The sequence below is a fragment of the Herbaspirillum frisingense GSF30 genome (assembly GCF_000300975.2).
GTDB lineage: Bacteria > Pseudomonadota > Gammaproteobacteria > Burkholderiales > Burkholderiaceae_D > Herbaspirillum > Herbaspirillum frisingense.
On the sequence record NZ_AEEC02000025.1, the window covers coordinates 1 to 56,662 of the forward strand.

Genomic DNA, 56,662 nt, shown 5'->3' on the forward strand with positions numbered 1-56,662 from the left:
CCAGTCCGCTGTTCATCGCGTTCAGCCTGATCGTGGCCTTCGTGCTCAACCTCATGCCCTGGGGGCAGATGGTGGGCGTGCCGGACTTCGTGGCGCTGGCGCTGGTGTTCTGGAACATCCACCAGCCGCGCAAGGTCGGCATCAGCGTGGCCTTCCTGATGGGCCTGCTGATGGACGTCAACGAAGCCACCCTGCTGGGCGAGAACGCGCTGGCCTATACCCTGCTGTCCTACTTCGCCATCATGATCCACCGCCGGGTGCTGTGGTTCCCGCTGCGCACGCAGGCGCTGCACGTGCTGCCGCTGATGCTGCTGGCACAGGCGGTGCAGCTGGTGATCCAGCTGCTGGTCACCGGCAAGTCGCCGGACTGGTTCTACTTCAGCGAAAGTCTGGTGTCGGCCCTGCTGTGGCCGGTGGTCAGCCTGCTGCTGCTGGCGCCGCAGCGCCGCGCCGTGAATCGCGACGAGAATCGCCCCATCTGAGGGGCCGGGTGCAAGCAGCATGACCGAATTCAAGAATACCGCGCATGAGCTGAGGCTGTTCCGCATGCGCCTGCTGGCGGCCAGCGTGCTGGTGCTGGTCTGCTTCAGCCTGCTGCTGGCGCGTTTCCTGTGGCTGCAGGTGGTGCGCCACGATGCCTACGCCGCCCAGGCCGAGGAAAACCGCATCTCGGTGGTGCCCATCGTGCCCAATCGCGGCCTGATCCTGGACCGCAACGGTGTAGTGCTGGCACGCAACTATTCGGCCTACACGCTGGAAATCACCCCCTCCAAGATCAAGACCAACATCGATGACCTGATCGACGAGCTGGGCACGATCGTGGAAATCCAGCCGCGCGACCGGCGTCGCTTCCGCCGCCTGCAGGAAGAGTCCAAGAACTTCGAAAGCGTGCCCATCCGCACCCGCCTGACCGACGAGGAAGTGGCCAAGTTCACGGCCCAGCGCTATCGCTTTCCCGGGGTGGAGGTACAGGCCCGCCTGTTCCGTCAGTATCCGTACGGCAAGACTGCTGCCCACGTGATCGGCTACATCGGCCGCATCAGCCAGCGCGATGCCGAGCGCATCGCCGACTCCGACGATGAAGCCAACTACAACGGCACCGACTACATCGGCAAGGAAGGCCTGGAAAAAAGCTACGAAAGCCAGCTGCACGGCACCACCGGCTACGAGGAAGTGGAAATCTCGGCCAGTGGCCGGGCGGTGCGCTCGCTCTCGCGCACCCCGGCCACGCCCGGCAAGAACCTGATCCTGTCCATCGACATCGAGCTGCAGAAGGTGGTGGAAGAAGCCTTCGGCGACCAGAAGGGTGCGCTGGTGGCGATCAACCCGGCCACGGGCGACATCCTGGCCTATGTCTCGCAGCCCTCCTATGATCCCAACCTGTTCGTGGAAGGCATCGACCAGCAAAGCTGGGACGAGCTCAACAAGTCGCCCGACCGGCCGCTGCTGAACCGCCCGCTGTCGGGGGTCTATTCGCCCGGTTCGACCTACAAGCCATTCATGGCGCTGGCCGCGCTGGAGCTGGGCAAGCGTCGCCCCCAGGACGCCATCCGCGACCCGGGCTATTTCATCCTGGGCAACCACCGTTTCCGCGATGACAAGGAAGGCGGCCACGGCGTGGTCGACATGTATCGCTCGGTGGTGGTCTCCTGCGACACCTACTACTACATGCTGGCCAACGACATGGGGGTCAACGCCATCCATGACTTCATGAAGCCCTTCGGCTTCGGCCAGATCACCGGCATCGACCTGGAACACGAGAAGCGCGGCATCCTGCCCTCCACCGAGTGGAAACGCAACGCCTTCCGCAAACCCGAGCAGAAGCGCTGGATCGCCGGCGATACGGTGTCGCTGGGCATCGGCCAGGGCTACAACAGCTTCACGCCGCTGCAGATGGCCCAGGCCACCGCCATCCTGGCCAACAATGGCGTGGTGATGAAGCCCCACCTGGTCAAGATCATCGAGGATGGCGTGACCCATGAGCGCACCGAGACCGTGCCCAAGGAAAGCTACCGCATCCCGTTGAAGCAGGAAAACATCGACTTCATCAAGCGCGCCATGGTCGGCGTGGTCAAGGAAGGCACCGGCGCGGCCGCCTTCCGTGGCGCCCCCTACGACTCGGGCGGCAAGACCGGTACGGCGCAGGTGGTCAACATCGCCAAGAACCAGAAGTATGATTCGAAGAAGCTCTCCCGCATCTACCACGACAACGGCCTGTACATCGGCTTTGCGCCGGCCGACGCGCCGCGAATCGCGATTGCGGCAGTGGTCGAGAACGGCGGCTGGGGTGCCGGCGTGGCCGCACCGCTGGTGCGCAAGGCCATGGATTACTTCATGCTGGGCAAGCGTCCCAATGAGCCGATCAAGTCGGTCGCACCCGAGGCGGTGAGCCCGGATACCCCGGTCGAGGGTCCCGTCTCCGAGGACAGCGGCGGCAGCAATACGCCCACGGTCCAGCCGGACGTGCAGGAATGAAGCCGGGTCGCCTTGGCACCCTACGCCTGCGCGCGGGTTCCGCCGGCGCGCAAGGTCTGACATCGCAACAACGCAGCAAGCACCAGGAGCCGGCATGAGCCTGCAACGTCCGCCCCTTTGGCAAATCATCAAGCCGCACCTGACGGTGTTCGACGGCGCGCTGTCGCTGATCGTCTTCCTGATCCTGTCGGTAGGCATCGTCACCCTGTATTCGGCAGGGATGAACTTCCCTGGCCGGGTCGAGGACCAGTTGCGCAATATCCTGGTGGCCTTCATCGTCATGTGGGCTGCGGCCAACGTCTCCCCGCAACTGCTGCTGCGGCTGGCGGTGCCGGTCTATACGGTGGGGGTGACGCTGCTGATCGCGGTGGCGCTGTTCGGCATCATCAAGAAGGGTTCACGTCGCTGGCTCAATATCGGCATGGTGGTGCAGCCCTCGGAAATCATGAAGATCGCCATGCCGCTGATGCTGGCCTGGTATTTCCAGAAGCGGGAGGGCATGCTGCGCTGGGATGCCTTCGTGGTGGCGGCGATCCTGCTGCTGATCCCGGGCTTCCTGATCATCCGCCAGCCCGACCTGGGGACTGGCCTGCTGGTGCTGGCGGCCGGCTTCTACGTGATCTTCTTCGCCGGACTGCCGTGGAAGATCCTGCTGGGCCTGTTCGTGGCCGGTGCGGCCAGCCTGCCGGTGGTGTGGTCCTTCATGCACGATTACCAGCGCCAGCGGGTGATGATGCTCATCGACCCGACCTCGGACCCGCTGGGCAAGGGCTTCCACATCATCCAGTCCACCATCGCCATCGGCTCCGGCGGGGTGAGCGGCAAGGGCTGGCTGATGGGGACGCAGACGCACCTGGAATTCATCCCTGAACGGACCACCGACTTCATCTTCTCGGTCTATTCCGAGGAGTTCGGGCTGATCGGCAACATCGTCCTGCTGCTGCTGTACCTGCTGCTGATCGGGCGTGGACTGATGATCACCGCCAATGCCCCGACGCTCTTCACGCGTCTGCTGGGCGGGGCCATCACGATGATCTTCTTCACCTATGCCTTCGTGAACATGGGCATGGTCAGCGGCATCCTGCCGGTGGTGGGGGTGCCGCTGCCCTTCATGAGCTATGGCGGTACGGCTCTGGTGACGCTGGGGCTGGGAGCAGGCATCCTCATGAGCATCCAGCGCCATCGCAAGCTGGTCCAGAGCTGAGCGGGCCGCATGGATGCCCTTGTCCAGGGGACAAGTCCGGCAAGATCCGTGAACTTGCGGCACTGACGAGTTGTCAGCCTCGGTGCATTGCACTCTGGTATCGTTGCGAACATTCCGGCCGGGACAGGCTTCACCAGGCCCGGCGCATCGACTGTTGACCAAGGACAGGCTATGGGAACACCCACTCTAGAACATCACCACCGCCTCGCCCCCTGGGGCCAGGCCCTGCGCTGGGGCGCCTTGCTGCTGCCGCTGTTGCTGGCGGCCTGCGGCACCACCCAGCAGGCGCCGCGCCAGACCGCGCAGGCACCCTCGACACCGGTCAAGGCCGGCAGCAGCCGTCCGGCCAACGTTCCGGCACTGCCGGCAGCAGGCTCGGGACGCGGCGGCTACTACAAGGACGATGGCCCGGGCGACCACATCCCCGACGGCCTGCTCGACGTGGCCGACGCCGAACCGCAGGTGGAGCCGGTCTCGCGGGCGGCCAGCCGGCCCTATGCAGTGTTCGGCAAGACCTACGTGCCCATTACGGACAGCAACCAGCCTTTCATCCAGCGCGGCATCGGCAGCTGGTACGGCAAGAAATTCCATGGCCAGAAGACGTCCTCGGGCGAGCTTTACGACATGTACAAGATGACGGCCGCGCACCCCACGCTGCCCATTCCTTCCTATGCACGGGTCACCAATCTGAAGACCGGCAAGCAGGTCATCGTGCGCATCAATGATCGCGGCCCCTTCCACTCCAGCCGCATCATCGACCTGTCCTACACGGCCGCGCTGAAACTGGGTTATCTGGGCAGCGGCAGCAGTGAGCTGGAAGTCGAACGCATCCTGCCAGAAGAAGCACAGCGGATGGCCGATGCGCGCCGCAATGGCAGCACGCTGGCGGTCGCCGATCCGATCAACCGGGCCGCCGACAATGGCGCCGGCGTTTCGACCGGCGCGATCGAAATCAATACCGTGAGCGCACAAGGCCTGCCGCCCCAGCCCACCGTGGCAGCAGTGCAGCCGATCAATGCCAGCACCAGCAGTGCGGCCAGTGGCGCGGGCCTGGCCGGTGGCGGCGGCATCATCAACGCCGTGGCCAGCGGTTCGGCACCCTCCCCGGCGATGCCGCAGGCGGTACCGCTGACGGCGGGTTATTACCTTCAGTTCGGCGCCTATTCGCAAGAAGCCAATGCGCTGGTGGCGCGCGACAAGCTGCTGCCCAGCCTCTCCGGCATCGTCGACAGCATGCAGGCGGTGCAGGTCAACGGCTTGTATCGCCTGTATGCCGGTCCCTATCCGACCCGGCCGGCGGCCCAGAATGCAGCCATGCTGGTGCGCCAGCGCAGTGCCGGCACACCCTTCATCGTGGAGCGCTAGGGCTGCCGCCCTGCCTGGGCAGCCTCACTCCCCTTCCTGATCATCCGCTTGCGCGTCCTGCCTCAGTTGCAGGGCGCGTTCATACAGGGCGTTCTTCTTCTGGCCGGTGATCTGCGCGGCCAGGGCGGCGGCCTGCTTCAACGGGAGCTCTTCCAGCAGGATGCGCAGGACGCGCTCGCCCTCGGCATCCTCGTCACCGGCCGGCGGCGCCCCTTCCAGCAAGACCACGAACTCGCCGCGCTGGCGGTTGGCGTCCTGCTCCAGCCAGGCCGGTGCCTCGCCCAACGGGCAGCGATGGATATCCTCGAACAGCTTGGTCAGCTCGCGCGCCAGCACCACCTGGCGCTGCGGGCCGAACACCTGCAACATGGACTGCACGGTCTCGACGATGCGGTGCGGGGCTTCATAGAACACCAGCGCGGCCTGCACGGCGGTGAGCTCCTGCAGGGCGGTCTCCCGCTGGCGGGTCTTGCTGGGCAAGAAGCCCACGAAATGAAAGCGCGCATCGGTCAGGCCCGAGGCCGACAGCGCGGTGATCGCCGCCGATGCGCCGGGCAGGGGAATCACCCGGAACCCGGCGGCCCGCACCGCGTCAACCACCTTGGCACCGGGGTCGGAGATGGCGGGGGTACCGGCGTCCGACACCAATGCCACCCGCTGCCCGGCGCGCAGGCGCTCGATGATCTTGTCGGCGGCTTCGCGCTCGTTGTGTTCGTGGGTGGCCAGCAAGGGGCGCGACAGACCATAGCGCTGCAGCAACTGGCTGGTGTTGCGCGTATCCTCGCAGGCCACCGCATCGGCGATACCCAGCAGGTGCAGGCCGCGCAGGCTGATGTCGCAGACATTCCCGATGGGCGTGGCCAGCACATATAATGCCGACACCGGATAGGTTTGCTGGGCGGCATCCTGCAGGATGGAGGCAGCTACGCTGGAATTCTGATTCATTGGAGGAGGCGGGATGTTCACAGGTTCGAAGAAAATGACCGCATGCGCGGCCCTGCTGGCCGGTTTGCTGGCCCCCTGGATGGTGGCGCTGCCGGCCGCAGCAGCCGACAGTGTACCTCTGCTGGCGCAGGCCGCTACCCCTGCGCTGCCCTCGGCCACCTCCGACCTGGCCCCGCTGGCACTGCCGCCGGGGACCTCGCCGGAGATGCAGTCGGCCGCCAACGGTCCATCCATGGCACCACCAGCCGCCGCCCCGATCCGCATGGCCTTGCTGCTGCCCTCCCGTACCGGCGCCTTCGGGGCCGCCGCAGATGCAGTGCGCACCGGCTTCCTGACGGCCTATTCGCGCCAGAAGGAAAACATCCAGCTGGCCATCGTCGAGACCGGTGATTCGGCCCCGGACATGCAGCGCGCCTATGATGAAGCGTCCGGCAAGTACGACATCGTGGTCGGCCCGCTCTCGCGCAGCGCCGTCACTGCCGTGGCCCAGAGCGGTCGCGTGAGCAAGCCCACCGTCGCCCTGGCGCAGCCGGACATGAATGGCGAGGCCGACCTGCAACTGCCGGCGCAGATGCTGGCCGTGGGCCTGTCCATCGACGAAGAGGCACGCCAGGTCGCCAACTGGGTGGAAAAGGAAAAGGCACCGGGCAAGATCTTCGCCATCTCGACCAACATCGCCTGGCAAAAGCGCGCCGCCCGCTCCTTCCAGCTGCGCGCCCGCCAGCTCGGCCTGCAGGTCGAGACGCTGGAATTGAGCACCCCCGCCAATGCCCTCTCGGCACCGGGCCTGGCGCAACTGGCCAAGCGCGTGGAGCAGGAGAAACCGGCCCTGATCTTCGTCGCCCTGGATGCGGCGCAGACCGTGCAACTGCGTAGCGCTGTGGGCAACGAGCTGCCGCTGTACGGCACCTCGCAGATCAATCCCTACACCCTCAAGCGTGACAACCCCAACGACAAGCTGCCCGAGCTCGATGGGGTACGCCTGGTCGACATCCCCTGGCAACTGCAGCCCGACAACGTGGCAGTGGCGCGCTATCCGCGCCCGGCGGTCAACGACAACGAACGTCCCAGCCCGGACCTGGCGCGCCTGTATGCACTGGGCATCGATGCCTACCGGGTCGCCTACGGTATCGCGCAGAGGCAATCAGGCTTCGATATCGATGGCGTCACCGGACGCCTGACGGTGAACATGATCGGCGGTGGTACCACCTACTTCCAGCGCCAGGAGACCCAGGCGGTCTATCAGGATGGCTGGCCGGTGCCGATGGCGGACCAGTACTGACGCCGCCATGGCCCTGCGCGACCTGTTGCGGCGGACCGCACGCCAGCGTACTGGCGACGCTGCCGAGGACCAGGCCCTGGAGCATCTGCAACGCCAGGGCCTGCGCCTGGTGGAACGCAATTTCCGCTGCAAGGGCGGCGAGATCGACCTGATCCTGCGGGACGGTGCCACGGTGGTCTTCGTGGAAGTGCGCGCCCGCGCCAATGCGGCCTTTGGCGGTGCGGTGACCAGCGTGACACCGGCCAAGCAGCGACGCCTGCTGGTGGCGGCCCAGGTCTGGCTGCAAGGCCAGCGGGAGCTGCCGGCCTGCCGTTTCGACGTGATCGCAGTCGAAGGCGGCCAGTTGCAGTGGCTGCGCAACGTCATCGAGGCCTGAGCAAGCGATTTGCAGCACGCCGGAGCTGGCGTATCATGTGCCACCGAATTCCTGAAACTTCTCTTTACCAATTGCACAGACTTGGCCCCGTTCAGGTCCTCTATAATCGCAGCCACTATGACAAATCCCCGTATCCTCGCCCATTTCCAGGAAAGCGCTGACCTGAAATTGAAGGCCGCCAGTGTCCTGGCGCAACCGATTGAACAGGCGACTGAACTTATGTTCACCGCGCTGTCGAATGGCAACAAGATTCTTGCCTGCGGCAATGGTGGGTCGGCTGCCGACAGCCAGCACTTTGCGGCCGAACTGGTGGGACGCTTCGAACGTGAACGCCTGCCGCTGCCGGCCCTGGCCCTGACCACCGACACCTCCATCCTGACCGCGGTGGGCAACGATTACAGCTACCAGGAAATCTTCTCGAAGCAGGTCCAGGCCTTCGGCCAGGCGGGTGACATCCTGCTGGCTTTCTCGACCTCGGGCAATTCGGGCAATATCCTGGCCGCCATCGAAGTGGCCCACGAGCGCGACATGCGCGTGGTGGCGCTGACCGGCAAGGGCGGCGGCAAGATCGGCAAGATCCTGACCGATGCCGATGTCCATATCTGTGTGCCGCATGACCGCACCGCGCGCATCCAGGAAGTGCATCTGGTATCCCTGCACTGCATTTGCGACGGTATCGACGTCGCGCTTTTTGGAGATGATGCGAATGAGTGATGCACGATCGTTGTTCACACGGCTGCGCCGCCCGCTGGCGGCAGTCGCATTGGGCGGCATGCTGGCCCTGAGCCTGCAGGGTTGTTTCGCGGTATTGGCCGGCGGTGCGCTGGCCACCACCTTCGCCGCCACCGACCGCCGTACCCTGGGCGCGCAGACGGAGGACAAGTCGATCGTGGTCAAGGGCGAAGCCCGCATTCCCGAAGTGGTGGCCTCCGGTTCCCACGTCAACGTGACGTCCTTCAACCGCAAGGTGCTGCTGTCCGGCGAGGTGCCTGACGAGGCATCCAAGGCTGCCGCCGAGCGCGAGATCAAGAGTTTCCAGAACGTCGACACGGTCTATAACGAACTGCAGGTGGGCCCGTCCTCCAGCTTCGGTTCGCGCTCCAGCGATGCGCTCATCACCAGCAAGGTGCTGGCCAGCCTGGTGGATGACAAGTCGCTCTATTCCAGCGCCTTCAAGATCACGACCGAGCGCGGCATCGTCTACATGATGGGCCGCGTGACCCAGCGCGAAGGCCAGCGCGCCGCCCAGATCGCCAGCGGCGTGTCGGATGTGACCAAGGTCGTCACGCTGTTCGAGTACATCAGCGAAGAAGAACTGAAGGACTACCAGCGCAAGCCGGCCAGCGAGAACAAGTCCACCAGCTGACCTGGCGTCGCTGATCGCCTCTGATGCAAGTCAAACCGCCGGCCCGTCCGGCGGTTTCCAATTGGGGCGCGGCCCGCAGGATCGGGCGGCGCGGTCTATAATGGCCGGATAAGTGACCGGGGCCAGGCCCCTCCCTCGAATCCGGAATGCGGAGTTTTCCATGCAAGCACAGGCAAATGCGCCCAAACGCGGCCTCATGATCAAGCTGGTTGCCCTGGTCGGGGTGGCCGCCATCGCCGCCTTCGCCTACTTCAAGGTCAATGCCGGCAACGCCGCTCCCGATGTCACCTTCACCAAGCTCGATGGCCAGCAGGTGGCCCTCAAGGACCTGCGCGGCAAGGTGGTGATGGTCAACTTCTGGGCCACCAGCTGCACCACCTGCGTGGGCGAGATGCCGCAGATGATCGAGACCTACAACAAGTTCAAGGATCGCGGCCTGGACTTCGTGGCCGTGGCCATGAGCTATGACCCGCCCAACTACGTGGTGAACTACACCGAGACCCGCAAGCTGCCCTTCAAGGTCGCCCTCGACCCGCAGGATACGCTGGCCAAGGCCTTCGGCGACGTCAAGCTGACCCCGACCACCTTCGTCATCGGCAAGGACGGCAACATCATCAAGCGCTATGTCGGCGAGCCGCAGTTCGCTGAATTGCATCAGCTGCTGGAGAAAGCCCTGGCAGCAGCCTGAGCGCGCTTCACTCCTCCGAAAAAGCCGACCATGTGTCGGCTTTTTTAATTCCGCCGAACAACTCCAAGGAACATCCCCTCTACCCAGGAAGTCCAAAAGGTTCACCTTGTCGGCATGACAAGCGATTTTTTATCGTTCCGCTGCGGCCCGGCCGTGCTGAACGGTCATGCCTGCCCAATGACCGAGAACATAACAGGAGGCTGCAATGAGATTCCGGACCGTTTTCCTGATCGTGCTGCTGGCGCTGGTCGCCATCTTCGCCGCCGTCAACTGGACGGCCTTCACGGCCACCACCACCCTCTCGCTGATCTACACCGAGTTCCAGGCCCCCTTGGGTGCGGTGATGCTGGCAGTGGTGGTCGTGCTGACGGCCTTCTTCCTGCTCTACATCCTGGCCCTGCAGACCAGCGTGATGCTGGAGAGCCGGCGCCTGACCAAGCAGCTGGAAGCCCAGCGCACCCTGGCCGACCAGGCCGAGCATTCGCGCTTCAACGACCTGCGCGGCTACCTGAAGACCGAGCTGGAGCAGTTGCAGCGCCGCCAGGCCGAACAACAGACCCTGCTGGCGCAGCGCCTGGATGCATTGCAGCGCGACATCCACCATCGGGTGGAGCAGACCGAGAATGCCGTGGCCGCACAGGTCGGCGAACTTGACGACCGGCTGCAGCGCCAGCAGGTGGCGGGTGTGATCAAGCCGCTGTAATCTGTCGCCAGCAAAACAAAAAGGCTGCATCAACGAAGATGCAGCCTTTTTTCATCTTTTGACGCTTTTTGGTGCAGCTTAGACGCCGTAACGCGTGCGGTAGGCCGCCACGGCATCCTTGTGCTGGGTCAGGCGCGCATCGCCACCGGTGGAGATGTACTCGAACAGGTCATCCAGGTTGCCGATGGAAATGACCGGCATGCCATATTCGCGTGCCACTTCCTGCACGGCCGACAGTTCGGACAGCGCGCCATCCTTGCCCGAGCGCTCCATGCGGTCCAGTGCGATCAGCACCACACAGGGGGTGGCGCCGGCGGCGCGGATCATGTCCACCGATTCACGCACCGAGGTGCCGGCCGAGATCACGTCGTCGATGATGACGACCTTGCCCTGCAGCTTGGCGCCGACGATGGTGCCGCCTTCGCCGTGGTCCTTGGCTTCCTTGCGGTTGAAGGCGAACGGCACGTTGCGTCCCATGCCGGCCAGCGCCACGGCGGTGGCCGACGCCAGGGTGATGCCCTTGTAGGCGGGACCGAACAACATGTCATATTCGATGCCGGAATCCTGCAGGGTCTGGGCGTAGAAACGCGCCACCTGGGCCAGCGTCGCGCCTTCGCTGAACAGACCGGCGTTGAAGAAGTAAGGCGAGGTACGACCTGCCTTGGTGACGAATTCGCCAAAGCGCAGCACGCCGGCCGACACCGCGAATTCAATGAATTCCTGTCTCAAGTTGCTCACAATGCATTTCCCGGGAAGAGTCAAAACGGAAGGGCCGGCCTCCCCGCTTGCCACAAGGCAAGGCGAGGGAGGTGGCGAAGCCTTCATCAGGCCGCCATTTTAAATGATTCATCCTATCGGTTATGCTACCGGCCTGATTGAACACTCTCCCGCAGCAAGCAAACAGGAATCCCATGCCAAAAATCGTCTCCGCCAACCTCAACGGAATCCGCTCGGCCGCCAAGAAGGGCTTCTTCGAATGGCTGCAGAAGGAAGCGCCGGACTTCGTCTGCGTGCAGGAACTGAAGGCCCAGGCGGCCGACATGACCGATGAATTCCTGGCCCCGGCCGGTTATGTCGGGCATTTCCACTATGCCCAGAAAAAAGGCTACTCGGGCGTGGGCGTGTACAGCCGCCGGCAGCCGGATTCGGTGCGCATCGGCTTCGGCAATACCGAGTTCGATGACGAAGGCCGCTATGTGGAATGCGACTATGGCGACCTCACCGTGATTTCGCTCTACGCACCCTCGGGCTCGTCCAGCGAGGAACGCCAGGAAGCCAAGTTCCGCTTCATGGAAGCCTTCCTGCCGCACCTGATGGACCTGGAAAAGAGCGGCCGCGAAGTCGTCATCTGCGGCGACTGGAACATCGCCCACAAGGAAATCGACCTGAAGAACTGGAAGAGCAACCAGAAGAATTCCGGCTTCCTGCCGGAAGAACGCGCCTGGATGACGCGCATCTTCGACCAGCTGGGCCTGGTGGACGTGTACCGCCGCCTGCATCCCGAGACCACCGGCGACGCCTATACCTGGTGGAGCAATCGCGGCCAGGCCTGGGCCAACAACGTGGGGTGGCGTATCGATTACCACGTCTCCACCCCGGGCATCGCCGCCAAGGCGGTCAGCGCGGCGATCTACAAGGAGCAGCGCTTCTCTGACCATGCGCCGCTGACGGTGGTCTACGGCGACTGAACACGCGCCAGCCGACCCGCCTCCTCCCGTTCGGACTGAGTAGCGGCGTAGCCGCGTATCGAAGACGCGCCGGGCGGTGGTCCATGGAGCGCCTTCGATACGGCCCTGACGGGCCTACTCAGTCCGAACGGAAAGTAGCTGAAAAATCGTTCGCAAAAAAACAAAAGCCCTCGCACTGTGACGTGCGAGGGCTTTGTCGTTTCAGACCAGCAAAAATCAGGCGTCCGGCGCCGCCGCCTTCTTCGGGGTGGCCTTGCGCAGTGCCGGCTTCTTGGCCGCTGCTGGCTTGGCTGCCGCCTTGGTCTTGGTGGCCGTGGTCTTGGTCGCCGTCTTCTTGGCGGCTGGCTTGGCTACCGCCTCATCCGCACCATCACCGGCTTCGGCTGCAGCAGCCTTGCCCTTGGCCGGCGCCTTGGCCTTGCGTTCCTCGAACTCGAAGCTGATCTTGCCGTCCTTGCCGCGGACCAGGAAGGCCTTGAACGGCCGGCGGGTACGCTGCGAGATGAAGCCCGGCAGCAGGTCGGTCTTGCCGTCGTTGAGAAGCTTGGCCATCTGCTCGGGCAGGATTTCCTGTTGCAGGATGATGCGGCTGCTGCGGAAGTCGCAGGCCTTGGGCTTGGCCACGGTCTTTTCGCAGACATAGGCCAGGCCCATCTCGTAGACGCCACTGCCGCACTTGGGGCAGGCGCCCAGCGGGGTCTGCTCGCTGAAGTCCACCGGCTCGCCGCCCTCGCCATCGGCCTGGTCCTGGCCGAAGTCGAATTCCAGCTTGAAGTTCTTGATCTCTTCGTCACGCGAAATCTTCAGGATGGCCGCGAACGGACGGCCCATCTTCGAGCGGAAACCCTGCAGCGGGCCGATGGTGCGGTTCTGCAGCAGTTCTTCCACTTCGGCGATCTCGAACTGACGACCACCAGGCACCTTGCTCATCGAGAATTCGCACTTGGTGCAGGCGAAGCGACGATAGTTTTCCTTCACCACGCCACCGCAATTGGGGCAGGGCGTCTGCAGGGTCGCGTAGTCGCCGGGGATGGTGTCGTTGTCGTATTCCTTGGCGCGCTTGACGATGATCTGGGTCATCTGCGCGATCTCGCGCATGAACTCGTCACGGCTGATCTTACCGCGCTCCATCTGGGCCAGCTTGTGTTCCCACTCGCCGGTCAGTTCCGGTTCGGTCAGTTCATCCACACCCAGGCCGTGCAACAACGTCATCAGCTGGAAGGCCTTGGCGGTGGGCATCATCTCGCGGCCTTCGCGCAGCAGGTACTTTTCGTTCAGCAGGCCTTCGATGATGGCCGCACGCGTGGCTGGCGTACCCAGGCCCTTGCCGGCCATGGCCTCGCGCAATTCGTCCGAATCCACCAGCTTGCCCGCACCTTCCATGGCCGACAGCAGCGTGGCTTCCGTGTAGCGGGCGGGCGGCTTGGTGACCAGACCGTTGGCCGTCACCTTGTCGGTCTTGACCTTCTCGCCCTGGGCCACGGCGACCAGATTGCCGCCGCCTTCCTTGTCCTTGTCGTCTTCCTCGACCTGCTTGCCGTAGATGGCCAGCCAGCCGGGGTTGATCATGACCTTGCCTTCGCTCTTGAACTGGTGGCCCGACACTTCCGTGAAGCGGGTGGTCACCTGGAACTCGGCCGGCGGGAAGAACACCGCCATGAAGCGGCGCGTCACCAGGTCGTAGAGCTTCTGTTCCGGTTCCGACAGGTTCTTGGGCACCTGGGTGGTGGGGATGATGGCGAAGTGGTCGCTGATCTTGGTGTTGTCGAAGATGCGCTTGTTGGGCTTGACCCAGCCTTGCTTGAGGATCTGCTTGGAGAACTGGTGGTAGTTGTTGTTCTCCGCCAGCGCCTCCATCGTGTCCTTGACGGTGTTGATGTAGTCCTCGGGCAGGTGGCGCGAATCGGTACGGGGGTAGGTCAGCACCTTGTGCTTTTCATACAGCGCCTGGGCCAGGCCCAGGGTGTTCTTGGCCGAGAAGCCGAAGCGCGAGTTGGCTTCTCGCTGCAGGCTGGTCAGGTCGAACAGGCCCGGCGACATCTGCGTGGTCGGCTTGGACTCCTCGGTGACATTGCCCGGCTTGTCGCGGCAGGCGGCCACGATGGAATCGGCAGCCGCACGGCTCCACAGGCGCTCGGGGCGCTTCTCGGGGTCGTTCTCGTCCTTCTTGTGGCCCTTGTCCAGCCAGCGGCCCTTGTAGATGCCGGCGGCGCAGACGAACTCGGCGTGCACTTCCCAGTAATCGCGGGGGACGAACTTCTTGATCTTCTCTTCACGCTCGACCACGATCGACAAGGTCGGCGTCTGCACGCGGCCCACGGTGGTCAGGTAGAAGCCGCCTTCCTTGGAGTTGAAGGCGGTCATGGCGCGGGTGCCGTTGATGCCGATCAGCCAGTCGGCCTCGCTGCGGCAACGCGCCGCATTGGCCAAGGGCAGCATTTCCTCGTCATCACGCAGGTGGGCAAAGCCCTCGCGGATGGCGCCCGGCGTCATCGACTGCAGCCACAGGCGCTTCACCGGCTGCTTGGCCTTGGTGTATTGCGCGATCAGGCGGAAGATCAGTTCTCCTTCGCGGCCCGCGTCACATGCGTTGATGAGGGTGGTGACGTCCTTGCGCTTGATCAGCTTGGAGAGCACCTTCAGGCGCGACTCGGTCTTGGCGATGGGGTTCAGGGCGAAGTGCGGCGGAATCATCGGCAGGTGGGTGAAGCTCCACTTGCCGCGCTTGACGTCGTATTCCTCGGGGACTGCGATTTCCAGCAGGTGGCCGACGGCCGACGACAGGATGTACTGGTCGGATTCGAAATACTCATCGTGCTTGGTGAAGCCGCCGAGCGTCTTCGCGATGTCGTTCGCGACAGAGGGCTTCTCGGCAATGATGAGGGTCTTGCTCATAAGTATGGGTCTCGGTAATGAGAGATCGGTTGCTGGCGTGTTCCAGGAGATCGGTCAGCCCCAGTTGGGGCCGGATCGCTCCTAAACAACGTCATGCCATCCCAGGGTCGAAACCAGCAGCGGCGGCGTACGGAGCATGCGGCCGGCGTTTCGTTGCCTGTGGACAACGGAATTTTTATATAGTAGCCAATATCGGGCCAATGCGGGGGAATGATAAGCGTGATGCAAACGAAACGGCAAGCACAAGGGCTTGCCGTCTCAGAGTTTCATGCATATCCAGCTTGGGATGAAGCAATAAGCTATGTCTATCGTCAGCCCACTGTCAGCATGGCAACCGTGCAGCCGCTGCAAGATCAGGCTGGCAAGCCGCCGCAGCTGCCTCAGTGCAACAGGCGCGGTTCGGTGTCGTCCTCGTCGAGGAACAGCTCCTCGAACATCAGGCCGTCCGGCTCCTTGCCCTGGCTCCACAACACCATCAGCACGATCACCTTGAGCTTTTCCAGTGTGATGGGTGCTTCACCAGCGGCCAGTGCACGTTCGATGACGATCTCGCGTTGCATCGGGTCCAGCATCTTGGCCGATTCCAGGAACTGGATGAAGCCAATGGCTTCCACGCCGAGCACGTCGCTTTCCTGGCGCGCGTAGATACGGGTACCGAAGGAGAAGGCGGTCTGGCGGGGATAGTTGTCGGCGAATTCGTGATTGGCGACTTCAAGATCAGTCAGCCATCCGAGTGCCTGGGAAATTTCATCTTCTTCGAAACCGATCGCGGACAACTTCTTGACCAGGGCCTCCGGTTCGGGGCAGGCATCAGGGCGATAGTAGGTTTCGTACAGGTAAACGAGGACATCAAACATGTTCGTACTCTATCGCGAAGGTTATGAATGTACAAGTCAGCCAAGTCCAGTATGGCAGGAATTGCGGCAGCGCGGGGATTAATTTCTTCATGCTACGCACCGGTAATGTGCGCCAGGTAACACTTCTACGCGGCCCTGCAGTTCCAGTCCTAGCAAGATTGCTGCCAGTGCCGCTGCATCCAGACCACAGCGCTGCGCCAGGGTGTCGACATCGACCGGATCATGTCCCATGGCGCGCATGACCTGCAGACTTGCCGGATCGACATCGCCCATCGCCCCGGCCGCGACAAATGCTGGTGCCACCATTGCCGGCGCAGTACTGGCAACGGCTTGCCGCTGTGGCAATTCTTCGAGGATGTCCTGCGTCGTCTCCACCAGCTTGGCCCCCTGACGGATGAGCTGGTGACAGCCCTTGGACAGCGGCGCGTGGATGGAGCCGGGAATGGCGAACACATCGCGCCCCTGCTCGGCCGCCATGCGCGCCGTGATCAGCGAGCCGGAGCGGGCTGCCGCCTCCACCACCAGCACTGCCTGTGCCAGCCCCGAAATCACCCGGTTGCGTCTGGGGAAATTGGCCGACAGCGGCGGCGTGCCCAGCGCATATTCGCTGACGATGCAGCCGCCCTGTGCGATGCGTTCGGCCAGATCCCGATTGCGCGGCGGATAGTCGATATCGCAGCCGGTCCCGATCACCGCCACCGTCGATCCGGCACCCCGCAGACCGCCCTCATGCGCGGCCGCATCGATGCCCAGCGCCAGCCCGGAGACGACGGTCAGCCCGGCATGGCTGAGCTCCTCGGAAAAGCGCATCGCGTGCTCGCGCCCTTGCGCCGTGGCATGCCGGCTGCCTACTACCGCCAGCGCCGGCGCGCACAGCAGCGCCGCATTGCCGCGCACGTAGAGCAGCAAGGGTGGGTCGGCAATGTTGAGCAGACTGGCCGGATACGCGGCGTCGGCCAGCGTGATGATCGCCCGTCCAGGCAACTGCAACCACTCCAGCGTGGCCTCCATGCGCTCGCGCTGCCGGCCCGAGGGTGGTGCCAGCAAGGTCGCCGCCTGCCGGGGCGGCAGTATGGCGCACAGTGCGGAAAAATCCGCCTGCCAGATCTGGCCGGGCAGGCCGAAAACGGCCAGCAGGCGCCGTGCCGCCACCGGCCCGATGCCGTCGGCAAAAGCCAGTCGCAGCCAGGCCTGGAGGTGGTCGGAATCGGCCTGCGCCGCATCAAAAGGGAAATTGTTTTGCATAATTGACTGTGCCGCGCTCAACGCCGTGCGGCGCGGGCTTGCGGCGAACGGGGAGCGGGCTGTGATACACTTTTCATCTTGATCGGGAACACCACGGTGGCCACCGGGCAACAATGCACAGGCGCTGGCGACCAAGCCCACGATTGTGCTGCGGCCGCGCTTGAAGCGTCGCGCTCTGGCCACATTTAAATAACAATTCCCGAAACGAATCCCCCGGAGCCTCGCAAAATGTCGAGGTCCGGACTATCCAGGTCCACCGGGACCGAACTCCAAGATTGCCGAGAACCACGTATGGCCCAGCTCAACATCCTCCGTTATCCCGATCCGCGCCTGCACAAGATCGCCCAGCCCGTGACCGTCTTCGACGCGCGCATCAAGCAACTGGTGGCCGACATGGCCGAGACCATGTATGCCGCCCCCGGCGTAGGCCTGGCCGCGACCCAGGTCGACGTGCATGAACAGGTGGTGGTGATCGATGTGTCCGATGAGGGCAAGAACCTGCAGGTCTTCATCAATCCCGAAATCCTGTGGGCCAGCGAAGAAAAGCGCGTCTACGACGAAGGCTGCCTGTCGGTCCCCGGCATCTACGATGGCGTGGAACGCCCGGCACGCGTGAAGGTGCGCGCCTTCGACGCCGACGGCAAGGCCTTCGAACTCGATGCCGACGACCTGTTGGCAGTCTGCATCCAGCACGAGATGGACCACCTCAAGGGCAAGGTCTTTGTCGAATATCTCTCGCCGCTGAAGCGCAACCGCATCAAGACCAAGCTGCAGAAGGAAGAACGCGAGATGAAGAAGAAGGCGGGCTAAGCCTGCTGGTCATCTGCAGCACAAAATCAAAACGCCGGCCAGGGGCAACCCCGGCCGGCGTTTTGCATTGATGCGCCCTGCGCATCAAGCCATGGCACTGATCAGACCGCCACGAAACGGTACACCCCGTCCTCGCCCAGCACGCGCTTCAGGGCGCCGTCGTACCAGAGCTTGTGCAGATGCGCCACCGCCTCGCCCAGCGCGAAGGACAACTGGTGCGTATCCAGCGGGCGCTTGAACATCACCGGCAGAATATCCACCCCCGTCTGCGGCGTGGCGCAGGCTTCCAGTACCTCGGCCAGACGCAGGCGGTGGTGATCGTTCAACTGTTCGATGCGCGTGTGCAGGCCGCGGAAAGGCTTGCCATGCGAAGGCAGCACCAGCGCATCGGCCGGCAGGTGCGCGTACTTCTTCAGCGAATCCAGATACTGCTGCACCGGGTTGCTCTCCGGTTCGATGGCAAACACCGAAACATTGGTGGAGATGCGCGGCAAGACCATGTCACCCGAGATCAGCACGTTCAACGCACGGCAGTACAGGGACACATGCTCCGGCGCATGACCAAACCCGGTAATGACCTCCCAGTCACGACCGTCGATGCGCACCGCCTGGCCATCCTGCATCCGGTGGTAGGCACGCGGCACCGTCGGTACCAGGTCCTGATAATAGTTATTGCGCCCCTGCAGCAGGGCGACTGTTTCGGGATCGGCCAGCCCGTGGCGCTGGAAATGCGGCGTCGCCGCCGTCCCCTCGGCACCCGGCAGGGCCGCCGACATCACACGCGCAAAGGCGTAATCGCCGGTGCTCATCCACAGCGGCACCTGCCAGCGCTGGCACAGCCAGTCGGCCAGGCCTACGTGATCGGGATGGCAATGCGTAACCAGCACGCGCACGATGGGCAGGCCATCGAGTTCCTCGGCGAAGATGGTTTCCCAGGCCTGGCGCGTCTCGTCGGTGGCGATGCCGCAATCGACCACGGTCCAGCCGCGCTGCCGGCCGTGCGGTGTGTCCACCTCGTCTTCCAGCAACCAGAGATTGATGTGGTTCAGCGCAAAGGGCAGCCCCATGCGCAGCCAGCGCACACCGGGCGCGACCTGCATGGTGCGGCCGATGTCGGGCAGGGTATCGCCGAAGGCGTAGTCGAGCTGGGATTCAAGTGCATTCATCAATGAGCCGGGCCGGGAACGTGGACAGGAACGACGCCGGACATTGCTCCAGCGACAACGAAAGACCGCCAGTCTAGCGCAAGCTGCAATTTCCGCTGGACGACAGGGCACAATATACTTTACGTTAACGTAAAGTGCCAGACCAGGCCGATCCGACTCCTTCGAGCCCCAAGTCCATCAGCGTCCACGTCTTTATGCCCACCTATACCATCACCGAACTGGCAGAAGAATTCGCGATCACGCCACGTGCGATCCGGTTCTACGAAGACCACGGCATCCTCAATCCCAAGCGCGAAGGCGTGGGTGGTCGGCATCGGGTCTACCCGGCGCGCGAACGCACGCGCCTGAAGCTGACGCTGCGCGGCAAGCGGCTCGGCTTCACGCTTTCCGAGATCAAGGACCTGATCGACATGTATGAATCGCCCAAGGATACGCAGCCGCAATTGCAGCGTTTCCTGGGCCTGCTGCAGCAACATCGCGAAAAGCTGGAGCAGCAGCGCGAAGACCTGGAACTGACCCTCTCCGAAATTGCCGCCCACGAAGAGGAATGCCGGCAACTGCTGGTCGAGGGTAAATCAAGGAGCAGTAGCACCAAGACCAGACGCAAGGCCGTGGCCGCCTGAGCCCCGGCAAACCGGATTCATCTGCCGTTAACGTCAACCGGAACTTACCCTCCGGAACACCAGAAAAATTACCCAACGAGGAGACACCCATGATCCACCTGCCCGGCCTGAGTTTCGACCACGGAGAAGACATCGCCGCCCTGCGCGAAGCAGTGGCCGCCTTCGCGCACAGCGAGATCGCCCCGCGCGCGGCCGAGATCGACCGCAGCGACCAGTTCCCCATGGACCTGTGGAAGAAGCTGGGCGAGCTCGGCGTGCTGGGCATCACCGTCTCTGAGGAATACGGCGGCGCCGGCCTGGGTTACCTGGCCCACATCATCGCCATGGAAGAAATCTCGCGGGCCTCGGCCTCGGTGGGCCTGTCCTATGGCGCGCACTCCAACCTGTGCGTGAACCAGATCAAGCGCAACGGCAACGAAGAACAGAAGCGCAAATACCTGCCCAAACTGATCTCCGGTGACTACATCGGCGCCCTGGCCATGTCCGAACCCAATGCCGGTTCCGACGTGGTGAGCATGAAACTGCGCGCCGACAAGAAGGGCGACCGCTACGTGCTCAACGGCAGCAAGATGTGGATCACCAACGGCCCCGACGCCGACGTGCTGGTGGTCTATGCCAAGACCGATCTGGATGCCGGTGCCCGTGGCATGACCGCCTTCCTGGTCGAAAAAGGCTACAAGGGATTCTCGGTGGCGCAGAAGCTGGACAAGCTGGGCATGCGCGGCTCGCACACGGGCGAGCTGGTGTTCCAGGATTGCGAGGTGCCGGAAGAAAACATCCTGGGCGGCATCGGCCGTGGCGTCAACGTCCTGATGTCGGGCCTGGACTTCGAGCGCAGCGTGCTCTCCGGCGGTCCGCTAGGCATCATGCAGGCCTGCATGGACGTGGTGGTTCCGTATGTCCACGACCGCAAGCAATTCGGCCAGGCCATCGGCGAATTCCAGCTGATGCAGGGCAAGCTGGCCGACATGTATTCCACCATGATGGCCTGCAAGGCCTATGTCTATGCCGTGGGCCAGGCCTGCGACCGCGCCGACAGTGCCGACAAGGTGCGCGCACTGCGCAAGGACGCCGCCGGTGCCATCCTCTACAGCGCCGAGAAGGCCACCTGGATGGCCGGCGAGGCGATCCAGTCGCTGGGCGGCAATGGCTACATCAACGAATATCCGGTCGGCCGTCTGTGGCGCGACGCCAAGCTCTACGAGATCGGCGCCGGCACCAGCGAAATCCGGCGCATGCTGATCGGCCGCGAACTGTTTGCCGACACGCTGTAATGCCGGCTCCCCCTCTTCAACCGCACGGAACATCATGAGCACATCCATCGATTTCTACTTCGACTTCAGCTCCCCCTACGGCTACTTCGGTGCCGTCGAGATCGACAAGCTGGCCGCGCGCTACGGTCGCGCCGTCAGCTGGCACCCGATCCTGCTGGGCCCCATCTTCAAGACCCTGGGCACCAATTCGCTGGTCAACATCCCGGTCAAGGGCGAGTATTCGCGCCATGACATGGAGCGCACCGCCCGCTTCCACAACATCTTCTACAAGGCCCCCAGCAACTTCCCGATCGGCAGCCAGGTCGCGGCACGCGCCACGCTGTGGGTGCAGCAGACGCAGCCGGCCAAGGCGGTCGAGTTGATCAAGACCTTGTACAGCGCCTACTTCACCGAGGACATCGACATCAGCGTCACCGAGAACGTGCTGCGCATCGCCGCCGACCTGGGCATCGACCGCGCCGCGCTGGAGGCCGCCTTGAGCTCTCCCGAACTGAAGGACCAACTGCGCCAGGCCACCGAGGCGGCCGGCAAGGCCGGCGTGTTCGGCTCGCCCTTCGTGATTGCCGATGGTGAACAATTCTGGGGCTTCGACCGCTTCGCCCAACTGGAAGCCCTGCTGAAAAACGGAAAGATCTGATGAGCAACAAGAAAGACAAGAGCGGTCCCTGCCCCTGCGGCCAGCCCAGCTTCGACAAATGCTGTGGCCGCTTCATCACCGGCGGCCAGGTGCCGGCCACGGCCGAGCTGCTGATGCGCTCGCGCTATAGCGCCTATGCCCTGCGCGACGAAGCCTACCTGCGCGCCACCTGGTTCCCCGAGACACTGCCGGACGAAGAGCTCACCAGCGAGACCGACGTCAAGTGGATCGGCCTGGAGATCAAGAAGCACCAGCACGCTGCCGGCAGCGATGCCGCCACTGTCGAATTCGTGGCGCGCTTCAAGGTCGGGGGCAAAGCCCACCGCCTGCACGAGATCAGCAACTTCGTGCGCCAGCCCGATGGCGAGGGACAGATGCGCTGGTACTACGTGGACGGCAGCTTCCCCGAAGGCTGAGGTTTTCTGCACCACGACGCCACAACAAGAAACTAAAACAGAGAGACGAGAGACCACCATGCCGCAGATTGAAAGCAAGCTCAACCCGCGCAGCGAGGAATTCCAGCACAACCGCGACGCCATGCAGCGCATCGTGGACGACCTGCGCCAGAAGGTCGCGGCCATCGCCGAAGGTGGCGGCCAGGCCGCCCGCGAAAAACACCTGGCCCGCGGCAAGCTGCTGCCGCGCGAGCGCGTGCAGATGCTGCTGGACCCCGGCACGCCCTTCCTGGAATTGTCGCAACTGGCGGCCTACGGCATGTACCGCGAGAAGGATCGCGACGGCAACCTCAAGGATGCCGCGCCCTCGGCCGGCATCATCACCGGCATCGGCCGCGTGGCCGGCCAGGAATGCGTGATTGTCTGCAACGACGCCACCGTCAAGGGCGGTACCTACTACCCGCTGACGGCCAAGAAGCACCTGCGCGCGCAGGAGATCGCCGAATTCAATCACCTGCCCTGCATCTATCTGGTCGACAGCGGCGGTGCCAACCTGCCCAATCAGGATGAGGTCTTCCCGGACCGCGACCACTTCGGCCGTATCTTCTTCAACCAGGCCAACCTGTCGGCCAAGGGCATTGCCCAGATCGCCGTGGTGATGGGATCCTGCACTGCCGGCGGCGCCTATGTCCCGGCCATGAGCGACGAATCCATCATCGTCAAGGACCAGGCCACCATCTTCCTGGCCGGCCCGCCGCTGGTGAAGGCCGCCACCGGCGAAGTGGTCAGCGCCGAGGAGCTGGGCGGCGGCGACGTCCATACACGCCTGTCGGGCGTGGCCGATCACCTGGCCCAGGACGATACCCATGCCCTGGCGATCGCCCGCAACATCGTCGGCCATCTCAACCGCCGCAAGCCGCAGCAACTGGCCCTGCGCGAGAGCGTGGAACCGCGCTACCCGGCCCAGGAACTGTATGGCGTCATCCCCACCGATACCCGCAAGCCCTTCGACGTGCGCGAGGTCATCGCCCGCATCGTCGATGCCAGCGCGTTCGATGAATTCAAGGCCCGCTACGGCACCACCCTGGTGTGCGGATTCGCGCACCTGCATGGCATGCCGGTAGGCATCATCGCCAACAACGGCATCCTCTTCTCGGAAGCCGCCGAAAAGGGCACCCACTTCATCGAACTGTGCTGCCAGCGCAAGATCCCGCTGATCTTCCTGCAGAACATCACCGGCTTCATGGTCGGCAAGAAGTACGAGAACGAGGGCATCGCCCGCCACGGTGCAAAAATGGTCACCGCCGTCTCCACCGCCAAGGTCCCCAAGCTGACCGTCATCATCGGCGGCAGTTTCGGTGCGGGCAACTACGGCATGTGCGGCCGCGCCTTCTCCCCGCGCTTCCTGTGGATGTGGCCCAATGCACGCATCTCGGTGATGGGCGGTGAACAGGCCGCCAGTGTGCTGGCCACCGTCAAGCGCGACGGCATCGAAGCCCGCGGCGGCAGCTGGAGCGCCGAGGAAGAAGCCGCCTTCAAGGAACCCATCCGCGCCCAGTACGAAAGCCAGGGCCATCCCTACTACGCTTCGGCGCGACTGTGGGACGACGGCGTGATCGACCCCGCCGATACCCGCCAGGTGCTGGCGCTGGGCCTGTCGGCGGCGCTCAACGCCCCCATCGAAGAGACCCGATTCGGCGTCTTCCGCATCTGAGCCACGCCACCGAGGAGACACCATGTTCAACAAGATCCTGATCGCCAATCGCGGCGAAATCGCCTGCCGCGTGGCGGCTACCGCACGTCGCCTGGGCATCACCACGGTGGCCGTCTATTCCGACGCCGACGCGCGCGCCAAGCACGTCCAGGCCTGCGACCAGAGCGTGCGCCTGGGACCGGCGCCGGCCAAGGAAAGCTATCTCTGCGGCGACAAGATCATCGCCGCCGCCCTGGCTACCGGGGCCCAGGCGATCCATCCGGGCTACGGCTTCCTGTCCGAGAACGCCGAGTTCGCCCAGGCCTGCGCCGACGCCGGGCTGGTCTTCATCGGCCCACCAGCCTCGGCGATCCGCGCCATGGGTTCCAAATCGGCCGCCAAGGCGCTGATGGAAACCGCCGCCGTACCACTGGTACCGGGCTACCACGGCGAGCGCCAGGAGAGCGATTTCCTGCGTAGCGAAGCCGACCGCATCGGCTACCCGGTGCTGCTCAAGGCCAGCGCCGGGGGCGGAGGCAAGGGCATGCGCGTGGTCGAGCGTTCGGAAGACTTCGAGGCCGCGCTGGCCTCCTGCAAGCGCGAGGCGATCTCCAGCTTCGGCGACGACCGCGTGCTGGTCGAAAAATACCTGACCCGGCCACGCCACATCGAAATCCAGGTCTTCGCCGACGGCCAGGGGAACTGCGTCTATCTGTTCGAACGCGACTGCTCCGTGCAGCGCCGTCACCAGAAGGTCCTGGAAGAAGCCCCGGCCCCCGGCATGAGCTGCGGCCGCCGCGCTGCCATGGGTGAAGCGGCGGTGGCCGCTGCCCGCGCCGTCGGCTATGTCGGTGCCGGCACGGTGGAATTCATCGCCGACTACAGCAGCGGCCAGGACGGCAGTTTCTATTTCATGGAAATGAATACCCGCCTGCAGGTGGAGCATCCCGTCACCGAAATGATCACCGGCCTCGATCTGGTGGAATGGCAACTGCGCGTAGCCGCAGGCGAGGCGCTGCCGCTGAAGCAGGATGCACTGCGCATCAACGGCCACGCCATCGAAGCCCGCATCTATGCGGAGAACCCCGAGAAGGGCTTCCTGCCCTCCATCGGTACCCTCACCCGCATGCGCAGCGCCGCGGCGGTGGAGTTCCGCCTGGGCGAGAATGGTGCCGGGCAGCCGGCGCCGGTACGCATCGATTCCGGCGTGCGCGAGGGCGATGCCATCTCGCCCTTCTACGACCCCATGATCGCCAAGCTCATCGTCTGGGGCGCCGACCGCGACGCCGCCCTGCGCAACATGGCGCGTGCGCTGGCGCAGTACCAGGTGGTGGGGCTGGCCACCAATATCGGCTTCCTGCAGCGCCTGATTGCCGGTCAGGCCTTCGCCACTGCCGACCTCGATACCGGCCTGATCGAACGTCATCGCTACAGCCTGTTCCCGGCACCCGTGCGGCCCGGTATCGAGACCCTGGCGCTGGCCACCGCCGCCATCCTGCAGCAGGAGCACCAGGCGAGCAGCGACACTGACCCCTGGGCACACACCAGCGGCTGGCGACTCAACACCCGCCTGCTGCGCAGCCTGGACTTCGAGGACGAAGCCGGACCGACGACGGTGCAACTGGACTACGCCGGCGACGGCCGGCACTGGACGCTGCTTGCCGACGGCAGCACGCATACGCTGGCCTTCGACCCCAGCGACCAGAACGGCCTACTGGTCTCGCTGGATGGCCGCACGCTGCGCGCCGAGGTCCAGCGAGAAGGCGAATGGCTGCACATCTTCGATGGCCAGGGACAGCGCAGCCTGCGCCATCTCGACCCCATGGCCCATGCCGGCCACAGCGAAGCCGAGGGCGGCCGCCTGACCGCCCCCATGCCCGGCAAGATCGTCGCCCTGCTGGTACAGAAGGGCGCCAGCGTGGCCCAGGGTGCGCCCCTGCTCATCATGGAAGCCATGAAGATGGAGCACACCATCGCCGCGCCCGCCGCCGGTGTGGTCGAGGACCTGCTCTATGCGGTTGGCGACCAGGTGAGCGAGGGCGCGCAGTTGCTGGAATTCAAGGCCGCCTGAGCGCGCCGGGTAGCTTGCCATGAATGCCCCCGCGTTACACGTGGCCCCCTCCATCCATGTGCTGGAGCGGGGCTGGCTGTCCTCCAACAACGTGTTGCTGTTCGGCCGCGACGAAGTGGCGATGATCGACAGCGGCTACGTCAGCCATGCCGAACAGACCCTGACGCTGGTACGGCACGTGCTGGCCCAGCGCGGTCGGGAGGGGCTGGACCTGCTGGTCAACACCCATCTGCATTCCGACCACTGCGGCGGCAATGCCGCCCTGCAACAAGCCCATGGCTGCCGCATCGCCATCCCCGCCGCCGAAGCGGACAAGGTGCGCCACTGGGACGAGGACGCCCTCAGCTACCGCGCCACCGGCCAGCGCTGCCCGCGTTTCACGGCGTCGCAGACCATCGCCAGTGGCGACGTGTTGCGCATGGGCGACCTGGACTGGCAGGCGCTGGCCGCTCCCGGACATGATCCGCATGCGCTGCTGTTCTACTGCGCGCAGGAAGGCGTGCTGATCTCGGCCGATGCCTTGTGGCGCAATGGCTTCGGCATCATCTTTCCCGAGCTGGATGGCGAATCCGGATTCGAGGAAGCGCGCGCCACGCTGGAGCTGATCCGCACGCTCGACGTGCGTACCGTCATCCCCGGCCATGGCGCCCCCTTCCAGGACATCGACGACGCCCTGGACAAGGCCTTCTCGCGGCTGGACTACCTGCAGGCCGATCCCTTGCGCAACGCCCATAACGGCATCAAGGTATTGGTCAAGTTCTTGCTGCTGGAACGTGGCCGCATCCCGCTGGAGCAGTTGCCGGCGATGATGCGCGACATTCCCTTGCTGCGCATCACCAATGAACGCTTCCTGCAGATGGACGACGTCGCCCTGTCGCGCTGGTGCGTGGCGCAACTGGAAAGGGCCGGCGCGGCGCACAGCGACGGCGTGTTCCTGCTGGACCGGTAAGCACGCTGACCGCCGCGGCAGCCTGAAGCGTGGCGGCCATGCTGTTATCATTTCCCGCTCCATCTACCTACCGCGTTTGATCCGATCCGACCCATGAACGACACCGCCGCCCCCCTGCCCTCCTCCGCCCAACGCGTCGCCGACCTGCTGGCCGGCATGGGGCATGACAAACCGGTCGTGATGCTGCCCTCGACCGGCCGCACCTCGGCTGAAGCCGCCGCCGCCGTCGGTTGCAGCGTGGCCGAGATCGCCAAGTCCATCATCTTTCGCCGTGTGGCCGACGATGCACCGGTGCTGGTCATCGCCAGCGGCGCCAACCGCGTCGACGAAGCCAAGGTGACCGCCCTGGTCGGCCCACTGGGCAAGGCCGATGCCCGCTTCGTGCGCGACAACACCGGCTACGCCATCGGTGGCGTCTGCCCGGTCGGCCACGTCGTCAAGCCGGTGATGCTGATCGACCGCGACCTGTTCAACTACGACAGCGTCTGGGCCGCCGCCGGCCACCCGCATGCCGTCTTCAACCTCACCGCCGCCCAACTGCAGGAAATGACCGGCGGCGCCGTCAGCGACGTGCGACTGGATGCCGCGCCGACCGCAGCCTGATTCCAACTGAACCAGACCAGAACAAGAATTCCCAAGAACACAGCCAACGGAGACAAGCCAGATGAACCTGCCCAAGAAAGTGAAGATCGTCGAAGTCGGACCCCGCGACGGTCTGCAGAACGAGAAGGAAACCATTTCCGCCGCGATCAAGATCGAACTGGTCGACCGTCTCACGGCGGCGGGTTTCCCGAATGTGGAAGCGGCCTCCTTCGTCTCGCCCAAATGGGTGCCGCAGATGGCGACCTCGACCGAGGTCATGCATGGCATCACGCGCAAGCCGGGCGTGGTCTATTCGGCGCTGGTGCCCAACATGAAGGGCTTCGAGGCGGCGCTGGAAGCGGGCGTGGATGAGGTGGTGATCTTTGGCGCGGCCTCGGAAGCGTTTTCGCAGAAGAACATCAACTGCTCCATCGCCGAATCCATCGACCGTTTCGCCGAAGTCGCCAAGGCCGCCAAGGCCCACCGCAAGCGCCTGCGTGCGGCAGTCAGTTGCGCCTTCGGCTGCCCGTACCAGGGCGAGGTCCCGCTGGAGGCGGTGGCCGATGTCGTCCGGCGCTTCCGCGAGCTGGGCTGTGACGAGATCGACATCGCCGACACCATCGGCGTGGCCACGCCGGACAAGGTGCGCCCGGTGATGGAAACGGCGATCCGCGAGTTCCACATCGAAGGACTCTCCGGCCACTTCCACGATACCTACGGACAGGCGCTGGCCAACATCTACGCCAGCCTGCAGGTCGGCATCAGCATCTACCACGCCTCCGTGGCCGGCCTGGGCGGCTGCCCTTACGCCAAAGGCGCAACCGGCAATGTCGCCACCGAGGATGTGCTGTACATGATGAACGGGCTGGGGATAGAGACGGGCGTGGACCTGGATGCGGTGGTCGATGCGGGACAGTTCATCTCGCAGCACCTGGGACGCAAGTCGGTCAGCCGCGCGGGCAATGCGATTGCGGCGAAGCGGGCGGGGTGACGTGAGTGAGGTGAGGCGGGCCGGTTTGAGTCAGCGCTGTTGGACAGTCGCCTCAGCTGCAGTGGTCATACTGAGCGACTGACACCCGGCAAGCAGAATGGCGCGGGGCTGCCTTGAGCAGCCACCGCGCCATTGCTTATTCCTTATTGCGATTGCTCACAGCTCACTGCTGACGATAACGACGCAATCCGCGTACCGGCAACTTGTCGGCCTCGATCAGCGCCTTCTTCAAGGCGCGTTTGTGCAGCACGGCGCCGGCGATCAGTGCGACGGCAGCCAGGACGATGATGAGGACGTTGACCAGATCGAAGTTTTGCATGATTCCCCCCTGCGACAATTGACGGCTGATGAAACTCGGGCATGGCCCTTCCGGCTGAGCCGGACCCGCAACACGCCCCCGGTGGCGCCTGCGTGGCCTGTTTTACGCCAGGCTTGTGGAAAACATAGCACATGGTCGGGATAAGACAGTAAATCATATAAATAATTTCCTGAAATTTCCCATTCGCGCAACAAAAAGCACGATCGTTATATTTTTTCGACTTTTATCCTATAATCGTCCGACAAAAGCGGCCTTGTGCCTTGATATAACGACAACCAACGAGAGACGACCATGCCACCAGCCCCTGCTTACCCCAAAGCATTGCAAGATCTGCGCCTGCCCATCATCTGCTCGCCCATGTTCATCGCCAGTGGTCCCGCGCTGGTAGCGGCCCAGTGCAAGGCCGGGCTGGTCGGTTCGTTTCCCGCACTCAACGCCCGTCCGGCCGAGCAACTCGATGTCTGGCTGACCCAGCTGCAGGAAGAACTGGCGCAGTGGCAGGCGCAGCACCCGGAACGCAAGGTCGGTCCGATTGCGGTGAACCAGATCGTGCACCAGTCCAATGACCGTCTGGCCCAGGACGTGGCCACCTGCGTCAAGCATCAGGTCCCTATCATCATCTCCAGCCTGCGCGCGCCTCCGCAGGAGATGCTCGATGCCGTGCACAGCTATGGCGGCATCGTGCTGCATGACGTCATTTCCCTGCGCCATGCCGAAAAGGCGCTGGAAGCCGGAGTCGATGGCCTGATCCTGGTGGCCGCCGGCGCTGGCGGGCATGCCGGGACGCTGTCGCCCTTTGCGCTGGTGGGCGAGGTGCGCAAGATGTTCAAGGGGCCGCTGGTGCTGTCGGGTGCCATTGCCACGGGCGACGCCGTGCTGGCCGCGCAGGCCATGGGCGCCGACTTCGCCTACATGGGATCGCGCTGGCTGGCCACGCGCGAATCGAATGTCGATGAGGCCTATCGCCAGGCCATCGTCGACTCCTCCGCGGCCGATGTGGTGTACACCAACCTCTTCACGGGGGTGCACGGCAACTATCTGAAGAAGTCCATCGTCAACGCCGGGCTGGACCCGGACAAGCTGCCCGAGGCCGACAAGACCAAGATGAACTTCGGCTCCGGCGGCGGCAGCAAGGCCAAGGCCTGGCGCGATATCTGGGGCGCTGGCCAGGGCGTGGGGCTGATGGACGACGTGCCTGGTGTGGCCGAGATGGTGGATCGGCTGGAGGCCGAATATCACGCCGCACGTACGCGACTGGCGCTGTAAGAACCTGCAACGCGACGTCGCGGTGGTTCAGGACAAGGCGGATGGGTGACCCCATCCGCCTTTCCCTTTTTGTGCAAGCCTGCACCAGCGCGGGGGAACACGCCCAGTCCTGGCGCATCCAACGGACGAGTCCATCGCCCCGCCGCGCCCTTGCGGCGCGGCCTGTACGAATCCTCTGTCGGACAAATTCCTATTTTGCATCCTGCCTTGTAACTGGCGGCACTTCTTGTGCGAGGCCCGGTCGTATTTGTTCGCTTCGTGCATGCGCAAGGTAGCCGATGAGCTTGTGAGCCACTGTACTCAAGCTCCTCGGCGCCGGCCCTGCGGCAAAAGAAGAGTCAACCATTTGATGCGAGGACCCCAACATGACCAGCTTCCTGAGAACCAGAAAAGATCGTCATCCCAAACACGACAAACCCCGACTGCCCCATGAGCAGGACCAGAATGCAGACCGTCAGGACCCGGCGCGTAGCGGCCATGCGGTAGACCGCCCGAAAATCCGCCAGGCCTACGACGATATCCGCAAGGGCCAGGTCGATACTGACCTGCGCGGCACCGGCGGTCTGGACGAAGTCAACAAGGGTGCGGGCAGCCGGGCAGCCGGCGCTCCGCGCAAGGAGCTCGACGAAGGTTGAGCAGTCCCGAGACCCAGAAGGCACCAGGAAAAGCAGGCGGGACGAAGTGCGGGCGCAATACCCGCATCCCGCGCATCTCGCGCATCCGGGCGGGAGCGGGATTTCGGGACTTGGGGACTTAAGGACCTACAGACCCGAACGCGTAATCCAGTCCGAGAGAATGGCAAACAATTCCTGCGGCTTTTCCATCGGCGTCATGTGGCCGCTATCGCCGATGATTTCCAGGCGCGATTGCGGTATCCGTCGCGCCATCTCTTCCGATTCCTCCACGCTGCGCAACTTGTCTTCGTCACTGCTGACGATGAGGACCGGGCACTGCAACTGTTGCAGTTCTTCCGCATTGCTGTCACGCAGGGTCTGCAGCTGGCGCAGGAAGACTTCCTTGCCGTTGGCCAGTGCCATCGCCTGCAGCCGGTCCAGCAACGTGCGATCGGTGCTCCGTGCCGGATGCAGGGACGACGCCAGCGCCCGCGAGGTCAGCCCCTTGAAGGGCGTACGCCGGGCCATGTCGAGCTGGGCCAGCGTGCCCTGCGATTCTCGCTCGGTCTGCGGGCGTGAAGAGGTATTGAGCAGCCCCAACCCCAGCACACGCTCAGGCGCCTTCAGGGCAATTGCCTGGGCCACGAAGCCGCCCATGGAAAACCCCAGCAGCACGAAGCGCTCCGGCGCCTGACGCAGGACCGCATCGGCCATGGCCTGGATGCCGATATCCTGGCCGAGGTCGCCAAAGGTCAGGGACCCCAGCGTGGCGAGATCGTCCCGCATGTCGTCCCACAGGTGTTCATTGAGCATGAAGCCCGGCAGCAGGACCAGGTTGCGCATCGTGATATTCCTTGCATCCGTTGTTTCAAGAGAGGCGCTATTGTAGGCGCCCGCGCCATCTACTGCAGCCACAGCGCGCGTCGGCTGGAGCCGGCCATGGCCAGGCACAGCACGCCCAGCAGCGCCAGCGCCGCCTGCAGACCCCAGCCATGCGCCAGGAAGCCGAACACCGGCGGTCCGATCAGGCTGCCGCTGTAGCCCAGCGTGGCCACCGCTGCCAGTGCCGTCGATCCATGTCGGCCAGCGGCACTGAAGACGAAGGGAAACACCGCCGCCACGCCGGTGCCGGCAATGGCAAACCCCAGGATGGCCACGGCCATGCCGGGCGCGACCACCGCCAGCGCGATGCCGGCGCTGGCGACCAGGGTGCCGATCCAGACCACGCGGCGTGCGTCGTAACGGGCCTTGAGACTGTCACCGACCATGCGCATGATCAGCATCATGCCGGCGAAGGCGGCATAGGCCAGCGGCGTGCTGCCATCGCTGGCGCCGATGTGGTCCTTCATGTAGATGCCACTCCAGTCGGCCACCGAACCCTCGACGATGGCCCCGCAAAAGGCGATCACCCCCAGCACCACCAGATGGCCATGCGGTACCGCGAAGAGTTTGCGCTGCGGATCATGTTCCGGGCGGTCGTCGGGCAGGGCCACATAGGCCGCGTACAGGGGATAGAGGAACAGCGCCGCCACCAGCAGGAAATGCCACACCGGTGCGATGCCCAGCCCCGCCACCGCACTGGCGACCAGCGCGCCCGAGAAGGTACCCACGCAGAACCAGCCGTGCAGCATCGACATGATGGGCCGCCCGGCATCGCGTTCGGCCTGCGCACCCAGCGCGTTGATGGCGACGTCGAAGCAACTGGAGGCTGCGCCGTACAGGGTGCAGATCAGCATCAGGCTCGCCAGCCCCGGCGCCAGACCCAGCAGCGGCAGCGACACCAGCAACGCCAGGCCGGCGTAGAGGGTGCTGTGGCGCGCGCCATAGTGCCCGGTGATCCAGGCCGCCAGGGGGAACGAACCGACCGCGCCGATCCCGCCGCACAACAGCACCAGCGCCAGCGTGGCCGCGTCCAGCTGCAGATGGTCCCGGATGGCGGGAATGCGTGCGGCCCAGGTGGCAAAGACGATTCCCAGCAGCAGGAAAAACAGGGGAATGGCAAACTTGCGCCAGATCAGGCGCGAGGGAGAAGCAGGACGAGAAGGGGACGGCTTGGTTGTCATCGATAAGTCAGGAATGTAAACTGCGCAAAAATCATTTCTTTCCTGAAATGAGTTTCAGTATTGCAAACCGCTATTATCCGACAACCGGGAAAGCGCATCGTCATGCGCTGTCGGACACCGCGGTGCAGGGCCACCCCAGGGTGGCCAATCAGAAGCCAACGAACCTGCCAGCTTGCAAGAAGGGCGCATGCCGCCTTGCAGATCACGGATCGAACCGCACTCTGAGCGACCGACGCTGCCAGCGGCTGCAATCTCGCAGGGACAGGAATGCCAGTTTCAGAACCGAACAAGATCTATCAGGAAGTCATCGATGCATTGATCGCCATGCATCGGCTCACTGACGGCTATACGCCCAATCACGAGGACCAGACCGCCGAGCTGGCGGTGATGATCGGGCGGCATCTGCGCCTGCCCGCCGAGCGCATCGACGTGCTGCACATGGCGGCCCAGGTGCATGACATCGGCAAGGCCAGGATACCGCTGGAACTGCTCACCAAGCCGGGCCGCATCACGGCCGACGAATATGGCGTACTCAAGACCCACGTGCAATTCGGCTACGAGATGCTCAACAAGATCAGCTTCCCCTTCAACCTGGCCGAGATCGTCTGGTGCCACCATGAATACCTCGACGGCAGCGGCTATCCGCGTGGCATCAGCGGCGACGCCCTGCCCTTCGAATCGCGCATCCTGACCGTTGCCGACATCGTCGAATCGATGTCGGCCGACCGCCCCTACCGCAAGTCGCTGGGCATGGCCGTGGCACTGGAAGAAATCCAGCGCCAACGCGGCAGCCGCCTGGACCCGGTGGTGGTGGATGCCTGTCTGCATGTGGTCCAGGAACACAACTGGCGCCCCATCGCCAACTGAGCCAACGCCTCCGCCCACCTCAGCGCATACCTGCATACCTCCCTGCTGCATCGGCTACACTGGGCACCATAACAAGACCGCCCGGAGACGCCCCCCATGACCAGCCAAGCTGCGCATGCGCCCTCGCCCTTCATCCTGCGCCACCCCATCCTGACCGCCCTGGCCCTGTCGCTTGGCACCGCCGTGGCACTGGGCCTGGCGCGCTTTTCCTACGCCCTGCTGCTGGCGCCGATGCGCGCCGACCTCGGCTGGCCTTATCTGGTGGCCGGCGGCATGAATACCGGCAATGCCCTGGGCTACCTGCTGGGGGCACTGCTGACACCCATGCTGATGCGCCGCTACCAGGCGCATCGGGTGCTCATCGCGGGTGCCTTCGGAACGGCGCTGCTGTCCTTCCTGCCGGCCCTGACCACGGACACGCTGCTGCAACTGCTGCTGCGGATGGTCACCGGCGTGACCAGTGCGCTCATCTTCGTCTCGGGGGGATTGCTGGTCAGCCGCCTGGCGGCGCTGCATGCACAACGTGCGGGCCTGCTGCTGGGGCTCTACTACGGTGGCACCGGCATCGGTATCGTCGCCGCCTCATTGCTGGTGCCGCCCGTGATGGACGCCGCCCTGGCGCAGGGCGCGGCCCATCCCTGGCAATGGGCGTGGATACTGCTGGGCCTGCTGGCACTGGTGGCCAGCATCGTCATGGCATTGCCGGCAGCACTGATGCCGACCAGCCCGGCGCAGGCGGCCGGAACCCGTCGTTGGCGAGCGCGCTCCCTGCAGTATGGGCTGGTCGGCTATCTCTTTTTCGGGCTGGGCTATATCGGCTACATGACCTTCGTGATCGCCCTGCTCAAGGAAGAAGGCATGGCACCGGCGCGCATCACGCTCTTCTTTGCGCTGCTGGGCGCGGCCACCTTTGCCTCTTCGCGCATCTGGGCGCGCATGCTGGACCGCTTCCGTGGCGGGCAGTCGCTGGCCATCCTCAACGGCCTGCTGTGTGTGGCCACGCTGCTGCCGGCCACGACGAACGCGACGGTGGCAGTGTTCGCCTCCGGCCTGCTCTTCGGGGGATGTTTTCTCTCTGCGGTGGCCTCGACCACGGCCATGGTGCGCCACAACCTGCCACCCTCGGACTGGCCGGCCGGCATCAGCGCCTTCACCATCGTCTTCGCGGTCGGGCAGATCATCGGTCCGTCCATCGTCGGCTGGATCGCCGATGGTGCCGGCGGGCTGCAACGCGGACTGGTGTTTTCCGCCCTGATGCTGCTGGCCGGGTCCCTGGTGGCATGGCGCCAGCGGCCGCTCAGCTAAGGCTTGGGAACGGCGGACGGGCCGCCGTTCCCCGTCGGACTTACTGTTGGCCCAGATGGCGCCCCAGTGCCTCCACCAGCGTGGCGCAATCCGCATCGGTACCGATGGTGATGCGCAGGAACTGCTTGATGCGCTCGGTCTTGAAGTGACGCACGATGATGCCGTCGCTGCGCAGCGCCGCCGCCAGGGCGGCCGCGTCATGTTGCGGATGACGCGCGAAGACGAAGTTGGCTGCCGACGGCAGGACCTGGAAGCCCAGGCCTTCCAGCTGCGCCACCAGGGCGGTGCGGCTGGCGATGACCATGCCGCAGGTCTTCTGGAAGTAGTCCTCGTCTTCGATGGCGGCGGTGGCGCCGGCAATCGCCGGGCGATCCAGCGGATAGGAGTTGAAGCTGTTCTTGACACGCTCCAGTGCATCGATCAGGTCGGCGTGGCCGATGGCAAAACCGACCCGCATGCCGGCCAGCGCGCGCGACTTGGAGAAGGTCTGTACCACCAGCAGGTTGGGATAGCGCTGCACCAGCGGGATGGCGCTCTGGCCGCCGAAATCGATATAGGCCTCATCGACCACCACCACCCGCTCCGGATTGCCCTGCAGGATGCGCTCGATCTGGTCCAGTCCCAGCAGGCAGCCGGTGGGCGCGTTCGGGTTGGGGAAGATGATGCCGCCGATGGCCTCGCCCTGGCCGATGTAGTCGTCGGCGCGCAGCGTGAAATCCTCGGCCAGCGGCACGGCGCGATACTCGACCTGGTACAGGCCGGCATAGGTCGGATAGAAGCTGTAGGTGATGTCCGGGAACAGGATGGGCTTGCCATGCTGCAGCAGGGCCTGGAAGGCATGCGCCAGCACTTCGTCGGAGCCGTTGCCCACGAACACCTCGCGCGCGCTGATGCCGTCGGCGGCATGGCGGCGGGCGATGGCCAGCTTGAGCGGCTCGGCATCCGGATTGGGATACAGGCGCAGGCTGTCGCTGACTTCGCGGGCGATGGCCTGTAGCGCCAGCGGCGACGGGCCATACGGGCTCTCGTTGGTATTGAGCTTGACCAGACGCGCGATCTTGGGTTGTTCGCCGGGGGTGTAGGGCGTCAGGCGGCTGACGATGGGGCTCCAGAACTTGCTCATGAGAAATCGGCCCGCAGCGGGCCACACAGAATTGAGGGAAAGCGCAGATGGTAGCAAACTTGCCGCCGGGCGGCGGACTGCACCTCGGAAATCTCAGAAATAGGGCCGGTAGCGCGGCTTGCGCGCCTCGTCCCGGCGCGCCGGTGCGACCTGCACGGGCGTGCTGCTGAGCAGAGAGATGGCGCGGCGGGCAATCTCCGGCGGCAGCCCGATGGCTTCCTGGCACGCCCGCTGCAGCGCCGCCAGCGAGGCAAATCCGGCCGCCGCAGGCGGTGCGCCGGCATCTTCCATGCGCGCCAGCCCGGCCAGGACCCAGGCCACGCGCTGCTCGCGCACCAGGCTGCGCAGCGACTCCCCTTCGGCAAAGAGCAACGCGCGCAAGCGCGCCGGGCTCATCTGCCAGTCACGGGCAATGCCCTCGGCGCGCCAGTCGGCCGCAGGTTGCGCGAAGATCGCGGCGGCCAGGCGACGTGCATGGGGCTTGCTGGCATCGGCCGCGCTTTCCATGTCGGCCGGGGATTGCGTCTCCAGCGCCAACGACCAGACGGCCGGACGCATGCCCTGCGCCGCCATGCGCGGGTGGGCCAGGCAGGAGAAGCGCACGAAGGACGGGACGGTGAAGCTCTCGCCCTCCCTCAGTTCGATGGTGACATTGCCGCTCCTGAGCGTGGCTGCGCCCTTCCACACCCGCACCCGCGCCGGCGCGGCGAAACGTAGTTCGCGCAATTGCAGGTGATGATGGGTGACGATGGCCATGGGAATTCAGTTCCGGGAAGGTCGACTGATGGTATGCCAGGCCTGGCCGCCAGACTGTCGTTGCGGTGACAGGCTGCGCCGCCTCATAGCGAGGCCATGCCGAAGGCGCGCAGGCCATCGAGGTCGACCACGCGGATGCTCTGGTAGGAAATCTCCACCAGTCCCAGTTCTGCCAGGTGGCGCATGGCCTGGTTCACGCGCTGGCGCGACAGACCGGTCAGGAGGCCGATCTCTTCCTGCGACAGTTCCAGCACCTTGGAGGTACGCGGGTACAACATGGGATGGAACAGTTGCGCAATCGCCTGTGCCACGCGGGCATCCACATCCAGCAGACGCTCGTTCTGCACGGTGGCGATGAACTGGCCCATGCGTTCGTTGAGCTGGCCGATCACGAAGGCATTGAAGGGCAGGCTCTCGGCCATCAGGCGATGGAAGGTATCGGCCGGCACCAGCAGGATCTGCGAGGCGCGGATGGCGATGACGTCATAGCGGCGCGGCTCGCGCTTGATCACGCTGCCCTCGCCACACCACCCGCCCTCGGGCACACCCGACAGCGTGCTGCTGCGGCCGTCGATGTTGTAGACCGCCAGCTTGATGAGGCCCTCATGCACGCCGATCCAGTAATCGGAGCGCTCGCCCCGCCGGGCCACGAAGGCATCGGCGGCAAAGCGCGACAATTGCGTGGTCGCGGCCGCCAGCGCACGATGGTCGGCCGACAGGGCGGCGAACCAGTCGTATTGCTGCAGAAGCTGCGCCATCTTGCTGCTCATCAGGGGGCTTGGGGAAGGAGGAAAACGCTGAACATTGTCGCATGTCAGCCTTGTCGTCGTGATGACAAAGCGCAAGACCGCTTCGATGCTACCCTTGCAAATTGATGCGCGGCCGATAAAAAATGCACAAGCGCGCCGCCCCACCATCCCCGCCGCTAGGAGACAGACATGGCAGATTTCGACACCGGCCTCGGCCGCAACACCGCCAATTACGCGGCCCTCACCCCCATCGATTTCATCGCGCGTGCCGCCGCCGTCTATGGCAAGCGCACCGCCATCATCCACGGCGCACTGCGCCAGGACTGGGACCAGACCTACCGCCGCACGCGCCGTCTGGCCAGCGCCCTGCAAGGCCTGGGCGTGGGCAAGAACGACACCGTGGCAGCCATGCTGCCCAATACTCCGGCGATGGTGGAGGCACACTTCGGCGTACCGATGGCCGGCGCCGTGCTCAACGCGCTCAACATCCGGCTCGACGCCGAATCCATCGTCTTCATGCTGCGCCATGGCGAAGCCCGGGTGCTGCTGATCGACAGCGAATTCGCCGCACTGGCACAGCAGTTGCGCACGCAATTGCCGGCGCTGAAGATCGTCGAAGTGTTTGATGAACTGGGCCCGCCACCGGTGGCCGGCGAACGCTTCGGCCACCTGGAGTACGAAGCCCTGCTGGCCAGCGGTGACGAACAGTTCGACTGGCAGATGCCTGCCGACGAATGGGATGCGATTGCCCTGAACTACACCTCCGGCACCACCGGCGACCCCAAGGGGGTGGTCTATCACCATCGTGGCGCGGCCTTGAATGCGGTGTCCAACATCCTCGAATGGGACCTGCCCAAGCACCCGGTCTACCTGTGGACGCTGCCGATGTTCCATTGCAATGGCTGGTGCTTCCCGTGGACGGTCGCGGCACGCGCGGGCGTGAACGTCTGCCTGCGCAAGTTCGAGCCCAAGCTGGTGTTCGACCTGATCGCCGAGCACGGCATCACCCACTACTGCGCCGCGCCCATCGTCCATGCGGCGCTGGCCAATGCGCCCGAGGGCTGGCGCGCCGGCATCCGCGGTCCGGTCAAGGCGATGGTGGCAGGGGCACCGCCGCCAGCGGCCGTGCTGGCCAAGATGGAGGCGATGCAGTTCGAACTGACCCACGTCTATGGCCTGACCGAGGTCTACGGGCCGGCGGCGGTCTGCGCCGAGCAGGATGACTGGAGCGGCCTGTCGGTGGACCAGCGGGCGGTGTTGAAGTCGCGCCAGGGCGTGCGCTACCACCTGCAGAGTGGCGTGACGGTACTCTCGCCGGACACCATGGAAGCAGTGGCCGCCGATGGCGAGGAGATCGGCGAGATCATGTTCCGCGGCAACATCTGCATGAAGGGCTATCTGAAGAACGACAAGGCCACGCAGGAAGCCTTCGCCGGCGGCTGGTTCCACACCGGCGACCTGGGCGTGATGAATGCCGACGGTTACATCAAGATCAAGGACCGCAGCAAGGACATCATCATCTCCGGGGGCGAGAACATCTCCAGCGTGGAAGTGGAAGACGTGCTCTACCGTCACCCGGCCGTACTGGCGGCGGCCGTGGTGGCACAGCCGGACGAGAAATGGGGCGAGACCCCCTGCGCCTTTGTCGAACTGAAGGAAGGTGCCGACATCGGCGCGGCCGAACTGGCCGAGTTCTGCCGTGGCCACCTGGCCGGCTTCAAGGTGCCCAAGGCGATCTACTTCGGGCCGTTGCCCAAGACCTCTACCGGCAAGATCCAGAAGTTCGAACTGCGCAAGCGGATGAAGTCGGACAGCGCCATCAACGTCTGAAGCGCGTCGGCACCTTCACTGAGGCTTGCATCAGGCCTTGCGCACGGCGATGTGGTACAGGCCCCACGGGCATTGGCCGAAGCGCTCCGGCAAGGGGCGCGCGGTCATCTCCGGGAAGCTGTCGGCGTCATAGACGGCCCACAGCGGACCGAGCCCGCCCAGCGGAATCGGCTTGCCATCCAGATGGGTGGCGACGATGAAGCGGTACTTGGCAATGTCGGCTGCGGACACCAGCACCGCATAGCCATCCACGGCGCGCAGGGCGCAGTTCTGCAGTGCGGCGGGGGCGCCACAGACGCGCAGCACCTCCGACAACAAGGGACCGCGCAGGCTATGGCGACGGCGGTCGTATTCCAGCGTGGGGTGGATTTCCACCGAAGGCAGGGCCGACAGGGCGGCAAAGTCAAAGGTATAGGCCTTGTCGAAACTCAGTTTCTGCTTGGCCATCATCTGGTCCAGCGCCGGATCGAGGGCGCCGCGATTGCTGTTGCCGATGTCGCCGGTGACGGTCAGCAACACCGGCCCGGACCCACCGGCCTTCTTGTCCGCAGCCAGCGCCGGCAGGGCAGCCGGTGCGGCCAGCAGAGTGGCGCCCAGGCGCATGAACTGGCGTTTTTGCATGATGGTCCCTTCCTTGGATGATGAATGTGGCCGATTGTAGGCACATAACGGCCCATGAACAACGGCCCGCTGCCATCCGGGAGCGGGCCGCGTGGTATCAGGCGAATATCAGGCGAATATCAGGCGAGTACAGTGCTCAGTCACGCGGCGGGCGACCGCGCCAGTAACCGGCCAGCAGCGAACCCGACAGGTTGTGCCATACCGAGAACAGCGCGCCCGGCAAGGCCGCCACCGGGGTGAAGTAGAGCTTGCCCAGCGCAGCTGCCAGACCGGAATTCTGCATCCCCACCTCGATGGCCAGGGTGCGGCATACCGCTTCGTCGAAGCCGAGCAGGCGACCACCCCAGTAGCCACCCAGCAAACCCAGGCCGTTGTGCAGGATCACGCCCACCAGCACCACCAGGCCCACCGAGGCGATGCTGGCCTGGCTACCGGCAACCACCGCCGAGATGATCAGCAGGATCGCCACCATCGACACCAGCGAGAGGTAGGGTTCGATGCGGCGGATCAAGTTGCCGGCAAACAGGTTCAGTACCAGGCCCACGGCGATGGGCACCACCACGATCTGCACGATGGACATGAGCATGGCATGCGCGTCGAAGTGGATGGAAGCGTCCACATACAGCTCCGTTAACAGCGGCGTGGCAAATACCGACACCAGCGCCGACAGCGTGGAAATGGTGACCGACAGCGCCACATCGCCGCGCGAGAGATAGATCATCACGTTGGAGGCGGTACCGGAGGCAACGCTGCCCACCAGCACCATGCCGGCGGTCAGGTCAGGCGGCATGCGCAACACCTTGGCGATGACCCAGGCGGCCAGCGGCATGACCAGGTAGTGCAGGATGATGCCGGCAGCCACCGGCGCGGGGCGCTTGATGATGCGCTTGAAGTCGTCCACCGTCAGCGTCACGCCCATGGTCAGCATGATCAGGGTGAGGAGCTGGGTGATGTACTTGCCCAGGGGCGTGAAGGTCGGTGGCGAGAAATAGGCGGCGGCGGAAAGCAGCAGCGCCCACACGGGGAAGAGGCGGGTAATCGTGGCGAGCATGTCAGGGCGGATGAATGATGGATACAGTCCTGGGACCCGATGGCAAACGTAGCCCGGGGAGCCAGGTGGCGCGAATTTTTTTATCGGGTGCGCGGATGACGCGAACGAGGAAGGAGAGATCATCGCGCCCGGGATAGGACGGCGGCCTCTTCTCGACCGGGCGCCTGGTGGGCGCGAGGGCGTGATTCTACCCGCGCAGGGCGTTTTCTGCCCGCTCCCGGGCCATGGGAACCGCTCCTATGGGGATGGATCACACTTGAAGGTCAACATCACCTTGGGCGGCATCACCCCGATCACGCCATCGGAGCGCTCACTGCCGGTCACGCGTGCGCGGCGCCCGCGCTGGCGACACCAGTCGTCGGCCTGCTGCAGGCCCTGGATGGCCACGCCCTCGTTGCCGTGCCAGCGCGAACTGGCCACCAGCAGATAGGTGTCCTTGTCGATCTGCGTGACCGGTTGCGAACTGGCGCAAGCACCCAGCAGCAGACAGATGGTCAGCACCTGGCGCGTCTTCATCGACGTTTCCCCCGAGGATTCCTGTGATGCTGGGATGGTAGCCATCGGCACGGGACACGTCATGCATCCCTACAACTCTTTACACGCCATCCCTCCCGGCGAAAAAAACGCCGCTGACGTCAGCGACGTCCAGCGGCGTTTCCCGGGTACGGATCGATCAGGCGATCAACGAGCCATCAGCGCGTCACCGGCTTGTAGCGGATGCGCTTGGGCTTGGCGGCTTCTTCGCCCAGACGCTTCTTCTTGTCGGCTTCGTATTCCTGATAGTTACCGTCGAAGAAGGTGACCTGCGAATCACCCTCGAAGGCGATGATGTGGGTGGCGATACGGTCCAGGAACCAGCGATCGTGGGAGATCACCAGCACGGTGCCGGCGAATTCCAGCAGCGCGTCTTCCAGGGCACGCAGGGTTTCCACGTCGAGGTCGTTGGACGGTTCGTCCAGCAGCAGGACGTTGCCGCCCTGCAGCAGGGTCTTGGCCAGGTGCAGGCGACCGCGTTCACCACCGGAGAGGTTGCCGACCACCTTCTGCTGGTCGCCGCCCTTGAAGTTGAAGCGCCCCAGGTAGGCGCGCGAGGGCATTTCGAAGCGGCCCACGGTGAGGATGTCGGCACCGCCGGAAACGTCCTCGAAGACCGTCTTCTTGTTGCCCAGGTCTTCACGCGACTGGTCCACCAGCGACACCTTGACGGTGGGGCCGAGCACCAGTTCGCCGCTGTCCGGGGTCTCGCGGCCGGCCAGCATGCGGAACAGGGTCGACTTACCGGCGCCGTTGGGGCCGATGATACCGACGATGGCACCGGCCGGAATCTTGAAGTTCAGGTCATCGATCAGCAGGCGGTCGCCATAGCCCTTGCTGACGTTCTTGAACTCGATGACTTCATTGCCCAGGCGCTCGGCCACGGGAATGAAGATTTCCTGGGTCTCGTTGCGCTTCTGGTATTCGTATTCGGACAGTTCATTGAAGCGGGCCAGACGCGCCTTGCTCTTGGCCTGACGACCCTTGGGGTTCTGGCGTACCCATTCCAGTTCCTTGGCGATGGTCTTCTGACGCGCCGATTCGCTGGCTTCTTCCTGCTTCAGGCGGGCTTCCTTCTGTTCCAGCCAGGAGCTGTAGTTGCCCTTCCAGGGGATGCCGTGGCCACGATCCAGCTCCAGGATCCATTCGGCGGCGTTGTCGAGGAAGTAGCGATCGTGGGTGATGGCCACCACGGTGCCGGGGAAGCGCTGCAGGAACTGCTCCAGCCAGTCCACCGACTCGGCGTCCAGGTGGTTGGTCGGCTCGTCCAGCAGCAGCATGTCGGGCTTGGAGAGCAGCAGCTTGCACAGTGCCACGCGGCGCTTTTCACCACCGGAGAGCACGCCGATCCTGGCGTCCCAGGGCGGCAGGCGCAGTGCGTCGGCGGCCATTTCCAGTTGCTGGTTGAGGCTGTTGCCGTCGGCGGCGGAGATGATGGCTTCCAGGCGCGCCTGCTCGGTGGCCAGGGCGTCGAAGTCGGCGTCTTCCTCGGCATAGGCGGCGTAGACGGCGTCCAGCTTGGCCTGGGCTTCGAAGACTTCGCCCAGGGCGCTTTCGACTTCCTGGCGCACGGTCTTCTCTGCATCGAGTTGCGGTTCCTGCGGCAGGTAGCCGATGTTCAGGTTGGGCATCGGGATGGCTTCACCCTCGATTTCCTTGTCGATGCCGGCCATGATCTTGAGCAGGGTCGATTTGCCCGAGCCGTTCAGGCCGAGCACGCCGATCTTGGCGCCGGGGAAGAAGGACAGCGAGATGTCCTTGAGGATCTGCCGCTTCGGCGGCACGATCTTGCCGACGCGGTTCATGGTAAAGACGTATTGGGCCATGGTATGAGTTGCCAGTAAGAGGGAAACGATGAGCCGGTGCTCAGGCGCTGCCGGCGCCGGGCTCGGTCGAGCTTTGTGCGCGGGAGCGCATGTAGCGCCACAAGCCTTCGGCGGAGTATACCGCGAGCGCCGCCCAGATCACGCAAAAGCCGATGGCGCGGGCGCCGGTGAAGGGTTCGCCGTAGATCAGCACCCCGCCCAGCAACTGGATGGTGGGCGAGATGTACTGCATCAGGCCGAGCATGGACAGCGGGATGCGGCGCGCGCCATGGGCAAACAGCAGCAGCGGTACCGCCGTGATGGGACCGGACAGCACCAGCAGCACCTGGGCCGTGGTGGAGGCATGGGTAAAGGCATTGCTGTCGCGCGCGGTATCGATGCCCAGCAACAGCAGCACCAGCGGCAGCATCAGCAGGGTTTCCAGCGACAGGCCTTCCAGCGGGCCAAGGTGGGCGGTCTTGCGCAGCAGGCCATAGAAGGCGAAGGACAGCGCGATCAGCAGCGAAATCCAGGGCAGCTTGCCGTTGGCGAAGGTCAGCCACAGCACCGCACCCAGCGCCAGCAGGACCGAGAGCCATTGCAGCGGGCGCATGCGCTCCTTGAGGATCAGGTAGCCCATGAAGACGCTCATCAGGGGGCTCATGAAGTAACCCAGGCTGGTATCGACGATGCGCCCGGCGTTGACCGCCCAGACATACAGGGTCCAGTTGCCGCTCAGCAGCAGTGCCGAGAGCAGGCAACCGGCCACCACCCTAGGCTGGCGCGCCACCTCTCCCAGCCAGCGCCACTGTCGCCGCCAGGCCAGCACACCCGCCAGGAACACGCAGGACCAGAACAGGCGCTGCACCACGATATCGAAGGAAGCAACCTCCTTCAACAACTTGAAGTAAAGCGGGAACAGGCCCCACAGGACGGAGGCGGCGACTGCGTGCAGCATGACGGTGACAGGAAAAAGGAAGGCGGCCGCGACCAGCGCACATGGCTACCAGACGCAAGACTGCTCGGGGCGGTGACAATCCGTCATTATTGCAGGATTCGCCTGGGGCGGCTTGCCCAGGCCCAACATCAGCCGCGTCAGCCGCATCAGCCCAACCGCACTTCCACGCGCGTGGTCATGGCCATGACCTGGCAATCCTCGCTGGCCGCTGCGCGCTCGATCACCAACACGTCGGCTGCGCCCACCGTGATCAGGGGGTGATGCCAGACGCCGCGCCGCAGCGTCACGCCCTGGCCGGGCTCGATCATGAAGGCGACGATGGCTGCCTCGTCGGGGGTGTCGCCACTGCCGGCCAACACCGCCAGGCAGCGACTGGCCCCCAGCGGGATGAAGCTCTGGCTGCCCAGGCAATGGCGCTCGAAGGCGCGCAGGGGATAGGGCGCCCGGTGGGTCTGCGCGTCGGTGCGGAACAGGGCCACGCAGGCGCGCCCGTCCTGCTCCTGTACATCCAGCCGGGCCACGTCATCGAAACGTTGGGTGGTGCCGAAGTTGATCTCACGCCCGGCCTCGCCCGGCGCGATCAGGTCGCCGTAGGGCGCAAAGGCCAGTGCCGTCAGCGGCTGCGCCAGCACCACCCGCAGCGTGGGCTCAGGCGCACTCATGCATCAGTCTCGCGGCATAGCGGATCAGGGAACGGTCGCTGCCGACCGGCGCGATCAGCGAGAAGCCGAAGGGTGCGCCATCCAGGCGCATCAGCGGCAAGGAGATCTGCGGGCAGCCCGACAGTCCGGCCAGGCAAAGCATGCGCACGGCCTGGTTGCGATAGTTTTCCAGGGACTGTTCGGAGTCGGTCAGCAGTGGCGCCACATCCGGCGCGCTGGGCAACAGCAGCACGCCATCCTGGCCCAGCAGGCGCTGGAAGACTTCGCGGAAGCCGGCGCGCACCGCATTATGCTGCTGCATCTGCTGCGGCGTGATGGTGGCCGACCAGGAGAAACGCTCGGCCACGCCCGGGCCGAGCTGGAAATCATGACGACGGATCTGCTCGCCATGGGCCTGCCAGGCTTCATAGCCCTGGATGTGGCGGAAGGCCCAGTACAGGGTATCGAAGGAAGGCGCGGCGGTCTTCACCGGTTGCGGGGTGCCGATCACGCCAGCCAGACGATCCAGCGTGTGCGAGAACACCTCCTGCACACGGGGCTCCAGCAGGGCCAGCACGTCGGCCGCCACCATGGTGCGTGGCTGCTCGGGCAGGGGTGCGCTGTCGGGGCCCAGCAAGACCTCGCCGGCGCGGCTGAACACCCCCATGTCGCGGGCGAACCAGCCGCAGGTGTCGAAACTGCTGGCCAGGTCCATGACCCCGGCCAGCGATACGCGCCCATGCGTGGGACGCAAGCCGATCAGCCCGCAATGGCTGGCCGGCACGCGCACCGAACCGCCGGTGTCGGTCCCCAGGGCCAGGTCGGCCAGGTCGTTGGAGACCGCCGAGGCCGAACCGGAACTGGAGCCACCGGGAATGCGATCGGGTGCACCGCCGTTGCGCGGCGTGCCGAAGTGGGCGTTCTTGCCATTCATGGAGAAGGCCAGTTCATCGGTATAGACCTTGCCCACGAAATGGGCGCCGGCCTGCAGCAGTGCCTGCACTGCCGGCGCCGAAGAAGACTTGATGCCGGACATGGCCAGCATGTGCGGATTGCCGCAACCGGTGGGGTAGCCGGCCACATCGAAGATATCCTTCACGGCCAGGCGGACCCCGGCCAGCGGGCCGGCAGCGGCGTTCTCCAGCGGCACGGGAGGATAGGGGACGAAACAGCGGGCGGAGACAGCAGCAGCAGCGTGGGCATCGGCGGTCATGCAAAGGTCCTTGTCAGGTCAGAGTGTTCGGGGTAGTCGGGATGCAGGGCAGGCAGTAGCCGGCACTCAGGCGGCGAACTGTAGTTCCTGCGCACGCAGACAGCGTACCGCATGCTGCGCATCCAGTTTCAGCTCGGGGGGTTGCTGGCTCAGGCAATCCGGCCGGGCGTGGGCGCAGCGTTCGGCGAAGGCACAGCCGGGCGGGAGATTGGCGAGATCCGGCGGCGCACCGGGAATGGTCTGCAGGCGCTGCCCCTTCTGCATGGCGCCATGACTGCGGCTTTGCAGCAGCGACATGGTGTAGGGATGGCGCGGCTGGGTCAGCAGCCGGGCGGCGGGGCCCTGTTCGACGATGCGACCGGCGTACATCACGGCGATGCGGTCGGCCACCTCGACGGCGGCGCCGATATCGTGCGTGACGAAGATGATCGACAAACCCAGCTCGCGTTGCAGTTCACGCAGCAACAGCAGGATCTGGATCTGCACCGTGGCGTCCAGTGCGGTGGTGGGTTCATCGGCCAGCAAGACCTTGGGCGAGCACGACAGGGCCAGCGCGATCATGGCGCGCTGGCGCATGCCGCCCGACATCTCGTGCGGATAGGCATCCAGGCGGCGCTCCGGGCTGGGGATGCGCACCTTTTCGAACAGCGCCAGCGCCTGGGCGCGGGCCTCGTTCGCCGAGACCTTGCGATGGCGGCGGATGGTCTCGACGATCTGGGCGCCCACGGTATAGACCGGGTCCAGCGCCAGCAGCGGCTCCTGGAAGATCATGGCGACCGCATCGCCGCGCAGGACCGAGAGCTCGCGCCCGTTCATGGCCAGCACGTCGCGGCCATCGACTTCCAGCCGGCCCTCGATGCGGGTGCGTGCTTCGGGGTGCAGGCGCATGATGGAGCGTAGCGTGACACTCTTGCCCGAACCGGACTCGCCGATCAGGGCCACCACCTCGCCCTCGGCCAGTTCCAGGTCCACGCCGCTGACGGCGCGGATGGTCTTGCCGGGCGCCTTGAAGCTCACGCGCAGATCCTGCAGGCGCACCATGGATTGCTTGCCTTGTTCAGCCATGTTGCGGCTCCTCGATGATCATGCCGGCCTCGAAGGCGGTGGCGTCGTAACCGCTGCCCGCTTCATAGCGCAGGCAGGCCACGCCATGCCCGGGCGTCGCCTCGACGAAACTGGGGGCGCGCTGCTTGCAGACTTCCTGCGCGAACTGGCAGCGCGTATGGAAGCGGCAGCCGGAGGGCGGGTTGATGGGATTGGGCGGATCGCCCGCCAGCGGGGCTTCCTCGGTGCGGCGGGTAGGGTCCATGCTGGGCATGGACCGCAGCAGCGCCCGTGTGTAGGGATGGCGGGGCGCGTCGAACACCTGCTCGGCCGGACCGACCTCGACCACCTGGCCCAGGTACATGACCAGCACGCGGTCGGAGATGAAGCGCACCACGTTCAGGTCGTGGCTGATGAAGAGATAGGTCAGGCCGAACTCCTGCTTCAGGTCCAGCAGCAGGTTCAGCACCTGGGCCTCGACCGACTTGTCCAGAGCCGACACGGCTTCATCCAGGATCACCAGGCGCGGCTCCAGGGCCAGGGCGCGGGCGATATTGACACGCTGGCGCTGGCCACCGGAGAGTTCGTGCGGATAACGTCCGGCAAACCGCTCCGGCTGCAGGCCCACACGCGCCAGCAGGCTGCGGGCGCGGGCGATGGCCTGGCGTGCCGGCAGGCCGTGCACGGTGGGCGCGAAGGCAATCGAATCCTCGATGGTCATGCGCGGGTTGAGCGAGGAATAACTGTCCTGGAACACCATCTGCGCCTGGCGCCGGAACTGGCGCAGGGGCAAGGCGCGCGAACCGACGGTCTGGCCGTCGAACACCAGCTCGCCGCTGTCCTGCTGGATCAGCTGCATCAGCACGCGGGCGGTGGTGGACTTGCCGCAGCCGGACTCGCCGACCACACCCAGGGTTTCGCCCTTCATGATGTCGAAGCTCACGCCATCGACGGCGCGCACGGCATTGGCCGGCCCCCGCTGGAAGGGCAGGCCCTGCTGCTTGAGCGGGAAGTGCTTGAGCAGCGCACGCACGCCCAGCAGCGGCTGGCGCGGGCCGCCAATGTCTTGCTTGTCCTCGCTCAGGAGATGGGCAGTCAGGCTCATTGTTTGACCTCCATGGCCGAACGCAGGCCGTCGGACAACAGGTTGAAGGAAATCGACGTCACGAAGATGAAGGCACCCGGCAAGGCCGCCACCCAGGGCTGGGTATAGATGGCGGTGCGCAGGGTGTTCAACATCAGGCCCCATTCCGGCTCGGGCGGCTTCACGCCCAGGCCGAGGAAGGACAGGCCCGAGGCCAGGATCATCGACACCGAGATCAGGCTGGTGGAATACACGAAGATCGGTCCCAGCACATTGCCCAGCACATGCGCCCGTACGATGGTGAAGGCGCCAGCCCCGGAGGCGCGTGCGGCATCGACATAGTCGCTGCGTCGCACCTGGGTGGTGACGCTTTCGGCGATGCGGGCGATCTGCGGCACGAAGACGATGGTCAGCGAGGTGAGCGCGTTGAAGATGCCCGCACCCAGGGCGCCGGACAGCGCGATGGCCAGCAGCACGGAGGGAAAGGCGTAGAGGATGTCGATGCTGCGCATGATGGCGGTATTGGTGAAGCCGCCCGCATAGCCGGCCAGGATGCCCAGGGCGCTGCCGATCACGAAGGCCAGCAGCACCGGCGTGATCCCCATGAACAGCGACAGTCGCCCGCCCAGCAGCAGGCGCGAGAACAGGTCACGTCCCAGTTCGTCGGTCCCCAGCAGGTGGCCGGCGGTACCGATGGGTTTCAGGCGCGCAAACATCGAGGTGGCGAAGGGATCACTGGGCATCACCCAGGGTGCGGCGACGGCGGCGAAGATCAGCAGCAGCAGGATGCCGGCGGCGATCATGGCGCCGGGGTTGCGCACCAGGCGTGCGGCGACGTTGGCCCAGTGGCCGCGCGAGCGCCGCAGGGTAGCGTCCTGCGCGTCGGCAGTGTCGAGGGCGGAGACGGGGGTGGTGAGATTCATGTCAGGCTCGCTCGATACGGGGGTCGAAGATGGTTTGCAGGATATCCACCAGCAGGTTCAACGCGACGAAGAACAGGGCCAGCACCAGGATGCTTCCCTGCAGCAGCGGCAGGTCGCGCTGGAAGATCGCCTGGTTCAGCAGGAAGCCGGTGCCTGGCCAGGAAAACACGGTCTCGATCAGGATCGAGCCGCCCAGCAGATAGCCGAGTTGCAGGCCCATCACGGCCAGCGCGGTGGGGGCGGCGTTCTTGACCACATGGCGCAGCACACCGGCATCGGACAGGCCGCGCGCCTTCAGGCCGACCACGAACTCCTGCGACAGGATGTCGGCCACCAGCGCCCGCACGGTGCGGGCGATGATGCCCATGGGGATGAAGGACATGGTGACGGCCGGCATGATCAGGTACTTCATGTGTTCCAGGTCCCACACCCACGCGCCCGAACCATCGGGCCCGGCCCCGGTGGCGGGCAGCCACATCAGCTTGGACGAGAACACGATCACCAGCACCATGCCCAGCCAGTAGTGCGGGACGGAGACGCCCACCACCGAGATGAAGGAAGCCAGCCGGTCGATCCAGGAATTGCGGAAGTAGCCCGCCACGAATCCGAACAGCGAACCGAAGACGAAACCGATCAGGGTGGCCACGGCGGCCAGCATGAAGGTATTGCCGACCGCCTTGAACACCTCGGCGGCCACCGGCCGGCCGGTGGCGATCGAACTGCCCAGGTCGCCATGCAGGGCGCGCCAGACCCAGCTCAGGAACTGCTCGGGATAGCTGCGGTTGAAGCCGTAGAGTTCCATCAACTGCTTTTGCAGGTCAGCCGAGGCATCCGGCGGCAGGATCGAGACCAGCGGATCACCCGGGGCGATATGGACCAGCATGAAACAGAGAAAGGCCACGCCCAGCATGATGGGCAGGGCGTAGAGGGTGCGTCGTATGAGGTAGGCAATCATGGCGGTTCCGGCGACGGGTCGGGATCAGCGGCACCAGCGCCGCAAACAAGGCAAGACAAGGGATGGTGCAGAAAACGTCAAGGTGCAAAAAACGTCAAAGTACGGGAAGCGTCAGCGGCGCCGGGTCGTGCAGGGTGGCGCCGCTGACGCGGTTCAGTCTCAGTCCATGCTCATGGTGGCGATATCGATGAACCAGCTTTGCGGCTGGACCACGCCCTTGACCTTGGCGGCGATGGCACGTGGACCGGTGTCATGGGCCACCCAGACGAAGGGCGCCTCATCCACGATCTTGGCGTGCAACTGGGCCAGCAATGCATCACGTTGCTTGGGATCGAAGGTGGTGCGGGCCTTGGCGATCAGGGCGTCCACCTCCGGGTTGCTGTAGAAGCCCCAGTTGTTGGAGGTCGGCGGCGCAGCCTTGGTATCGACGAAACGCACCATGGCAAAGAACGGGTCCATCGAGGCGAAGCTGACGTTGATCGCATTGGCACCGTGCGCGCTCGGGTCCTTCGCGCCGATGCGCCAGTTGGTATAGAGCGTGTTCCACTCGATGACGTCGAATTGCACATCGAAGAAGCAATCCTTCAGGTTCTGCTGCATGAACTCGTTCATCGGCAGCGGTTGCATCTGGCCAGAGCCGGAGGCCGAGATCTGCACCTTCACCGTCAGCGGCTTGGCCGCCGAGTAGCCGGCTTCGCTCATGAGTTTCTTGCCGGCGGCAGGGTCGTACTTGATCTGGAAGCTGGGGTTGCCACGCCACGGGTGGCCGGGTTCCACGGTACCGGTGGCTTCACCCATGAGACCGCCCAGCAGCTGCTTCATGGCCGGACGGTTCACGCACAGGTTGGCGGCATGGCGCACGCGCTTGTCCAGCCAGGGCGAACCGGGGACGAAGGAAAGTTGCCACGGCCACACGTGCGGCTGCGGATTGGAATAGATCTTGAAGCCGCGTGCCTTGATGGCGTCCAGCGCGTCAGGCGCGGGGGCCTCGATCCAGTCCACCTGGCCCGACATCAGGGCGGCGGTGCGCGAGTTGGCCTCGGGCAGGGGCAGCATCACCACGCGATCGATCTTGGGGCGGCGTGCCGGGTCCCAGTAGCCGTCATTCTTGACCACTTCCAGGCGCTCGCGCGGGACGAACTTGGCCATGCGGAACGGGCCGGTGCCGGACGCGTCAGCGGCGAAAGCGGCCCAGGCCTGCTTGGAGCGCTCGGCCTTGTCGGTCACCGAGGCCGGCACGGCGGCCAGCTTCTTGTCCCACTGCGCAGGCGAGGCCATGAACAGGTTGGTCAGGTTGATCGGCAGGAAGGAATCGGGCTCGGAGGTGGTCAGTTCCACGGTCAGGTCGTCGATCTTCTTGGCGCCGCGCAGGGTGGGCATGCGCGAGGCGGTCACGCCGACCTGGCTGGGGTCGAACTGGGCGGCGTTCTTGTCCAGCACCTTGTTGACGTTCCAGACCACGGCATCGGCATTGAAGGCCGAACCGTCATGGAATTTCACGCCGGGACGCAGCTTGAAGATCCACTTGGTCTTGTCCTTGGCATCGACCTGCCACGACAGAGCCAGGTCGGGAATCAGTTCACTGGCCTTGTCGGCCTTGGACAGGTCCCATTGCGTCAGGCCGTCATACATGGGGATGCCGGTGAAACGGTTGCCCTCGAAGCCCTGGTCGGGCTGGCCCAGCGTGCGCGGGATGTCGCCGGCGGTCATGGCGATGCGCAACACCTTTTCGGCGTGGGCGGGCAAGGCAGCCAGACTGGCAAAGGTACCGAAGGCCAGGGTACAGGCCAGCGTCAGGGTAGCGGTCTTGGGAAATTTCATGGCAGTGCTTTCCTTGTTGAGGGACGACGATGGAAACGACAGATGAAACGCAAAGGACTCGATGGCGACCTTGCCAGGTGAGTGCGGTTGGCCGACATCAGGGCGGGGAAAAACCGAGACCGACCCGCTCGGCGGCATTGGCGATGTGTTCCTGCATGGCGCGGCGCGCACCCTCGATATCGCCTGCCGAGATGGCAGCGGCGATGACGCGGTGCTCCACGGCGGGCGCCCAGATACGTTCGCGATCGGCAAATGGCACGCGCAGGCTGTGGCTGATGGGACGTTCGAACTGGCGCACCACCTGGACAAAGGCGGGGTTGCCGGAGAGTTCGGCGACCAGTTGATGGAATTCCAGGTCGGCATGGGAAGCACTGACCAGGTCGAGATTCTTGAGCGCATCCTCGAAGCGGGCCTGGATGCCCCACAGGCGCGGCGTGGCATGGGCGGTGATGTGGCGTGCGGCCAGCGCGGCGGCCGCCGATTCGAGGACATGGCGCAGCTGGAATACGGCCGCCAGATCCAGTTCAGGGGCGCTGCTGTCTTCCTCGCCCACGGAGGGTAGCGGCGGTGCGATGCGACCATCCTGGCGCTCGGTGACCAGGGTGCCCTTGCCAGGCACGGAGCGGATGAAGCCCAGCGCTTCCAGCATCGACAGGGCCTCGCGCAGGGACGCGCGGCTGATGCCCATCGACTCGGCCAGCTCGCGCTGGCTGGGCAGCATCTCACCGGCGGCATAGGTGCCGCTGAGAATCTGGCGCTGCAAGGTCTGTGCTGCGATATTGGGCATGCTCATGGTGGCGTCCTCGGATTGGCCTGACTGGTCAGACCGCGAAGACCTCTACAGCAACGAGCGTGCCACCTTCCCCCGCGCAAGCCGCAAAGCCTTGTGCAACAAGGCCTTGGCAGGCATGCAGGGAAACCGCACGAGGGCCGGCGTGCCATGCACCATGAGCGCTATTGATGCAGTGACGCACCTCATGCGTGAGGTGCCATCCCGGAAATCGGGCAGGCCGCGCCCAAAAAAAGACCCGGCGCATGGCCGGGTTGCATGAGTACTGCCAGCAGGATCGTGACCTTACTGGACCGCCGGTGTCACCGGCTCATGCTTGGCCACCAGGTGATACAGCAGGAAGGCGGCGATACCGCAGATGGCCATCACCGAGACCAGCGGCAAGGCGGTGCCGTCATGCCACAGGCTCATCACCACGCCGGACAACACCCCCATGCCGAATTGCAGCGTCCCCATCAGCGCGGCCGCAGTACCGGCCTGACGGCCCTGGTGCTTCAGCGCGATGGCGGTGGCATTGGGGCCGGTGAAGCCGTAGGCGGTAAGGAAACCGAAGAAGCCGAACAGCAGCAGCGGCAAGCTCTCCAGGCCGGCCAGTACCATCAGCGCTACCAGCAGGGAGAGGCCGGCCGGCACCCACAGCACCTTGCCCAGCACGCGCTCGGCCGAGCGCTTGACCACCAGGCGTGCATTGATCTGCGAGGCGGCAATCAGGCCGATGGCATTGGAGGCAAACACGAAGCCGAAGTATTGCGGCTTGATGCCGTGCAATTCGATCACCACGAACGGGCCGCCGGCGATGTAGGCAAACATGCCGGCCTGCACCAGGCCACCACACAACACATAGGACATGAACTGGCGATGCCGCAGCAGCCCCCAGTACTGGCGCAGCGTGCGTCCCAGGTGCAGCGGTTCGGCACGAGTGACATCCACGGTTTCGGTCAGGTATTTGCGCGTACCTACCATGCACAGCAGACCAAAAATGGTCAACACCACGAAGATGCCGCGCCAGCTGGCGAAGACCAGCATCAGGCCACCGATGAAGGGAGCGAGGATGGGCGCCAGGCCAAACACCAGCATCAGCATCGAGAAGGCCTTGGCCGATCCTTCCGCGCCCATGCGGTCGCGCACCATGGCCCGCGGGATCACCATGCCGGCACTGCCGCCCAGGCCCTGGAACAGACGCAGCACGATCAGGGTCTCGATGTTCTGGGCGAAGATGCACAGCAGCGAACAGACGAAGTACAGCGCGATACCGAAGAACAGCGGCGGCTTGCGCCCGAAGCGGTCGGACAATGGGCCATAGAACATCTGGCCCACCGCCAGGCCGATCAGGAAGGAGGCCAGGGTGAGCTGCACCAGATTGGTCCCCACACCCAGGTCCTGGGCGATGGCGGTAAAGCTGGGCAGGTACATGTCGATGGCCAGGGCGCCCATCGCGGTGAGCGCGGCCAGGACTGCCAGCCATGGAGGAAATTTGCCCGTCGAGAGCGATTGATCGTTGTTGTGCATGTGGAATTGTCGAGGCAGCCGCATTGCGCGCGAAGGCGTGGATCATACGAAGTGAACCGCTGCGGCCTGATGGCGTGAGGGCCGTATTATAAAGTGCCGGCCTGCTTCCATCAGCGGACTGCATCAAGTAATGCGAGCTTGCCGCCAAGAAAAAACTGAGCCCGGACAATAAAATCAAACAGCGCTCGTGCAGGTTCGCACAAAAGCTGGCACACTCGTTCGCATCGTTTTCAGATCACGGGACTCCATGCAGGGAGCGGCAGGTAGGCGCAGTGCGAGCCTCACGCCGGCGATACGGTGCGGCACGTTGCTGTAGAACAAAAAAGATCTTTGCCGCAGGGGAAATCAATGCGTGGCCGATTTACGCCATCAATTACACGCGCGCCCGTCGGAAGCCGTCGTTCAATCGGCTGGCCGTCGGGCTTGACAGGACAGGTCCTTGCAGGCCTGCGACTCGTCATTGCAGGGGTGGCTGCCGCATTGCTGCTGGCCGCTTGCGGAGGCGGCGATGATGGCGCTGCCGAGCCGGCGTCCAGCCAGGCGGTCGATCGCGCCGAGTCGTCCGGACCGCTGGTGCTGACGGCACTGGTGTGGGCACCGGACTGGTCGGAGGAAATGCATCGGGTGGCCGATGCATTTGTCCGCGATCATCCCGATGTGCGCATCGACCTGCAGTTCATGATCGGCAATTCCGTCGAGGAAAATCTCAAGCCCCGTGCCGCCACCGACAGCCTGCCCGACATCATCTCCGTCAACGCCAGCCCCTACACCGCCGAGCTGGCCGATCAGGGCATGCTGGCCGACCTCGGGCAGACACATGCCTGGAACAATCTGCTGGACATCCTGCAACGCGAGTGGACGGCCCCGGGCGGGCGACGCTACGGCATCCCCTCGGGTATCGCCACCACGCTGATCTACTACAACCGCGACATGTTCGAGCGCGCCGGCATCACCGCACCGCCAACCGACTTCGAGGCCTTCCTGGCAACCGGTGCGACGCTGCGAAAGGCCGGCTTCACGCCAATGGCCTTATCAGGCGCTTTCCCCAACATGTTGGGCAATGGGCCGTTCAGCTATGGCTTTGCCAATGCCATTGCGGCCAATGTCCCGGACTGGCGCGCCCGTATCGCCGATGGCAGCTTGCAGCTGGACAACCCGCAGGGCATTTCCATCTTCAGTCGCCTGCGTACGCTGGTGGAGCAGAAGATGGTCCAGGCCGACTGCCTGCGCGCCGGATACGATGCCACCCTGAACCAGTTTGCCGAGGGCCGGGTGGCAATGACCTTCCAGGGAACCTGGGCGGCAGGCATGCTGATGCATGGGCGCGGGATGCGGGTGGGCGTCTTCGTGCCTCCGTGGAACGACAAGGGCCAGCCCATCAGGCCGGTCATCGGCAGCGAGACCGGTTTTGCCGTGGCCCAGGGCAGCAGCGCGCGGCACCGGGAAGTCGCGGCGCAGTTCCTGGATTTCCTGTATGGCCCGGGCATGAGCATCTGGCAGGGCAAGCGCCAGAACATCCCGCCCTTCCGCGTGATCGCAGGCGACGTCAAGGGCGACCGGGCGCTGTTTGCGCTGGTGGACGAGATGACACGCGATGCGGCGCGCACCAATGCGCCCGGTCTGTACTACTCGCTGTTGCCGGTCAATACCATCGAGGTCTTGCACAAGCAGCTGCAGGCAGTCCTGGCGGGCAGCACCATGCCGGCGCAGGCCGCGCGTGCACTGCAGGATTCCATCGCCGAACAGGCCGGCCTGGCGGGCAAGTGAGGCGGGAGACAGGATATGTTCCATGCATAGACGGCTAGACTTCCTCTCCCTGGGTTTCCTGCGCAGGATCGAGATCCGCTATCGGCTGATCAATTCCTTCATCCTGGTGTCGCTGGTGCCGCTGTTGATCTCGGGGCTGCTGGCCTACCGTGAGACCAGCCGCGCGACCCAGGACAAGGTGCGCGCCTACTCGGTGCAGGTAGCCCGGCAGATTTCACAGAACCTGCTGCTGCGCATGGAAAAGATCGAGGACACCAGCGAGGAACTGGCGCTCTCGGACAAGCTGCAACGACTGCTGGGCGATTATTACAGCGGCCATGAGGCCGCCAGCGCGGCGGCCCGCAGCGGCGTAGCCCGGGTGCTGCTAGATACCTATGGGGCCTTGCCTGACGTCAACCAGAAATACCTGCTGGACCGGCGGCGCCAGGTCATTGATCCGCAGATCTTCGCGCCGCTGGCCGGCAGCATCAGCCGCGTGGCCGAAGAGGCCCCCGACCTGGGTGGGCGCGCCTGGTGGACGCTCTATCACGCCGGCCACGGCCAGAAGAGCGTGGCCATGCTGCGCGAGATCCGCTTTACCGGTAACAACCGTCCGGCCGGCTATCTGTTCGTGGGAGTGAGGCCGAGCTATTTCTTCAGCATCTTCGAGGGCGTGGAACTGGGCTATGACTCCAGCATCTTCATCGTCGACGCCAGCGATGGCACGGTGGTGGTGCAGGGGCGCGACGGCAGCGCCAGCACCGCCGATCCGGCCTTGCTGAGCGGCATCTCGGA

The 56,662-nt window shown here is 64.8% G+C and carries 54 protein-coding genes (1 of these 54 cut by a window edge); 28 read left to right on the forward strand and 26 right to left on the reverse strand.

All coding sequences use genetic code 11. The annotated features are described in order from the left end of the window. The 4 genes from mreD to HFRIS_RS16585 all read left to right on the forward strand — a co-directional run. A partial coding sequence (gene mreD, locus HFRIS_RS16570; RefSeq protein ID WP_006464570.1) for a rod shape-determining protein MreD occupies positions 1–482 on the forward strand: 482 nt, incomplete at its 5' end. 19 nt (positions 483–501) lie between these two features. Then, positions 502–2,475, forward strand: a complete 1,974-nt coding sequence (gene mrdA / locus HFRIS_RS16575; RefSeq protein ID WP_006464571.1) for a penicillin-binding protein 2 — start codon at positions 502–504, stop codon at positions 2,473–2,475. 94 nt (positions 2,476–2,569) lie between these two features. Further along, positions 2,570–3,679: a rod shape-determining protein RodA gene (rodA, locus tag HFRIS_RS16580; protein ID WP_006464572.1), complete on the forward strand. Its 1,110-nt coding sequence runs from the start codon at positions 2,570–2,572 to the stop codon at positions 3,677–3,679. A gap of 171 nt (positions 3,680–3,850) precedes the next feature. Then, the gene (locus HFRIS_RS16585) at positions 3,851–5,044 is read left to right on the forward strand and encodes a septal ring lytic transglycosylase RlpA family protein (protein ID WP_006464573.1); all 1,194 of its coding nucleotides are present in this window, start codon (positions 3,851–3,853) and stop codon (positions 5,042–5,044) included. Between the two features lie 24 nt (positions 5,045–5,068). On the opposite strand, the gene rsmI is transcribed toward HFRIS_RS16585, so the two are convergent. Next, positions 5,069–5,989: a 16S rRNA (cytidine(1402)-2'-O)-methyltransferase gene (rsmI, locus tag HFRIS_RS16590; RefSeq protein ID WP_006464574.1), complete on the reverse strand. Its 921-nt coding sequence runs from the start codon at positions 5,987–5,989 to the stop codon at positions 5,069–5,071. A gap of 13 nt (positions 5,990–6,002) precedes the next feature. On the opposite strand from rsmI, the gene HFRIS_RS16595 reads away from it, so the two are divergent. From HFRIS_RS16595 to HFRIS_RS16620, 6 genes are all read left to right on the forward strand, one after another. Then, on the forward strand, positions 6,003–7,271 hold the full coding sequence (locus HFRIS_RS16595) for a penicillin-binding protein activator (RefSeq protein ID WP_006464575.1): 1,269 nt from the start codon (positions 6,003–6,005) through the stop codon (positions 7,269–7,271). A 7-nt stretch (positions 7,272–7,278) separates the two neighbouring features. Beyond that, positions 7,279–7,647: a YraN family protein gene (locus HFRIS_RS16600; RefSeq protein ID WP_006464576.1), complete on the forward strand. Its 369-nt coding sequence runs from the start codon at positions 7,279–7,281 to the stop codon at positions 7,645–7,647. A gap of 117 nt (positions 7,648–7,764) precedes the next feature. Then, positions 7,765–8,361 carry a phosphoheptose isomerase gene (locus HFRIS_RS16605; protein ID WP_006464577.1) on the forward strand — a complete coding sequence of 199 codons (597 nt, stop codon included), beginning with the start codon at positions 7,765–7,767 and terminating at the stop codon, positions 8,359–8,361. Further along, positions 8,354–9,013 (forward strand): BON domain-containing protein, encoded by a 660-nt coding sequence (locus HFRIS_RS16610; RefSeq protein ID WP_039876146.1) that lies wholly within the window; start codon positions 8,354–8,356, stop codon positions 9,011–9,013. The genes HFRIS_RS16605 and HFRIS_RS16610 overlap by 8 nt, the downstream gene beginning before the upstream one ends. Positions 9,014–9,173: 160 nt before the next feature. After that, complete coding sequence (locus HFRIS_RS16615) at positions 9,174–9,701, forward strand: peroxiredoxin family protein (protein ID WP_006464579.1); 528 nt, start codon at positions 9,174–9,176, stop codon at positions 9,699–9,701. 205 nt (positions 9,702–9,906) lie between these two features. Further along, on the forward strand, positions 9,907–10,404 hold the full coding sequence (locus HFRIS_RS16620) for a hypothetical protein (protein ID WP_006464580.1): 498 nt from the start codon (positions 9,907–9,909) through the stop codon (positions 10,402–10,404). 78 nt (positions 10,405–10,482) lie between these two features. Here HFRIS_RS16620 and pyrE read toward each other — a convergent pair whose 3' ends face one another. Next, positions 10,483–11,142 (reverse strand): orotate phosphoribosyltransferase, encoded by a 660-nt coding sequence (gene pyrE / locus HFRIS_RS16625; protein WP_006464581.1) that lies wholly within the window; start codon positions 11,140–11,142, stop codon positions 10,483–10,485. A gap of 173 nt (positions 11,143–11,315) precedes the next feature. On the opposite strand from pyrE, the gene HFRIS_RS16630 reads away from it, so the two are divergent. Next, positions 11,316–12,092 (forward strand): exodeoxyribonuclease III, encoded by a 777-nt coding sequence (locus HFRIS_RS16630; protein ID WP_006464582.1) that lies wholly within the window; start codon positions 11,316–11,318, stop codon positions 12,090–12,092. A 216-nt stretch (positions 12,093–12,308) separates the two neighbouring features. Here the strand turns inward: HFRIS_RS16630 and HFRIS_RS16635 are convergent, their stop codons facing one another. The 3 genes from HFRIS_RS16635 to dprA form a co-directional block, all read right to left on the reverse strand. Then, on the reverse strand, positions 12,309–14,987 hold the full coding sequence (locus HFRIS_RS16635) for a DNA topoisomerase III (RefSeq protein WP_006464583.1): 2,679 nt from the start codon (positions 14,985–14,987) through the stop codon (positions 12,309–12,311). A 380-nt stretch (positions 14,988–15,367) separates the two neighbouring features. Beyond that, positions 15,368–15,844, reverse strand: a complete 477-nt coding sequence (locus HFRIS_RS16640) for a Smg family protein (protein ID WP_006464584.1) — start codon at positions 15,842–15,844, stop codon at positions 15,368–15,370. Between the two features lie 87 nt (positions 15,845–15,931). Further along, the gene (gene dprA, locus HFRIS_RS16645) at positions 15,932–17,089 is read right to left on the reverse strand and encodes a DNA-processing protein DprA (protein ID WP_006464585.1); all 1,158 of its coding nucleotides are present in this window, start codon (positions 17,087–17,089) and stop codon (positions 15,932–15,934) included. 291 nt (positions 17,090–17,380) lie between these two features. Here dprA and def point away from each other — a divergent pair, with 291 nt between their 5' ends. Next, positions 17,381–17,899 (forward strand): peptide deformylase, encoded by a 519-nt coding sequence (gene def / locus HFRIS_RS16650; RefSeq protein WP_006464586.1) that lies wholly within the window; start codon positions 17,381–17,383, stop codon positions 17,897–17,899. Between the two features lie 101 nt (positions 17,900–18,000). Here the strand turns inward: def and HFRIS_RS16655 are convergent, their stop codons facing one another. Continuing rightward, the gene (locus HFRIS_RS16655) at positions 18,001–19,065 is read right to left on the reverse strand and encodes an MBL fold metallo-hydrolase (RefSeq protein ID WP_006464587.1); all 1,065 of its coding nucleotides are present in this window, start codon (positions 19,063–19,065) and stop codon (positions 18,001–18,003) included. 194 nt (positions 19,066–19,259) lie between these two features. Between HFRIS_RS16655 and HFRIS_RS16660 the strand changes: the two genes are divergently transcribed. The 9 genes from HFRIS_RS16660 to HFRIS_RS16700 all read left to right on the forward strand — a co-directional run bounded on the left by HFRIS_RS16660 (position 19,260) and on the right by HFRIS_RS16700 (position 28,280). Then, positions 19,260–19,688: a MerR family transcriptional regulator gene (locus HFRIS_RS16660; RefSeq protein ID WP_006464588.1), complete on the forward strand. Its 429-nt coding sequence runs from the start codon at positions 19,260–19,262 to the stop codon at positions 19,686–19,688. Between the two features lie 89 nt (positions 19,689–19,777). Continuing rightward, positions 19,778–20,962 (forward strand): isovaleryl-CoA dehydrogenase, encoded by a 1,185-nt coding sequence (locus tag HFRIS_RS16665; protein ID WP_006464589.1) that lies wholly within the window; start codon positions 19,778–19,780, stop codon positions 20,960–20,962. A gap of 34 nt (positions 20,963–20,996) precedes the next feature. Next, positions 20,997–21,599, forward strand: a complete 603-nt coding sequence (locus HFRIS_RS16670; RefSeq protein ID WP_006464590.1) for a 2-hydroxychromene-2-carboxylate isomerase — start codon at positions 20,997–20,999, stop codon at positions 21,597–21,599. Next, positions 21,599–22,015 carry a YchJ family protein gene (locus HFRIS_RS16675; protein WP_006464591.1) on the forward strand — a complete coding sequence of 139 codons (417 nt, stop codon included), beginning with the start codon at positions 21,599–21,601 and terminating at the stop codon, positions 22,013–22,015. The genes HFRIS_RS16670 and HFRIS_RS16675 overlap by 1 nt, the downstream gene beginning before the upstream one ends. Before the next feature lie 58 nt (positions 22,016–22,073). Then, positions 22,074–23,708 carry a carboxyl transferase domain-containing protein gene (locus HFRIS_RS16680; RefSeq protein WP_006464592.1) on the forward strand — a complete coding sequence of 545 codons (1,635 nt, stop codon included), beginning with the start codon at positions 22,074–22,076 and terminating at the stop codon, positions 23,706–23,708. A 22-nt stretch (positions 23,709–23,730) separates the two neighbouring features. Next, positions 23,731–25,758: an acetyl/propionyl/methylcrotonyl-CoA carboxylase subunit alpha gene (locus tag HFRIS_RS16685; protein WP_006464593.1), complete on the forward strand. Its 2,028-nt coding sequence runs from the start codon at positions 23,731–23,733 to the stop codon at positions 25,756–25,758. 19 nt (positions 25,759–25,777) lie between these two features. Next, positions 25,778–26,707: an MBL fold metallo-hydrolase gene (locus HFRIS_RS16690; protein ID WP_039876152.1), complete on the forward strand. Its 930-nt coding sequence runs from the start codon at positions 25,778–25,780 to the stop codon at positions 26,705–26,707. A 93-nt stretch (positions 26,708–26,800) separates the two neighbouring features. After that, the gene (locus HFRIS_RS16695) at positions 26,801–27,310 is read left to right on the forward strand and encodes a YbaK/EbsC family protein (RefSeq protein ID WP_006464595.1); all 510 of its coding nucleotides are present in this window, start codon (positions 26,801–26,803) and stop codon (positions 27,308–27,310) included. A 61-nt stretch (positions 27,311–27,371) separates the two neighbouring features. Then, the gene (locus HFRIS_RS16700; RefSeq protein WP_006464596.1) at positions 27,372–28,280 is read left to right on the forward strand and encodes a hydroxymethylglutaryl-CoA lyase; all 909 of its coding nucleotides are present in this window, start codon (positions 27,372–27,374) and stop codon (positions 28,278–28,280) included. A 163-nt stretch (positions 28,281–28,443) separates the two neighbouring features. Here HFRIS_RS16700 and HFRIS_RS25595 read toward each other — a convergent pair whose 3' ends face one another. Next, positions 28,444–28,599 (reverse strand): hypothetical protein, encoded by a 156-nt coding sequence (locus tag HFRIS_RS25595; RefSeq protein ID WP_166757989.1) that lies wholly within the window; start codon positions 28,597–28,599, stop codon positions 28,444–28,446. Between the two features lie 291 nt (positions 28,600–28,890). On the opposite strand from HFRIS_RS25595, the gene HFRIS_RS16705 reads away from it, so the two are divergent. Both HFRIS_RS16705 and HFRIS_RS16710 read left to right on the forward strand, forming a co-directional pair. Beyond that, positions 28,891–29,865: an NAD(P)H-dependent flavin oxidoreductase gene (locus HFRIS_RS16705; protein WP_006464597.1), complete on the forward strand. Its 975-nt coding sequence runs from the start codon at positions 28,891–28,893 to the stop codon at positions 29,863–29,865. Between the two features lie 365 nt (positions 29,866–30,230). Then, positions 30,231–30,500 carry a hypothetical protein gene (locus HFRIS_RS16710; RefSeq protein ID WP_006464598.1) on the forward strand — a complete coding sequence of 90 codons (270 nt, stop codon included), beginning with the start codon at positions 30,231–30,233 and terminating at the stop codon, positions 30,498–30,500. A gap of 126 nt (positions 30,501–30,626) precedes the next feature. Here the strand turns inward: HFRIS_RS16710 and HFRIS_RS16715 are convergent, their stop codons facing one another. Next, a complete protein-coding gene (locus tag HFRIS_RS16715) occupies positions 30,627–31,322 on the reverse strand; it encodes an alpha/beta fold hydrolase (RefSeq protein WP_006464599.1) in 696 nt (231 codons plus the stop codon). Positions 31,323–31,381: 59 nt separating this feature from the next. Further along, positions 31,382–32,542, reverse strand: coding sequence for an MFS transporter (locus HFRIS_RS16720; protein ID WP_006464600.1), 1,161 nt, complete (start codon positions 32,540–32,542; stop codon positions 31,382–31,384). 267 nt (positions 32,543–32,809) lie between these two features. Here HFRIS_RS16720 and HFRIS_RS16725 point away from each other — a divergent pair, with 267 nt between their 5' ends. Both HFRIS_RS16725 and HFRIS_RS16730 read left to right on the forward strand, forming a co-directional pair. Continuing rightward, entirely contained in the window at positions 32,810–33,409 is a 600-nt protein-coding gene (locus HFRIS_RS16725) for an HD-GYP domain-containing protein (protein WP_006464601.1), read from the forward strand. Between the two features lie 96 nt (positions 33,410–33,505). Next, a complete protein-coding gene (locus HFRIS_RS16730; RefSeq protein WP_006464602.1) occupies positions 33,506–34,714 on the forward strand; it encodes a YbfB/YjiJ family MFS transporter in 1,209 nt (402 codons plus the stop codon). Positions 34,715–34,754: 40 nt separating this feature from the next. Here HFRIS_RS16730 and hisC read toward each other — a convergent pair whose 3' ends face one another. The 3 genes from hisC to HFRIS_RS16745 form a co-directional block, all read right to left on the reverse strand. Then, positions 34,755–35,837 carry a histidinol-phosphate transaminase gene (hisC, locus tag HFRIS_RS16735; RefSeq protein WP_006464603.1) on the reverse strand — a complete coding sequence of 361 codons (1,083 nt, stop codon included), beginning with the start codon at positions 35,835–35,837 and terminating at the stop codon, positions 34,755–34,757. Between the two features lie 93 nt (positions 35,838–35,930). After that, complete coding sequence (locus HFRIS_RS16740) at positions 35,931–36,593, reverse strand: hypothetical protein (RefSeq protein ID WP_006464604.1); 663 nt, start codon at positions 36,591–36,593, stop codon at positions 35,931–35,933. 83 nt (positions 36,594–36,676) lie between these two features. Next, positions 36,677–37,351, reverse strand: a complete 675-nt coding sequence (locus tag HFRIS_RS16745; protein ID WP_039876155.1) for a Crp/Fnr family transcriptional regulator — start codon at positions 37,349–37,351, stop codon at positions 36,677–36,679. Between the two features lie 180 nt (positions 37,352–37,531). Here HFRIS_RS16745 and HFRIS_RS16750 point away from each other — a divergent pair, with 180 nt between their 5' ends. Further along, positions 37,532–39,172: an acyl-CoA synthetase gene (locus HFRIS_RS16750; RefSeq protein ID WP_006464607.1), complete on the forward strand. Its 1,641-nt coding sequence runs from the start codon at positions 37,532–37,534 to the stop codon at positions 39,170–39,172. Positions 39,173–39,202: 30 nt separating this feature from the next. Here the strand turns inward: HFRIS_RS16750 and HFRIS_RS16755 are convergent, their stop codons facing one another. The 14 genes from HFRIS_RS16755 to HFRIS_RS16820 form a co-directional block, all read right to left on the reverse strand. Continuing rightward, on the reverse strand, positions 39,203–39,793 hold the full coding sequence (locus HFRIS_RS16755; protein WP_006464608.1) for a putative pterin-binding protein: 591 nt from the start codon (positions 39,791–39,793) through the stop codon (positions 39,203–39,205). Between the two features lie 136 nt (positions 39,794–39,929). After that, positions 39,930–40,844 carry a ketopantoate/pantoate/pantothenate transporter PanS gene (gene panS / locus HFRIS_RS16760; protein ID WP_006464609.1) on the reverse strand — a complete coding sequence of 305 codons (915 nt, stop codon included), beginning with the start codon at positions 40,842–40,844 and terminating at the stop codon, positions 39,930–39,932. 237 nt (positions 40,845–41,081) lie between these two features. After that, entirely contained in the window at positions 41,082–41,360 is a 279-nt protein-coding gene (locus tag HFRIS_RS16765; protein WP_006464610.1) for a hypothetical protein, read from the reverse strand. A gap of 176 nt (positions 41,361–41,536) precedes the next feature. Then, the gene (gene ettA / locus HFRIS_RS16770) at positions 41,537–43,204 is read right to left on the reverse strand and encodes an energy-dependent translational throttle protein EttA (protein WP_006464611.1); all 1,668 of its coding nucleotides are present in this window, start codon (positions 43,202–43,204) and stop codon (positions 41,537–41,539) included. Positions 43,205–43,244: 40 nt separating this feature from the next. Continuing rightward, the gene (rarD, locus tag HFRIS_RS16775; RefSeq protein WP_006464612.1) at positions 43,245–44,141 is read right to left on the reverse strand and encodes an EamA family transporter RarD; all 897 of its coding nucleotides are present in this window, start codon (positions 44,139–44,141) and stop codon (positions 43,245–43,247) included. Between the two features lie 146 nt (positions 44,142–44,287). After that, entirely contained in the window at positions 44,288–44,803 is a 516-nt protein-coding gene (locus HFRIS_RS16780) for an ureidoglycolate lyase (protein WP_006464613.1), read from the reverse strand. Next, positions 44,790–45,995, reverse strand: coding sequence for an amidase (locus HFRIS_RS16785; RefSeq protein ID WP_006464614.1), 1,206 nt, complete (start codon positions 45,993–45,995; stop codon positions 44,790–44,792). Before HFRIS_RS16785 ends, HFRIS_RS16780 begins: the two co-directional genes overlap by 14 nt. A 66-nt stretch (positions 45,996–46,061) precedes the next feature. After that, complete coding sequence (locus HFRIS_RS16790) at positions 46,062–47,060, reverse strand: ABC transporter ATP-binding protein (protein WP_006464615.1); 999 nt, start codon at positions 47,058–47,060, stop codon at positions 46,062–46,064. Further along, positions 47,053–48,144 carry an ABC transporter ATP-binding protein gene (locus HFRIS_RS16795; protein ID WP_006464616.1) on the reverse strand — a complete coding sequence of 364 codons (1,092 nt, stop codon included), beginning with the start codon at positions 48,142–48,144 and terminating at the stop codon, positions 47,053–47,055. The genes HFRIS_RS16790 and HFRIS_RS16795 overlap by 8 nt, the downstream gene beginning before the upstream one ends. Beyond that, entirely contained in the window at positions 48,141–49,046 is a 906-nt protein-coding gene (locus HFRIS_RS16800) for an ABC transporter permease (protein WP_006464617.1), read from the reverse strand. The genes HFRIS_RS16795 and HFRIS_RS16800 overlap by 4 nt, the downstream gene beginning before the upstream one ends. A gap of 1 nt (position 49,047) precedes the next feature. Next, on the reverse strand, positions 49,048–50,001 hold the full coding sequence (locus HFRIS_RS16805) for an ABC transporter permease (protein WP_006464618.1): 954 nt from the start codon (positions 49,999–50,001) through the stop codon (positions 49,048–49,050). A 159-nt stretch (positions 50,002–50,160) separates the two neighbouring features. Next, positions 50,161–51,822, reverse strand: coding sequence for an ABC transporter substrate-binding protein (locus tag HFRIS_RS16810; RefSeq protein WP_006464619.1), 1,662 nt, complete (start codon positions 51,820–51,822; stop codon positions 50,161–50,163). A 97-nt stretch (positions 51,823–51,919) separates the two neighbouring features. Beyond that, the gene (locus HFRIS_RS16815) at positions 51,920–52,615 is read right to left on the reverse strand and encodes a FadR/GntR family transcriptional regulator (RefSeq protein ID WP_006464620.1); all 696 of its coding nucleotides are present in this window, start codon (positions 52,613–52,615) and stop codon (positions 51,920–51,922) included. A gap of 282 nt (positions 52,616–52,897) precedes the next feature. After that, positions 52,898–54,121, reverse strand: coding sequence for a Bcr/CflA family multidrug efflux MFS transporter (locus HFRIS_RS16820; RefSeq protein ID WP_006464621.1), 1,224 nt, complete (start codon positions 54,119–54,121; stop codon positions 52,898–52,900). A gap of 468 nt (positions 54,122–54,589) precedes the next feature. Between HFRIS_RS16820 and HFRIS_RS16825 the strand changes: the two genes are divergently transcribed. Both HFRIS_RS16825 and HFRIS_RS16830 read left to right on the forward strand, forming a co-directional pair. Then, positions 54,590–55,888, forward strand: a complete 1,299-nt coding sequence (locus HFRIS_RS16825; RefSeq protein WP_244436316.1) for an ABC transporter substrate-binding protein — start codon at positions 54,590–54,592, stop codon at positions 55,886–55,888. A gap of 22 nt (positions 55,889–55,910) precedes the next feature. Further along, positions 55,911–56,662, forward strand: partial view of a sensor domain-containing diguanylate cyclase gene (locus HFRIS_RS16830; protein ID WP_006464623.1) — the beginning only. The gene runs 970 nt beyond the window's last position; 752 of the gene's 1,722 nt are visible here — the first part of the coding sequence; it begins with the start codon at positions 55,911–55,913; its stop codon lies beyond the right edge, outside the window.

Coding starts and splice junctions, on each gene's coding strand:
- mrdA (WP_006464571.1), top strand. CDS start 502: ATGACCGAATTCAAGAATACCGCGCATGAGCTGAGGCTGTTCCGCATG.
- rodA (WP_006464572.1), top strand. CDS start 2,570: ATGAGCCTGCAACGTCCGCCCCTTTGGCAAATCATCAAGCCGCACCTG.
- HFRIS_RS16585 (WP_006464573.1), top strand. CDS start 3,851: ATGGGAACACCCACTCTAGAACATCACCACCGCCTCGCCCCCTGGGGC.
- rsmI (WP_006464574.1), bottom strand. CDS start 5,989: ATGAATCAGAATTCCAGCGTAGCTGCCTCCATCCTGCAGGATGCCGCC.
- HFRIS_RS16595 (WP_006464575.1), top strand. CDS start 6,003: ATGTTCACAGGTTCGAAGAAAATGACCGCATGCGCGGCCCTGCTGGCC.
- HFRIS_RS16600 (WP_006464576.1), top strand. CDS start 7,279: ATGGCCCTGCGCGACCTGTTGCGGCGGACCGCACGCCAGCGTACTGGC.
- HFRIS_RS16605 (WP_006464577.1), top strand. CDS start 7,765: ATGACAAATCCCCGTATCCTCGCCCATTTCCAGGAAAGCGCTGACCTG.
- HFRIS_RS16610 (WP_039876146.1), top strand. CDS start 8,354: ATGAGTGATGCACGATCGTTGTTCACACGGCTGCGCCGCCCGCTGGCG.
- HFRIS_RS16615 (WP_006464579.1), top strand. CDS start 9,174: ATGCAAGCACAGGCAAATGCGCCCAAACGCGGCCTCATGATCAAGCTG.
- HFRIS_RS16620 (WP_006464580.1), top strand. CDS start 9,907: ATGAGATTCCGGACCGTTTTCCTGATCGTGCTGCTGGCGCTGGTCGCC.
- HFRIS_RS16630 (WP_006464582.1), top strand. CDS start 11,316: ATGCCAAAAATCGTCTCCGCCAACCTCAACGGAATCCGCTCGGCCGCC.
- HFRIS_RS16635 (WP_006464583.1), bottom strand. CDS start 14,987: ATGAGCAAGACCCTCATCATTGCCGAGAAGCCCTCTGTCGCGAACGAC.
- HFRIS_RS16640 (WP_006464584.1), bottom strand. CDS start 15,844: ATGTTTGATGTCCTCGTTTACCTGTACGAAACCTACTATCGCCCTGAT.
- dprA (WP_006464585.1), bottom strand. CDS start 17,089: ATGCAAAACAATTTCCCTTTTGATGCGGCGCAGGCCGATTCCGACCAC.
- def (WP_006464586.1), top strand. CDS start 17,381: ATGGCCCAGCTCAACATCCTCCGTTATCCCGATCCGCGCCTGCACAAG.
- HFRIS_RS16655 (WP_006464587.1), bottom strand. CDS start 19,065: ATGAATGCACTTGAATCCCAGCTCGACTACGCCTTCGGCGATACCCTG.
- HFRIS_RS16660 (WP_006464588.1), top strand. CDS start 19,260: ATGCCCACCTATACCATCACCGAACTGGCAGAAGAATTCGCGATCACG.
- HFRIS_RS16665 (WP_006464589.1), top strand. CDS start 19,778: ATGATCCACCTGCCCGGCCTGAGTTTCGACCACGGAGAAGACATCGCC.
- HFRIS_RS16670 (WP_006464590.1), top strand. CDS start 20,997: ATGAGCACATCCATCGATTTCTACTTCGACTTCAGCTCCCCCTACGGC.
- HFRIS_RS16675 (WP_006464591.1), top strand. CDS start 21,599: ATGAGCAACAAGAAAGACAAGAGCGGTCCCTGCCCCTGCGGCCAGCCC.
- HFRIS_RS16680 (WP_006464592.1), top strand. CDS start 22,074: ATGCCGCAGATTGAAAGCAAGCTCAACCCGCGCAGCGAGGAATTCCAG.
- HFRIS_RS16685 (WP_006464593.1), top strand. CDS start 23,731: ATGTTCAACAAGATCCTGATCGCCAATCGCGGCGAAATCGCCTGCCGC.
- HFRIS_RS16690 (WP_039876152.1), top strand. CDS start 25,778: ATGAATGCCCCCGCGTTACACGTGGCCCCCTCCATCCATGTGCTGGAG.
- HFRIS_RS16695 (WP_006464595.1), top strand. CDS start 26,801: ATGAACGACACCGCCGCCCCCCTGCCCTCCTCCGCCCAACGCGTCGCC.
- HFRIS_RS16700 (WP_006464596.1), top strand. CDS start 27,372: ATGAACCTGCCCAAGAAAGTGAAGATCGTCGAAGTCGGACCCCGCGAC.
- HFRIS_RS25595 (WP_166757989.1), bottom strand. CDS start 28,599: ATGCAAAACTTCGATCTGGTCAACGTCCTCATCATCGTCCTGGCTGCC.
- HFRIS_RS16705 (WP_006464597.1), top strand. CDS start 28,891: ATGCCACCAGCCCCTGCTTACCCCAAAGCATTGCAAGATCTGCGCCTG.
- HFRIS_RS16710 (WP_006464598.1), top strand. CDS start 30,231: ATGACCAGCTTCCTGAGAACCAGAAAAGATCGTCATCCCAAACACGAC.
- HFRIS_RS16715 (WP_006464599.1), bottom strand. CDS start 31,322: ATGCGCAACCTGGTCCTGCTGCCGGGCTTCATGCTCAATGAACACCTG.
- HFRIS_RS16720 (WP_006464600.1), bottom strand. CDS start 32,542: ATGACAACCAAGCCGTCCCCTTCTCGTCCTGCTTCTCCCTCGCGCCTG.
- HFRIS_RS16725 (WP_006464601.1), top strand. CDS start 32,810: ATGCCAGTTTCAGAACCGAACAAGATCTATCAGGAAGTCATCGATGCA.
- HFRIS_RS16730 (WP_006464602.1), top strand. CDS start 33,506: ATGACCAGCCAAGCTGCGCATGCGCCCTCGCCCTTCATCCTGCGCCAC.
- hisC (WP_006464603.1), bottom strand. CDS start 35,837: ATGAGCAAGTTCTGGAGCCCCATCGTCAGCCGCCTGACGCCCTACACC.
- HFRIS_RS16740 (WP_006464604.1), bottom strand. CDS start 36,593: ATGGCCATCGTCACCCATCATCACCTGCAATTGCGCGAACTACGTTTC.
- HFRIS_RS16745 (WP_039876155.1), bottom strand. CDS start 37,351: ATGGCGCAGCTTCTGCAGCAATACGACTGGTTCGCCGCCCTGTCGGCC.
- HFRIS_RS16750 (WP_006464607.1), top strand. CDS start 37,532: ATGGCAGATTTCGACACCGGCCTCGGCCGCAACACCGCCAATTACGCG.
- HFRIS_RS16755 (WP_006464608.1), bottom strand. CDS start 39,793: ATGCAAAAACGCCAGTTCATGCGCCTGGGCGCCACTCTGCTGGCCGCA.
- panS (WP_006464609.1), bottom strand. CDS start 40,844: ATGCTCGCCACGATTACCCGCCTCTTCCCCGTGTGGGCGCTGCTGCTT.
- HFRIS_RS16765 (WP_006464610.1), bottom strand. CDS start 41,360: ATGAAGACGCGCCAGGTGCTGACCATCTGTCTGCTGCTGGGTGCTTGC.
- ettA (WP_006464611.1), bottom strand. CDS start 43,204: ATGGCCCAATACGTCTTTACCATGAACCGCGTCGGCAAGATCGTGCCG.
- rarD (WP_006464612.1), bottom strand. CDS start 44,141: ATGCTGCACGCAGTCGCCGCCTCCGTCCTGTGGGGCCTGTTCCCGCTT.
- HFRIS_RS16780 (WP_006464613.1), bottom strand. CDS start 44,803: ATGAGTGCGCCTGAGCCCACGCTGCGGGTGGTGCTGGCGCAGCCGCTG.
- HFRIS_RS16785 (WP_006464614.1), bottom strand. CDS start 45,995: ATGACCGCCGATGCCCACGCTGCTGCTGCTGTCTCCGCCCGCTGTTTC.
- HFRIS_RS16790 (WP_006464615.1), bottom strand. CDS start 47,060: ATGGCTGAACAAGGCAAGCAATCCATGGTGCGCCTGCAGGATCTGCGC.
- HFRIS_RS16795 (WP_006464616.1), bottom strand. CDS start 48,144: ATGAGCCTGACTGCCCATCTCCTGAGCGAGGACAAGCAAGACATTGGC.
- HFRIS_RS16800 (WP_006464617.1), bottom strand. CDS start 49,046: ATGAATCTCACCACCCCCGTCTCCGCCCTCGACACTGCCGACGCGCAG.
- HFRIS_RS16805 (WP_006464618.1), bottom strand. CDS start 50,001: ATGATTGCCTACCTCATACGACGCACCCTCTACGCCCTGCCCATCATG.
- HFRIS_RS16810 (WP_006464619.1), bottom strand. CDS start 51,822: ATGAAATTTCCCAAGACCGCTACCCTGACGCTGGCCTGTACCCTGGCC.
- HFRIS_RS16815 (WP_006464620.1), bottom strand. CDS start 52,615: ATGAGCATGCCCAATATCGCAGCACAGACCTTGCAGCGCCAGATTCTC.
- HFRIS_RS16820 (WP_006464621.1), bottom strand. CDS start 54,121: ATGCACAACAACGATCAATCGCTCTCGACGGGCAAATTTCCTCCATGG.